This is a genomic window from Chromobacterium fluminis, assembly GCF_011602385.1.
Taxonomy (GTDB): domain Bacteria; phylum Pseudomonadota; class Gammaproteobacteria; order Burkholderiales; family Chromobacteriaceae; genus Chromobacterium; species Chromobacterium fluminis.
The window spans coordinates 113,525-166,824 of record NZ_JAAOMA010000006.1; the positions used below are offsets into that span (position 1 = coordinate 113,525).

Consider the following 53,300-nt stretch of genomic DNA (forward strand, 5'->3'; position numbering starts at 1 on the left):
CGTAGTAATCTTTCTTGGACATGTTCCTGTCTCTCTCAAAATTCAGCCTGCACGGGAAGCAAGCCCACTGCGCGGCCGGCCACCATACGCCAATGACCGGTCCGAGCCGCGGAACACTCCGGCGGGCCCGGCCCGGTCATCAGGCGTCAAGACATCGGCTGGCGATTAAGCCTTGTCTTTCTTCACTTCTTCAAACTCGGCGTCAACGACGTTGCCGTCTTCCGGCTTGCCCGCCTGCGCGTCCGCGCCGCCCTGCTGGGCGCCGGCTTCAGCCTGCTGAGCCTGGGCGTACATGATTTCGCCCAGCTTCTGGCTGGCCTTGGCCAGTTCTTCGGTCTTGGCTTCGATCTCGGCCTTGTCTTCGCTCTTGGCCACTTCCTCGGCAGCCTTCACCGCGTCTTCGATCTTGGCCTTCTCGGCGGCGTCGATCTTGTCGCCGTGCTCGGCCAGCGATTTCTTCACGCTGTGGATCAGGCCTTCCGCCTGGTTGCGCGCGGTGACCAACTCATGCAGCTTCTTGTCTTCCTCGGCATTGGCCTCGGCGTCCTTCACCATTTGCTGGATCTCGGCCTCGGACAAACCGGAGGAAGCCTGGATGGTGATGTTGGCCTGCTTGCCGGAAGCCTTGTCCTTGGCCGACACGTGCAGAATGCCGTTGGCGTCGATGTTGAATTCCACTTCGATCTGCGGAATACCGCGCGGCGCCGGCGGGATGTCACCCAGATTGAACTGGCCCAGGCTCTTGTTGGCGGAAGCCTTCTCGCGCTCGCCCTGCAGCACGTGGATGGTTACCGCGGTCTGGTTGTCGTCGGCGGTGGAGAATACCTGCGACGCCTTGGTCGGAATGGTGGTGTTCTTCTGGATCAGCTTGGTCAGCACGCCGCCCAGGGTTTCAATGCCCAAGGACAACGGGGTCACGTCCAAGAGCAGCACGTCCTTGCGGTCGCCGGACAACACCGAACCCTGGATCGCGGCGCCCACGGCCACGGCTTCGTCCGGGTTCACGTCCTTGCGCGGCTCCTTGCCGAAGAACTCCTTAACTTTTTCCTGTACCTTGGGCATGCGGGTCTGGCCGCCGACCAGGATCACGTCGGAGATCTCGTTGACCGACAGGCCGGCATCCTTCAGCGCCACGCGGCACGGCTCGATGGAGCGCTCGACCAGGTCTTCCACCAGGCTTTCGAACTTGGCGCGGGTGATCTTCATCGCCAAGTGTTTCGGGCCGGTGGCGTCCATGGTGATGTAAGGCAGGTTGACTTCGGTCTGGGTCGCGCTGGACAGCTCGATCTTGGCTTTTTCCGCCGCTTCCTTCAGACGCTGCAGCGCCATCACGTCGTTCTTCAGGTCCACGCCCTGTTCGCGCTTGAACTCGGTCACGATGTAGTCGATCACGCGCTGGTCGAAGTCTTCGCCGCCCAGGAAGGTGTCGCCGTTGGTCGACAACACTTCAAACTGGTGCTCGCCGTCCACGTCGGCGATTTCAATGATAGACACGTCGAAAGTGCCGCCGCCCAGGTCGTACACCGCGATCTTGCGGTCGCCTTCCTGCTTGGACAGACCGAAAGCCAGCGCCGCGGCGGTCGGTTCGTTGATGATGCGCTTCACTTCCAGACCGGCGATGCGGCCGGCGTCCTTGGTGGCCTGACGCTGGCTGTCGTTGAAGTAGGCCGGCACGGTGATCACCGCCTCGGTCACTTCCTCGCCCAGATAGTCTTCTGCGGCCTTCTTCATCTTGCGCAGCACTTCGGCGGAGAGTTGCGGCGGGGCCAGTTCTTGGTCGCGCACCTTCACCCAGGCGTCGCCGTTCTTGGCTTTCAGGATTTCGAAAGGCATCAGGTCGATGTCTTTCTGCACTTCCTTATCTTCGAAGCGGCGGCCGATCAGGCGCTTGGCGGCGTAGATGGTATTGCGCGGATTGGTCACCGCCTGGCGTTTGGCCGGCGCGCCGACCAGGATTTCGCCATCGTCCATGTAGGCGATGATGGACGGCGTGGTGCGAGCGCCTTCGGCGTTCTCGATGACTTTCGGGTTGCCGCCTTCCACTACCGATACGCAGGAGTTGGTGGTGCCCAAGTCGATGCCAATGATTTTACCCATGTCGAAGTTCCTTTATCTCAATTCGTTTCAGCGGCCATTTGCTTGATAGCGACCGCCTGTTGTCTCAATAGGTATTGGCTATGCTCATTATTTCAAGAGGAGCACGCCGCCCTTTTTTATGCTTTTGCCTTGGCCACCACCACCATCGCCGGACGCAGCACGCGGTCCGAGATCTGGTAGCCTTTTTGCATCACGCGCACGATGGTGTTGGGTTCGGCGTCAGCCTCTTCCGCGCTCATCGCCTGATGCTGATGCGGGTCCAGCTTGTCGCCTGTCTGAGGGGCGATGTCCTTGATCTGCGCCTTGTCGAAGGCGGAGACCAACTGCTTCAGCGTCATGTCCACGCCCATCTTCAGGGTGTCGATCTGGCCGCTCTGATCCAGCAAGGCCATCTCCAGATAGTCCTTCACCGACACCAGCTCGCCGGCGAACTTGGTAATCGCGTACTTGTGCGCGGCCGCCACGTCTTCCTGCGCGCGGCGGCGCTGGTTTTCCTGATCGGCGCGGGCGCGCAGCAACGCATCCTTCAGTTCGGCCACTTCCGCGTCCAAAGCGGCGATCTGCTGCTCTGCGCTCAGTTCTTGCTCTACGGCCTGCTCCGCCACCGTCGCGTCGATATTGTCATTGTCCACGGCTTCTGCCGCGATGTTTTGCTTGTCCTGCATGGCAATTCCTCGGATTTGGATTCAGCGGTACGAATAGTCCCGATTCAAGGTAGGGGCTTCATCGCGGAATTCAAGTCCTGAAAACGACTGAACCGTTTCAGACCGCCGCGCCCGGACTCCAAAACGCCGATGTGCGTTTGCGGACTTTTATTTTCTAAAAGCAAACGCTTGAGCGAGTCGCAATATTCGTTTTAGGAAAGTTGCTGTTAGCTTTTGAAAATCAACAATTTTCTTTGTGCTGCACTGCACACAAGCGTTTTTTTTTGTGCTAATAATTGAGCCACACCCGCAAGTGCTCCGCCCGAACAGCCGCTATCCGCAAGGCTGACACGGCGGACATGCCGAGCCGGCCCCATGAGGGCCGACCGCAAGAAAATCCGGAAAACCGGATAGCCAGATCGCTTAATGAGGATGCCGGCGTCTGCCGGCGCGCACAGAAACGTATCGAGAAGGGTTTTAGCATGACGACTCGCGAACAACGCATTGCAGCCATCCAGAAAGACTGGAACGAGAATCCCCGCTGGAAAGGCATCAAGCGCGGCTACAGCGCCGCCGATGTGGAACGCCTGCGCGGCTCGCTGCAGATTGAGTACTCGTTGGCGCGCAACGGCGCGGACAAGCTGTGGGGCCTTCTCCACAGCGAGCCGTACATCAACTGTCTGGGCGCGCTGACCGGCGGTCAGGCCATGCAGCAGGTCAAGGCCGGCGTCAAGGCCATCTATCTGTCCGGCTGGCAAGTGGCCGCCGACAACAATGAATACTCGGCGATGTACCCGGACCAATCGCTGTATCCGGTGGACTCGGTGCCCAAGGTGGTGGAGCGCATCAACAACGCCTTCACCCGCGCCGACGAAATCCAGCATTCCAAGGGCGTGGCTCAGGGCGATGCCGGCTTCATCGACTACTTCGCCCCCATCGTGGCGGATGCCGAAGCCGGCTTCGGCGGCGTGCTGAACGCCTATGAATTGATGAAGGCGATGATACGCGCCGGTGCCGGCGGCGTGCACTTCGAGGACCAATTGGCCTCGGTGAAGAAATGCGGCCATATGGGCGGCAAGGTGTTGGTGCCGACCCAGGAAGCTGTGCAGAAGCTGATCGCCGCGCGCTTGGCCGCCGACGTCTACGGCGTGCCCACTCTGGTGATCGCCCGCACGGACGCCGAAGCCGCCGATCTGTTGACCAGCGACTGCGACGAGCGCGACCGTCCCTTCCTGACCGGCGAGCGTACCGCCGAAGGCTTCTACAAAACCAAGAAAGGCCTGGAGCAGGCGATCAGCCGCGCCATCGCCTACGCCGACTACGCCGATCTGGTCTGGTGCGAAACCGGCACTCCGGATCTGGAGTTCGCGCGCAAGTTCGCCGAAGCGGTTCACGCCAAGCATCCGGGCAAGCTGCTGGCCTACAACTGCTCGCCGTCCTTCAACTGGAAGAAGAATCTGGACGACGCCACCATCGCCAAATTCCAGCGCGAACTGGGCGCGATGGGCTATAAGTACCAATTCATCACTTTGGCCGGCATTCACAACATGTGGTACAACATGTACGACCTGGCGCAGGATTATGTTGCCCGCGGCATGTCCGCCTATGTTGAGAAAGTGCAGGAGCCGGAGTTTGCCGCCCGCGAACGCGGCTACACCTTCGTCTCCCACCAACAGGAAGTGGGCACCGGCTACTTCGACGACGTCACCACCGTGATTCAGGGCGGCCAGTCCAGCGTTACCGCGCTGACCGGCTCCACCGAGGAGGAGCAGTTCCACTAAGCCGCGGTTCCGGCCGAGAAAACGCCCACCTTGCCGTGGGCGTTTTTATTTGTCCGCCCATGCGCCGCAAAAGCGCCGCTATTCAAGCGTACGGCTCGCGATACCGAAAACGCGTCAAGCCGCCTGGATTGTTTAATTTTACTAAACAATTAATTTATCCGGCGACGCTTTTTCAATTCATCATCATCGCCAATACTTGTTCAAGGCCCGCCTCGCTGCGGGCCTTTGTTAATTCACGGCAATATGAAAGGCTCCCATGGCGAAAGTCGTCGTTGTATATCACTCCGGTTACGGTCACACCCAGCAAGTGGCCCAGCATGTTGCCGAAGGCGCCGGCGCGCAACTGCTGGCCATCGACGCCGAGGGCAATCTGCCCGCCGGCGCCTGGGATCTGCTGAACAGCGCCGACGCCATCATTTTCGGTTCGCCCACCTATATGGGAAGCCCAAGCTGGCAGTTCAAGAAGTTCGCCGACGCCAGCTCCAAAGTCTGGTTCACTCGAGGCTGGCAGGACAAGGTGTTCGGCGGCTTCACCAATAGCGCCAGCCTGAACGGCGACAAGCAGGTGTCGCTGATTTATCTGCAAACCCTGGCGTCCCAACACGGCGGCCTGTGGGTCAGCCTGGGCCTGCTGCCCAGCAACGCCAAGAACGCCAGCCGCGAGGACATCAACAATCTGGGCGGCTCGGTGGGCCTGCTGGTGCAATCGCCGTCCGACGCCAGCGTCGACGAAATCCCGCAAGGCGATCTGGACACCGCCAAGGCCTATGGCCAGCGCGTGGCCGGCATTGCCGCCAAATTGCGCGGCTAAAAGTTCGTTCAGACAAGACAAAGGGGGCCAAGCGGCCCCCTTTTTTTCTTGCTCGCGCCCCGCGCTCAGCCGCGCGCGGCCAGTTGCTCCAGCAGCTTCTGGTGAATGCCGCCGAAGCCGCCGTTGCTCATCACCAGCACATGGTCGCCCGGCCTAGCCACGGCGACCACCGCCTGCAGCAGCGCGTCGAAATCGTTGAAGGTTTGCGCGCGCTCGCCCAGCTCGGCCAGCGCCTCCCCGGGGTTCCACCCCAAATTGGCGGCGGAACAGAACACCAGGTCGGCGTCGGCCAGAGAGGCCGGTAACGCCGCCTTCATCGTGCCCAGCTTCATGGTGTTGGAGCGCGGCTCCAACACCGCCAGGATGCGCGCGCCGCCCGCCTTTTGGCGCAGGCCGGCCACCGTGGTGGCGATGGCGGTGGGATGATGGGCAAAATCATCGTACACCGTGACTCCGGCCGCCACGCCGCGCACTTCCATCCGCCGCTTGACGTTTTGAAAGCGCGACAAGGCGTCGATGGCCTGGCTCACCGTCACACCGACATGACGAGCGGCGGCGATCGCCGCCAAGGCGTTCAGACGGTTGTGCTCGCCCATCAAGTCCCAGCGCACCCGGCCCTGAATCTGGCCATTGAACAACACATCGAAATGGCCGTTGTCCTCCAGCGCGCCCAATTGCCAGCCGGCGGCCGCGCCAAAGCGCTCCACCGGCGTCCAGCAGCCGCGCTCCAACACCCGATCCAGGCTGGCCTCCCGGCCATTGCTGACGATCAGGCCCTGGCCCGGCACCGTGCGCACCAGATGGTGGAACTGGGTTTCTATCGCCGCCAGGTCGGCGAAGATGTCGGCGTGGTCGAACTCCAGATTATTCAGCACCGCGGTGCGCGGGCGGTAATGGACGAACTTGGAGCGCTTGTCGAAAAAGGCGGTGTCGTATTCGTCGGCCTCAATCACAAAGAAGGGGCTGACGCTGGCTGCGTCCAGGCGCGGCGGGCCCGGTAACCGCGCCGACACGCCGAAGTTCTGCGGAATGCCGCCAATCAGGAAGCCCGGCGCCAGGCCGGCGTCTTCCAAGATCCAGGCCAGCATTGAACTGGTGGTGGTTTTGCCGTGAGTGCCGGCTACCGCCAATACCCATAAGTCCTTAAGCACGTTTTCCGCCAGCCACTGCGGGCCGGAAATATAAGGCAGCCCGCGGTTGAGGATTTCCTCCATCAGCGGCTTGCCGCGCGTCACCACATTGCCCACCACGAAGATGTCCGCGCCGATGTCGGCCTGCTCCGCTCCAAAGCCCTGAATCAGCTCGATGCCCATGGCTTCCAGCTGGGTGCTCATCGGAGGGTAAACATTGGCGTCGCAGCCGGTGACCTTGTGGCCGGCCTGTTTGGCGATAGCGGCGATGCCCCCCATGAAGGTGCCGCAAATGCCCAGGATATGGATGTGCATAGTTCGGTTCAGCGTATTGAAACGGCAAAACGGCAAGCATACCGGAAAGCGGCCGCCGCCGACATCCGAGCTCGCAAGCCGCAGCACGCCCGGCCGCGACTGTCCTTCGGATCAGGCCGCGCCGACAAAACATGACATTAGGCTTAAACGACATTCACCTGGAACTAGGCTGAATTGGCCGCCCCGCAGCTGTTCATGGGCAAACACGCCAACTCGGAGACCAAGATGAATATGCTCAAAGCTCGCTTCGCTCCCCTTCCGCTGGGCCTCGCCGCGCTGCTGCTCGCGGCGCCCGGCTACGGCGAAGACCTTCCGCAGATAGACAACCCGCCGCGGCTGCTGGCTATCCCCACAACTCAGTCCGCCGGCGCGCTCAATACCGCCGCCCTGCTCCGCGCGCCGCTGGAGCGGGACCAGCCGCAGGCCGCCCCGCGCGAAGTCGTCTACGATCTGGACATCCGCTATCGCTACGGTTGGATCCGCAACCCCTCGCTGGAACGACCCGGACAAATCCATTACGACAAAGTCGCTCTGCGCAGCTACCTGCCCGGCGCGCTCAGCCCAGTCGCAACGCCGGCCTCCTCTAAGCCCAACGCCACGCCCTTCGTCGCCCCGCTGATCGAGGTCTATCCAGGACAGACGGTGCGCATCAGCCTGAACAACAAGCTGGACCGCGACGCCGACGGCAAGCCCGTCCGCGACCCCAGTTGCACCGACCAGGGCGGCAGCGGCAACCAGCCCCATTGTTTCAACGGCACCAATCTGCATACCCACGGGCTATGGGTCAACCCCGCCGGCAATAGCGACAATGTGCTGATCTCCATCAACCCCGGCGTCAGCTTTCAATACGAGTACAACATCCCGCCCGACCACCCGGCCGGCACCTTCTGGTATCACACCCATCGCCACGGCTCCACCGCGTTGCAGGTGTCCAGCGGCATGGCCGGCGCGCTGATCGTGCGCGGCACGCGGCAACCCACCCAACGACAGAACGGCGACATCGACACCCTGCTGCAGCCCTACGCCGGAGCCGGCTTCCAAGAGCGGGTGCTGGTGTTTCAGCAGATCCAGTACGCCTGCCGCTTCAAGGCCGGACAATACAAGGGCGAGATCAAGACCTACGGCAACACCGCCATCCCGCCAAACGAAGAGGACCAGCGCTACCGCTGCGACGACGGCGATGTGGCCGGCATCGAAGGCTACGACCAGTTCGGTCCCAAGACCTGGCAAGAGTCCGGCCGCTACACCAGCATCAACGGCGTGGTATTGGGCAAGATGGCCCAAGCGCGGGCCGGCGATGTGGAACGCTGGAGAATGGTTCACGCCGGCGTGCGCGACACCATCAATCTGAAGCTGCGCCGGCTCAGCGACGGCGCGCCGCCGCTGGCCGGTCTGTTCGCCAAGCAGATGGACGATTACGTTAGCCGCTATTGCCTCGGCCCGGATCTGGATCTTCCCCTGATCGCCGCAGACGGCCTGACCATGGGCAAGGTGCAAACCCGCAAGAGCGTGGTGTTCCAGCCCGGCTATCGCTGGGACGCTCTGGTTTCCTTCCCCAGCGCCGGCAAATACTGCCTGCTCAACGACGTCAAGGTCAGCAGCACCATTGACCGCTCGGCGCCGTCGGCCCGCTTGCTGGGCGTGGTGGACGTTGCGCCCGGCCAGGTCTCCCGACCGCTACAGGACGTGTTGATCGGCGCAGCCCGCGCGCACTTCCCGCCCGCCGTCGCCAACAAGGTCAGCGCGGAACTGCGCAACGGAATGAAGCTGAGCAGCTTTGTGCCGCATCCGGACATAAGCCCCAAGGAAGTCACCGGAACCCAGACGCTGACTTTCAACATCGACGTGTCCCAGCCCGGCGCCGCCTTCTTCCAGGTGGACGGCAAACCCTATGCCGGCGAGCGCATAGATCGCACTCTGAAGCTGGGCGGCGTGGACGAGTGGAGGCTGCGCTCCGACTTCGTCAGCCACCCCTACCATATCCACGTCAACCCGTTCCAGATCGTCAAGATAGAAGACCCCAAGGGCAACGACATCAGCGCGGAAGGCGCGCCGGATTCGATGGACCCGGGCGATACGCAATACAGCGGCCTGAAAAACGTCTGGAAAGACACTTTGTGGGTGAAAAACATCGAAGCCAGCAATGACCCGAAAATTGCCGCGGCCGGCCGCTACACGATCACCATCCGCACCCGCTATCAGCGTTATATCGGCGACTTCGTGCTGCATTGTCACATCCTGGATCACGAGGACCAGGGCATGATGCAGAACATCCGCATTGCGCTGCCGGACGGCAAGGGGGGCACCACCTTCGGCCACCATTGAGCCGCCCTTCAATAAAAAAGCCCGCGGCAGCGGGCTTTTTCTACAAGGGGACGGCTGCTTCAGAAGAAAATCAGCGTCATCAGCACAAACAAGGGCAGCAGGATGGCGCAGGACCAACCCAGATAGCCGAAGAAGCTCGGCATCTTCACATGACGATGCTCGGCGATGGCCTTGACCATGAAGTTGGGCGCGTTGCCGATATACGTATTGGCGCCCATGAACACCGCGCCCATGGAGATCGCCAGCAGGGTGTCCGCCATCGGGCCCATCAGCACCTGGGCGTCGCCATGAGCCAGGTTGAAGAACACCAGATAGGTGGGCGCATTGTCCAGGAAGCTGGACAGAATGCCGGTCATCCAGAAATACATCACGTTCACCGGCTGGCCGTTGGCATCGGACACCATGCGCACCAGGCCGGCCAAGTGGCCGTCGGCGCCGGCGCGCAGAATCGCGATCACCGGGCCTATGGTGATGAAGATCCCGGCGAACAGCTTGCCCACTTCCAGAATGGGGTCCCAGTTGAACTCGTTGCCGGCGCGCACCTGTTTGGGGGTGATCCACAGCGAAGCGAAGGCCAGGCCGATCAAGGCCAGGTCGCGCACGATGTTCTGCAGCTCCACATGCGTGCCCATGATGTCGAACTGCACGCCCGGCTTCCAGACGCCGGACATCAGCACCGCGGAGATGATGCCGGCCAACAGGAACAGATTGCGCTTGCCGTGCAGCTTAATCGGCTTGTCCTTGGAGCGGTCGATTTCCGGCAGCGTGCCCGCCTGCGCTTCCTTCTTGAAGAAATGGCTGTCCAACACATAGAAAATGGCCAGCAGTGCCAGCGACAACACCAGCACCGGCAGCGCCATGTGCTGCACGGTCCAGCCGAAGCTCACGCCCTTGAGGAAGCCGAGGAACAGCGGCGGATCGCCCAGCGGGGTCAGGCCGCCGCCGACGTTGGCCACCAGGAAGATGAAGAACACCACCACGTGCACATTGTGCTTGCGCTTCTCATTGGCGCGCAGCAAGGGACGGATCAGCAGCATCGCCGCGCCGGTGGTGCCCATCAGCGAGGCCAGTACCGTGCCTATCGCCAGGATGGCGGTGTTGAGCTTGGGCGAGCCGTGCAGCGAGCCCCACACCAGAATGCCGCCGGACACGGTGTACAGCGAAAACAGCAGCACAATGAAGGGAATGTATTCGGCGAACAAAGCATGAACGATTAGCGCCATCGAAGTGCCCAGGCCGTAAGCCACCGCGAAGGGCGCCAGGAACAACACGGTCCAAACCGCGGTGATCTTGCCGAAGTGGTGGTGCCAGATGCCCGGCGCGAATATGGGGAATAGCGCGATGGACAGCAAAATGCCGGCAAACGGCAGTCCCCAGGCCAGGCTCAGCGTGGCGCCGTCCAGTTCGGCGGCTTGCGCCAGCGCCGGCAGCAGAGCCAGCGCGGCGGCGCTAAAGAGTTTTTTGGTCATCTATCTTCCCGAGGGCATGACGCCCATTGATAAAAGCGCCATCGCCTGCGCCGCGTGAGGGCAGGCTATGCAAAGAGTGGACTCCGGCGGTGTTATCGACGCGGAACGGCAGCCGGGTGCCGTTGCGCTGACACGTCAGGCCGGCGCGGATCTCGTCTCCCTGGGAGCGGCGCGTCCGGTTTCGACCCAAACGGTTACAAAGCGTTACATCGTCCCATAACTCGGGCAGTCCGGACAAGGAAAACCGGAATCGGAACCAAGAGTTTTGGCGTGATTGCCACGCTAATTAAGCATTTGATGAAACAAGGCCGGCGGCTCGCTGCCGCCGGCCTTGCCTGCATGAGCGAACCGGCCTCAGCGCTGGATGAATTCGATCTTGTAGCCGTCTGGATCCTCGACGAAGGCGATCACCGTTGTACCGTGCTTCATCGGGCCGGCTTCGCGGGTCACCTTGCCGCCTTTGGCGCGCACCATGTCACAGGCGGCGTAAGCGTCCGGAACTTCCACGGCGATGTGGCCGTAAGCGCTGCCCAGTTCGTAGGATTCGGTGTCCCAGTTGTGAGTCAGCTCCAGCACCGTCTGCTCTTCTTCCGCGCCGTAACCCACGAAGGCCAGGGTGAAGCGGCCGTCCGGATAATCCTGGCGGCGCAACAGTTTCATATCGAGCACTTCCTGGTAAAACGCCAGCGAGCGCTCCAGGTTGCCCACTCGCAGCATGGTGTGCAATAGACGCATCATTCTTCTCCTTGTGATTCATCAAAATGGAACAGCCCGGCGCCGTGCAGCTTCAGCCAACGCCGTGCCGCCTGCCAGTCCGGGAACAAACGCGCAGTCTCCGCCCAGAAGGCGGGCGAATGATTCATGTGTTCCAGATGGGCCAATTCATGGGCGATCACATAGTCCAGCACCGCCGGCGGAGCCTGCAGCAAGCGCCAGTTCAACCGAATCATTCCGGCGGCGGTGCAACTGCCCCAGCGCGTGCGCGCCGACGACAGCTGCAGGCCGCAGGGCTGGCGACGACAGCCTCGCGCCAGTTCCGACATCCGCGCCGGAAAGCGCAAAGCCGCCTCTCTCTTGAAGAAACGGCGCACCGCCTGCTTCAAGGCGGCCACGTCGCCGTTGATGATACCGGTAACAATCAAACCGTCCGCCGTCAGCCTGGCCGTACGCCTCGCGCCGGCCGCCAACACGATGGGCAGGGCCTCGCCCCGCCAGCGCAGCTGACTGAGATCATCGGCTTGCCGCCGCGCCTGCCTCTGTCGCGCCACATGACCGGCGATCCAGTCTCGACGCTCCAACAACACTTCGCGCAAACGAGCGGCGCTGACCGCCGGATGGGCTACCAGTTCCACCCTGCCCGCGCTAACCCGAATGCCCACGCTCTTGCGCGGACGCCGGGTCAGCACCACATCCACCTCGCCGTCAGGCAGCGGCAGACGCAGCCAGACGCTTGCGCTTTTCATCCTCGTCCGCAAACGGGCCGACACCGCCGATCTCGCGCTGACGCGCCTCGATCCACTGCTCGGCCTCCTTCATCATCGCCTCCGGTCCCAGCTCTTCGCTCGGCACAATGGGCTTGCCCACCACCACAGTGATTTCACCGGGGTATTTCAGAAAGGCGTTGCGCGGCCAGAACTCGCCGGCGTTGTGCGCCACCGGCACCAGCGGCATGTCGAACTGCTTGGCCATGCGCGCGGCGCCCAGCTTGTATTTGCCCACCACGCCCGGCTTGGTGCGGGTGCCTTCCGGGAATACCGTGATCCAGAAACGGTGGCGTTTGCGCTCCAAGCCCTGCTCCAGCAGGCGCTGGTTGGCGTTGGCGCGGTCGGAGCGGTTGATGATGATGGGGTTCATCAGCACCAGGCCCCAGCCGAACACCGGAATCCAGGTCAGCTCGCGCTTGGCCACGTACACCTGCCACGGAAAGATCTTCTGCAAGGCCAAGGTTTCCCAGCCGGACTGGTGCTTGGAACAGATCACCGACGGCTGCTCAGGCAGGTTTTCCGCGCCCAGCACCTTGTATTTCAAGCCGATCACATGCTCCAGCATCCACAGCAGGCTCAAGGCCCAGCTGACGCCGAACACATGGCGCGCGCGACGCGGCAGCGGCGCGGACAGCAGCAGCAGGAAGAAGAAGAGCGGCGTGACGATCATCAGCACCAGCCAGTACAGCAGGTTACGAAGCCATAAACTCAGCATGCTTGGAACACTATCCTTTTCTGAAATCAACGTTCGCGGGAATCGATCAGATATTCCGCGGCGTCGTACAAATCGTCGAACACCAGGGTGCCGGCCGGCAGTTCGCCGTCGGCCAGCGTCTTGGCGCCCTTGCCGGTCTTGACCAAGATGGGCAAGCCGCCCACCGCCGCCACCGACTCCAAATCACGGCGGCTGTCGCCGATCAGCGGCAAACCGTCCAGCTTCACATTGAAGCGCTCCGCGATCTCCAGCACCATGCCCGGCAATGGCTTGCGGCAGTCGCAGCCGGCGCTGGGGCCGTGCGGACAGAACAGCACCGCGTCGATGCGGCCGCCGGCCTGGCCCACCAGCCTGTGCATCTTCTCATGCATGGCGTTAAGCGCTTGCATGTCGAACAGGCCGCGGCCGATGCCGGATTGATTGGTGGCCACCACCACGCGCCAGCCGGACTGGGTCAGGTTGGCGATCGCCTCCAGGCTGTGTTCGATCGGCACCCACTCCGCCGGCGATTTGACGAAATCGTCGCGGTCCTCGTTGATCACGCCGTCGCGGTCGAGTATCACTAGTTTCACGGTTTTCCCCGTCCAGAGCGCCGGGGCGGCCGCGGGCCGCCCCATCGGATTACTCCGCCAGCAGCGAGATATCCGCCACGCGGTTGAACAAGCCGGCCAGACGCGCCAACAAGGCGATGCGGTTGTTGCGCACCGCGACGTCGTCCGCCATCACCATCACTCCGTCAAAGAAAGCGTCCACCGGCGCGCGCAGCGAAGCCAACTGAGTCAGCGCGGCGGCGAAGTCGCGGGCGGCGAACTTGCCGTCCACCTGCGGCGCCAGTTGCTCGACGGCGGCGAACAGCGCCTGCTCGGCCGCTTCGCTCAGCAGCGCCGGGTTCACCGCGCCCACTTCGCCTTCGGCCTTCTTCAGGATGTTCTTCACCCGTTTGTTGGCGGCGGCCAGCGCGGCCGCTTCCGGCAAGGCCTTGAAGGCGGCCACCGCGGACAAGACCGCGCGCACTTCCGCCAGCCGGCTGGGCGCCTGGGCCAACACCGCGTCGATCTCGTCGCCCTTGTAATCGGCGGCGAGGAAATTCTTCAGACGGTCCATCATGAAGCCGAACACCTCGTCGGCCACGGCGGCGGACAGCTTGCCGGCCGGGAAGGCGGCGACGACGATGTTCAGCAGCGCTTTCAGATCCAAATCCGCTTCCAGCGCCATGCGCACCACGCCCAGGGCGGCGCGGCGCAATGCGAACGGGTCCTTGTCGCCGGTGGGAATCAGGCCGATGCCCCAGATGCCGACGATGGTTTCCAGTTTGTCCGCCAGCGCCACCGCGGTGGCGATCTTGCCTTCCGGCAACGTGTCCCCGGCGAAGCGCGGGTGGTAATGGCCTTCGACGGCGGCGGCCACTTCGGCGTGCTCGCCGTCGTGCTGGGCGTAGTACATGCCCATCACGCCTTGCAGTTCGGGGAATTCGCCCACCATGTCGGACACCAGATCGGCCTTGGCCAGATAGGCGGCGCGGGCGGCCAGCGCGGCGTCGGCGCCCAGCTCATGGGCGATGGCGCCGGCGATGCTCTGCAGGCGCTCGACGCGCTCCAGCAAGGAACCGATCTTATTGTGGTAGACCACATTGGCCAGACGCGGCAGCCGGCTGTCCAGCCGCGCCTTCTGATCCTGCTCGAAGAAGAACTTGGCGTCGGACAGACGCGCGCGCAATACGCGCTCGTTGCCGCCGACGATAAAGGACGGATCGGCGGTTTCCAGATTGGACACCAGCAGGAAGCGGTTCATCAGCTTGCCGGAGGCGTCCAGCAGCGGAAAATACTTCTGGTTCTGCTGCATGGTCAGAATCAGGCACTCCTGCGGCACGCGCAGGAATTCAGCCTCGAAACCGGCTTCCAGCACCACCGGCCACTCCACCAGGCCGGTCACCTCGTCGAACAAGGCTTCCGGCGCGGCGATGGTGGCGTTCAGGCGGGCGGCGGCCTCGGTCAGTTTGTGGCGGATCAGTTCGCGGCGAGCGTCGAAGCTGGCCACCACCTTGCCGGATTCATGCAGGGTGCGCGCGTAGGCGTCGGCGTTGGCCACCGTCACCTCGCCTTCGGACAAGAAACGATGGCCGCGGGTGCGCTGCCCGCTTTGCAGGCCCAGCACTTCTCCCGGCACCACCGCGTCACCGTGCAGCATGATCAAGCCGTGCACCGGACGCACGAATTGCACATCCAGGCTGCCCCAGCGCATCAGCTTGGGCGCCGGCAGCTTTTTCAGCGCCAGCGCCACCACGTCGGCCAGCACCGCGGCCAGCGGCTGGCCCTGCTTGACGCTTTCATAGGCGTACACGTCCTGCTTGCCGTCGCTCATCGTGGACAGCGCGGACACCTCCACGCCGCAGGAGCGGGCGAAACCGGCCAGCGCCGGCGTGGGTTGACCATCCTTGAGTCCGGCGGCCACGGCCGGGCCTTTGCGGGTGATTTTCTGGTCAGGCTGCAAGGCGGCCACATTGGCCAGTTGCACCGCCAGGCGGCGCGGCGAGGCGTAAACCGTCGCCTCGGCGTCGGCCGGCGCGAACTGCATTCTCTTCAATTCGTCGCCAATGGTCTGGGCAAAGCTGGCGGCCAGCTTTTCCAGCGCTTTGGGCGGCAGCTCCTCGGTGAGCAGCTCAATCAGCAATGTCTGGTTCATATTCACTCGAAAACTTAACGCTTGGCGGCCCCGGCGGCTTCGCAGATCACCTTCATCATGGCGTCGGCGACCGATCCCCCATACACGGGCTGCCATTTCCAGGCGTGACGCGGCACTGGAAACAGGGTTGAGAACAGGTGCTTGTTGTTGCGATCGAAATAATCGGAACTAACAAACACGTACTGGTACTTGCCGCAGTCGGCGTAGCCTACGCTGCGGCGGATATTGAATTTCAGCTTGTAGCTTTTCTCGTACTGGACCTTGTCGAACCGTTCCTGGTTGACGAAGTGCACCAGTCCGTCCTGCCCCAGCCATAGCGAATTGCCGTCTATCGCCAACTGCAGCGCCTTGCCATCCTGATACGCCACCCAGTCGGCGGCGGGTTCGGCCTGCGCCGGCAAGGCCAACGCGGCGCATAGGCATGCGAAAAAAGCTTTCATGCGCATTCCCTCTGTCAAGAAACGGCCGGGGCGGCAAGCCAAGCTCAGGCCTGCCGGCACATCGGGAAGCCCAGCGCTTCGCGGGCGTCGTAATAGGCCTGCGCCACGCCGCGGGACAGGGTGCGGATGCGGCCGATGTAGGTGGCGCGCTCGGTCACCGAGATCGCGCCGCGCGCGTCCAGCAGGTTGAACGCGTGGCCGGCTTTGAGGATCATTTCGTAAGCCGGCAACGGCAGGCTGGCCTCCAGCAGCGACTTGGCCTCGGCCTCGTAATCGTTGAACTGGCGGAACAACAGCTCGACATTGCTGTGTTCGAACGCGTACTTGGATTGCTCCACTTCGTTCTGGAAGAACACATTGCCGTAAGTCACCGGCTGGCCGTCCGGCAAATGGGTCCAGATCAGATCGTAGACGTTCTCAACGCCCTGCAAATACATGGCCAGGCGTTCCAGGCCGTAGGTGATCTCGCCCAGAACCGGCTTGCAGTCCAGGCCGCCCACTTGCTGGAAGTAGGTGAATTGGGTCACTTCCATGCCGTTCAGCCAGACTTCCCAGCCCAGCCCCCAGGCGCCCAGAGTCGGGTTTTCCCAGTCGTCCTCAACAAAGCGGATATCCTGCACCGTCGGATCCAGGCCCAGCTCCTTCAAGGAGCCCAGATACAGTTCCTGGATATTGGACGGAGACGGCTTCAACACTACCTGGAATTGATGATGCTGAAACAGGCGGTTGGGGTTTTCGCCGTAACGGCCGTCCTTGGGACGGCGGGACGGCTGCACATAGGCCGCGTTCCACGGCTCCGGCCCCAGCGCCCGCAGAAAGGTGGCGGTGTGGGAAGTCCCCGCGCCCACTTCGGTGTCGTAAGGCTGCAACAAGGCGCAGCCCTGGCGGTTCCAATAGTGCTGGAGCGTGAGGATGATTTCCTGGAAGGTAAGCATAGACGTGGCAAGCAAAGTGAAAAGTCAAAGGCCGATTCTACCGCCTAGCGTCCCCCGCGCAAAGCCAAGCCGTTGGCGGCAAATCAAAAAGGCCGGCGAAATATCCTCCCGCCGGCCCGCCTCGCGTCGCGTCGCCCTCATTTGCCCGTCGCCGGCACCATGTCCCGGAACTTGCGCTTGGTGTATTTGGCGTAGATGCGCTCCACGCTGCCGTCGCGAATCAAATCGCCTATCGTCGCGTCCAGCCGCGCCGCCAGCGCCGCCTGTCGATCGCTGAAAGTGGGCGATAAATCTGTTCGGTCTATCACCGGCTGCAGGATCTCCACATTCGACCGCAGGGACGCGCCCCAGACATCGCACAATACGAACTGGCGGTGGCCGCCGGTCAGCATCGCGTAAAGCTGATCCTCGTCGTTGCTCGGCTCCAGTTTCCAGTTGGGGTAGTTCAGAATCTTCGGCGTATAGGTGTAGCCGCGCACCATGCCCACAGTCTGGCCCTGCACCAGCTTCCAATCGAAGGACTTGACCGGCGAGCCTCGCTTGACGCACAAGGCCACCGGATAGCTGGAGTAAACGTTTTTGAAACGCGGCGTCTGCGCCGCGACCTCATTGTCGATCACCGCGTCGTAATCGCCGGTTTTGATACCTCGCAGGCAACGCTCCCACGGCGCGCCCTCCATCGTGACCGGCACGTTCATCCGGCGGAAGGCCTCCTGCAATACGTCGTGACTGATGCCGGAATCCACCTTGCCGTTTTTCACATAGGTGAACGGCTGCCACTCCACTCCGCATAGTTTGACCGGGGCCTGCGCCGCCGCCCCCGCCGACAGCAAGCCGGCTCCGACAGCCGCCATCCATAGACTCGCCCTCATCGCCCGCTCCTTTCGCCCGGCTGTCCGCGACGATTTGTTATATGCCGTATCCGCGACAATGCAAAGCCTGCTCCGCCAGCCGGTCCGCCAGCGCCCGGCCCTTGGCCAGGCAATCCGGCAGCGACACCCCGTCCAGCCAGTTGGCGCACGCATGCAGACCTCGCTCGCTCGCGGCCGCCGCCAGCGGCCGCAAGGCCGCCATCGCCGGGGTGCCCTGCGGCAACGCCTGCGGCCAGCGTACAATGCGCTGGCTCAAGGGCTCGCCTTCCAGACCGAACAGGCGCGCCAGTTCCAGGTTCAAACGCCGCAACAAGGTCTGGTCCGGCAATCCGGCCAACGCCGCCTGGCGACGGCCGCCGATAAAACTGGTCACCAGCCTCAAACCGGGCGCAGCCGTGTGTGGATAAATCCGGCTGGACATCAAATGTCCCAAGGCCAGAGCCTGCTCGCTGGCGGGGTGCAAACCGCCAAAGCCATTCAACGGCCGACGCAGCGCTTCCGCCTCCGCTACCGTGGCCACTACGGTCAGCGGCGCGTAGGGCAGCGCCGCGCAGGCGTTCGCCCATTCCGGCTCGCAATCCCTCAACAACAAGGCCGTCTGCGGCGCAGGCAAGGCCAGCACCACGGCGCTGGCCGGCTGCGGCCCTCGCGGCGTCAGCACTCGCCAGCCCTCGCCTGCGCGCTCCAGGCCCAGTACCGGACAGCCCAGCCTCACGTCCAGATCGCGCGCCAGCCGCTCGGCCAGGCTGGACAGCCCGCCCGCCAGCGTGAACATTCGCTTGCGTCTCGTCTCCCCGCGCCGCCAACGCCGCCACATGCCCAAGGCCAGCGAACCAGCCTCCCGCTCCGCGGCCGCCAATGCGGGCAAGCATTCCGCCATCAGCAATTCTTCCGGATCTCCGGCGAATACGCCGCCGATGAACGGGTCCACCAGAGTGGCCAGCGCTTCCTCGCCCAGCCGGCGCCGGAAGAAGGCCGCCACCGTTTCCGCCTCCGCCGGCGCGGAACGACGCCAGGGCTCGCTCAATAAACGCCATTTGGCGCCCCAACTGAAGTAGGAGCCGGTCAGCAGCGCGGCCGGGCCGTCGGGCAAGGCGCAGTAATGACCGTGCCGCAACACGAAACGCCGCTGCGGCCCCGGCGCCGGCGGCAAGGGCGTCAGCCCAAGCTCCAACAGCCATTGCCACAAGGCTTCGTCCGCCAACACGGTGTTGGGCCCCGCCTCCATCAAGCCCGGCGCCAAGTCCAGGCTCAGCACCTTGCCGCCCACCCTGTCGGACGCTTCGAACACCACCGCATCCACGCCGCGCCGGCGCAACTGCCAGGCGCAGGCCAGGCCGGACATTCCCGCGCCTATCACCGCAATCATTTCCCGTCCCCTCTAAATTGGGCCTGTTCAAAGTCTCGCGAGTGAAAAGAGAGGCAAGGCGAAAACGGCTGAGAAAGCGGAATGTACTTACGGTACATGAGCATTTCGAAGCCGTTTTCAACGCCGTATCGCCGAAGCACAGCAAACTTTGAACAGGTTCTAAGTTCCAGTATGCCTAGAGCGGCCCGCACGCCGGTTGATCCGCGGCAAGCCGGCTCGCGCCCAAGTTAACACATTCAGTTTTTAATTGACCTTGCTCTGTATATACACTTACAGTCAATCGTCATTATTAGAATAAAAACTCACCCCGCCGCGCCGGAGCGCTCCCGTCCCGGCCCCCGTCTTTCTTGAGGAGAAGCGTCATGCAGGCAAAACCGTCAAGCAGCCTGATAGAGAAAAGGGCAATCGATTTCATCCCGGAGAACGAGCGCCACGGCCGCTTGCTCAGCCAGTTCACTTTATGGTTCAGCGCCAATTTGCAAATCACCGCCGTCATCACCGGCGCGCTGGCGGTGGTGCTGGGCGGAGAGGTGTTCTGGTCCTTGATCGGCTTGTTGATCGGCCAACTGCTGGGCGGCGCGGTGATGGCTTTGCACGGCGCGCAAGGCCCGCGGCTGGGCTTGCCGCAAATGATCTCCAGCCGCGTGCAGTTCGGCGTGCAGGGCGCCACCATTCCTTTGGCGCTGGTCTGCGTGCTCTACGTCGGTTTCAATTCCACCGGCACCATTCTGTCCGGGCAGGCCATCGCTCAGTTGGCCGGGGTCAGCCGCCAGACCGGCATCCTGATCTTCTCCGCCGTCATCGCCGTTTTCGCCGTGTGCGGTTACCGGATGATCCACCTGCTGGGACGCGTGGCCAGCGTATTCGGCCTCGTCGCCTTCGCCTACCTGTTCGCGCGTCTGCTGAGCGTCAACGATATCGCGCCGCTGCTGCGAAATCATCGCTTTGCCTGGGATACCTTTCTGCTGGCGGTTTCGCTGTCCGCGTCCTGGCAAATCGCTTTCGGCCCCTATGTCGCCGATTATTCCCGCTATCTCCCCGGTGCCACCTCCCCGCTGCGCACCTTTCTATGCGTCGGCGGCGGCTCGGTGCTCGGCGCGCAGATCGCCATGACCTTGGGAGTATTTGCCGCCGCGCTGGTAGGCAAATCGTTCGCCGGCCGGGAGGTGGCTTACATCGTCGGCCTGGGCGGCGACGGCGCGATGGCCGGCTTGCTGTTTTTCAGCATCGCCTTCGGCAAGATTACCGTATCGACGCTGAACGCCTACGGCAGCTTCATGTGCCTGGCCACCATCATCAGCGGCTTCAAGCGCCAGGCTCGGATAGGCCAGGTTCAACGCCTGATCTTAGTGCTGGCCATCGTAGGCCTGTCCACCTGGATTGCGCTGGCGGCGCAGGCCGACTTCCTGCGGTATTTCAAATCCTTCATCCTGTTTCTGCTGACCTTTTTCACCCCGTGGAGCGCCATCAATCTGGTGGATTACTACTGGATCAACAAAGAACGATACGATTTGCCCGCGCTCAGCGACCCCGACGGGGCATACGGTCGCTGGAATAAGGTTGGCATCGGCTGCTACGCGTTCGGACTGCTGGCTCAGTTACCCTTCATCGACACCGGCTTTTACAGCGGGCCTCTGCTGCCCTATCTGAGCCAGGTGGACGTTTCCTGGCTGGTCGGCCTGGCCGCGCCCGGCGCACTGTATTTCCTCCTGGCCCGCAAGCGGGCTCCGCGGGCCGCGCCAGCCTGCGCCGCCAAGTAAAACAAGCATCCAATACAAACGGCGCCTCCTGCAGGACGCGCCGTTTGTCTTCCATTCTCTTCTCTCAATCCTCCTGACAGCTGGTATCCGTTCAACTGGGCAGTTCCGGGGGCGGTAGGCAAATTTCCGCCTCATGCCGAAGCCCGCTCAAAGGCCTAGGGACTGAAGGGAACCGGCGGGCCAGGCTTGCAAAGTGGCTTTTAGAACCTGTTCGTAGTCTGCGGCGCCTCAGTGGGATATTTTGGACAAGGGCGTTGAAAACCATCTCAAAATGCTCATGTACCCCTTGCACATTCCGCTTTCTCAGCGGTTTTCGCCTTCTCTCTCCCTCGCTCGCGAGACTTTGAACAGGCTCTTAGCCGCCGCTTGCGCTTGTCCGCAGCGCGGCCCTCCCCGCCACCGGATTACCGTCATCGCCCACCAGCAGAAAACGGACTTCCACCGCCTCAGCGGCGCAGGGCAACGGAGCAGCCAAAACCAGCGTTTCCCCTGTCCGGGGCGCTAACATGTCCGCTGCCGGCGCTTGCGCCTCCCCTCCTGCGCAAGCGACTTCCAAAGAGCGGAAAGTGGCGTAATAGGGGCTGGGATTGTCTATGCGCAATCGCAGCCCGCCCACCCCCTGTTCCAGCGCGAAGCTCAGCAACCCCGGCAAATCCTCCACTGAGGAGGTCAGCTTGGCCGGCCGCATGAATAGTTTCATCTGAGTACGCAGCGTGACCGTCAGCGTCTGGCTGTCCGCCGGCAAGTCCGTCCGCGCCGGCGGAATCTCGTACAGGTTCAGCCAGAACAGCGACTCGCGGTCCGCGGGCAGAGGTACGCCGGTGGCGATCAGACGCAGGCTGATCTGCGCTTTCGGGTTGAGGCGGAAAATCGGCGGTATCGGCATTACCGCCGCCTCCGCCGCGCCGACAGCGTCCGGTCCAGACTCCAGCCGGCCGTCGTCCACCCAGGCCTGCACCACCACCGGATAGGGATTGAGATTGACCAGTTGCAGCGATTGCTCGGCGCTGCCGGCGGCGAATACCACCCTCGTGGACTCCGCCAACAAGCCGGCCTGGCTGCTGCCGCACCACAGACACAGCAGCGCGCGCGCGCCCCATTGCGCCCAACCGCTACTGGACACGGACCACCACCTGCGCGGTCGCGTTCAAGAAACCTGCCTTGACCCGCTTTCCCGGCAGCCGAATCAGCGTCGCGCGCATCCTGGCATGATAGCGGGTCAAGCCGTTCTGATTCTCCATCGCGTCCGCGTCCTGCAACACCGGATACCAGCCAGCTCCCGCGCCGCCGCCGGTGATCAGCTCACTGCCCAGCAAGTTCAGCGCCTGGCCGTCTGGCCGGCTCAAAGCCACTCCCACACCGGTTGCCACCGCGGGGTTGTCGGCATAGCCGTCGGACAGCAGATGCGTGACTCCGCTGCCGCCTGGGACGCCCAGATCCTCATTCAACGCCGCCTGGTAATTGGCCGACTGCACCAACACCCCCATCGCCGTCTGCCCTGTTCCAGTACCGCTTTGGAAGCCAGACAGCCCGATATTGGCCGGAGCGCCGGTCTGGCATTGCAGGCGGACATCGACCGGCAGCGTGCGCTGCCCGCCCTTCTCCAGTTCCACCGCGCTGATAGGCGGGAAGGTCACCACCGGCGTCACCATTTCCACGCGGCAGCTGGCGTTTCGGCGTACCTTGACGGTTTGATATGGATTGATGGCGCCGGGCCAGGCGTCGTAGAAACCGGACCACTGCGACGCGTGATCCACGCCCTCTCCCAATAACGGCGACAAACCGCCGCCTTGAAACGCGCTATAGGCAATGGGCTGCGAATAATCCCAGTTCTGGCCGGCCACACCGTCCTGCCAAGCAATATCCCCCGAACCCTGGGATTGACTGTATTTGAAAAATTCCACCTTGTAATTGCTAAAGTGCTTGGCCTTGATCAGATACCACTTTTTCGAATCTATGTCGCGATCCTTATCCAGCACCAGTTGCCGCCGCTTCCAATAGCGCGACGCATATTCGCCGGTATTCAGATTGGTCACCCGCGCCATCAGACCACGCTGTACCGTGCGGTAAGACTCCGGCAAACCAATCGCGCTGCCCTCTTCGTCCTTACCAGCCCAAGGATTGTCGCCATTAGTCGAGTAGTATTCGTAAAAAGACTCCGGCGATTCCTGCGGCGAGCAACGAAACAACACTTGCTCCGGCGAATAGCCTCCGATATGGCCGGAGCCCAGGTCGTAAATGCTCAGCACCTTGCTGCCAAGCAAAGTGCCGTCGGGCTGGAACGCTTCATTATTCATATTGATGGTCATCGCCATCGCGCCCTTTCCTGCGGAATCGTGCGCCCCATCCCAAACCCGCACCACCCCCTTACCCGGCTCGACATAGTCCACAGCATTGCTATCGTTCGTCGGCGTGGCCCGCGACACGCGATAACAAGCGGCTTCCGCCTGCACGCTGTACGCCCCCACCCCCAGCAAGCCCAGCGCCAGGGCCACGCGCGCCATCGCGTCGGATTGAAATTTCATCTTGCTCCTCATGATTGGACCAGCAGCGCGCACTCCGCCTCCAGCCTGATAATGGGCCGGCTGCGCGCTTCGTCGGCCAGCGCATATGGCAATACGCACTGGCTATCCGCCGTTTCGCCCCACTTCACCCTCAGCCGCGCCTTGCGCGCTGCCACCCGCGCATAGGCCTGCCCGCCCTGGCCCACCATGCCGACATTGACGCCGTCTTCCGAATACACCATCGCGCCCATCGGCAAGAACCCGCCATCGGCCAACCGCCCCTTGATTAGCAGGGCCTGGCCGCGGCGGGTGGCGAATTTCAAACGAACTGCCGCGCCGGCATAGGGCGCGGTGCGCAACTGGTCCCCTTGCAGCTCCACGCCATCGGCCAGGCCCTTGCTGTCCAGCGCCACATCGTTGTAGCGATACGGCGTCAGCGACGGAATCAAGGCGTAGCCGGCACGGTCGACCTTGGCGCCCATGCCGTTGCGCACCGCCGCGCCGCTGGCGCCGGGCGCTTCCACCAGGCCGAAGGTTTCACTCAGATAAGGGCCGAAAGTCACTCCGCCGCCGTGCACCGCCATCGCGCCGCGCGCGCTGACCCCGGTCTGAGTAAAATTGCGCCCGCGCGAATAACTGCCGCCTACCGTAGTCAGCGGGAACCGCTTTTGCGCGTTGGCGCCGAATGTGGTCTCGCTGTTTTGCGAACCATGCAAGACGTTGACGCCGTAGCTGACCGTCTGCGCTTCGTCCGCGGTGCCGCTGAGCGACAGTTGCAGATTGCGCTCGCCCTCGCTGCGGCTTGTCGACGCCGCCAGCATCGGCGCGCGTCGAGCCTTGCCCAACGGCATCGACAGATTGAACATCACCGTATTGCGGTCCCGCCCGCTGTCCAGTGGCGACACAACCGAGCCGCCGCTTTGCAACTGGCCGACGCGCTGGCGCGACACCGACACTCCGTAACTGAGGGAACGGAACTGGTTCTGGTAGCTGAGTTGCAGCTGGACGTCCCTCTCCTTGCCGTTGTAGTAATCGCTGATCGCGGCGGACAGGCCCAGGCTGCCGTAGCCGCCCAGCCGCTGATTCACGCTGACGGTGAACTGATTGCGCTGCTGGAAAGTGCTGGAACTCCAAGTTTCGCCACGCTGGAAGGCCTGACGCGCCCCTAAGGCGTCGACCAGATCGCGGTAGCCGCGGGTGGAGTAGCGATAGCCGGCCAAGGTGATAGAAGTGGCAGTGGGTTGAATGGTGTGGCTGTACGACAAGGCCGCGCGCCAGCCGTGGTTCAAGCTGCCGTCGCCCTCGCGGGAACGCGAATAGGTGGCGTCCGCTCCCAGCGCGCCATAGCGGGACCCCCACACCATGCCGCCCAGCAGGGCGATGTAATTGGAAGCCGCCCGAGCGCCCATATTGGCGGTCAACGCGTTGTTGACGCCGCGCTGATAGGTGAAATCGGCGAAAACAGGCTTGTCGTCCAAGGCATTGCGCAACTGGCCCAGCGTCAGGCTGTAGCGGGTATGGCCCGGCCGCATCGACCCCGGCACCGCGGCAAACGGCACGGTAAAACGCTTAACCTGGCCGTCCGCCTCGGTGATCTCCACGTTCAGGTCGCCCTGGTAACTGGTGGGAAACAGATCGTCGATCACGAAGGGGCCGGGCGCCACCACGGTCTGATAAATTACCTGCTTGCCCTGGCGCACCACCACTCGGGCATTGGTGTCCGCCACGCCGCGCACCACCGGCGCGTAGCCCCGCAAGGCTTCCGGCAACATCCTGTCGTCGCTGCGCAACTGCACGCCGCGAAAACTGAGCCCGCTCAACAGGCTGCCCCCGGTGGAGCTTTCCCCCAACGTCAACTCGCTCTGCAAAGCGGGCAAGGCGCGCTGCGCATAGCTGCGAATAAGGTTCCAGCGCCCGCCGCCGGCCATCCCGCCGCTGTAGTTGGATTGCTGGCGCAAGCGCCACAAACCCAGGTTCACCCCCGCGTCGGTGGAAACATAATGATAGCTGTTGCTGATGTCCCCACTGCTGGAACGGTAGCTGTTGGCGTCGTAGTTGACGAAGCCGATGGCCGCGCCGGCATCCAGATCTTCTTCCGCCACATAGCCGCGCGGCCGCCGTTTCATCGCCGCCTGCGGCACCGACAAGTCCAGCCGCAAGCGCGAAAGATCGAACACGCTGTCGGCGCCGGGAATACGCAAAGCCAGCGGCCAACATGCCGCCAATTCGCCTTCGTCCGACGACAAGCTTTCCGGCAACACCCCGGCCTTGATCAGAAAAGCCTGCTCCAAACAGGCGGAGATGGGATGTTCGCCCTCGCGCCGGAAGTTCACTGTCTGGCGGGAAAGAAAAGCGCCGTTGACGAAGATATCCACCAGATAAGCGCCGGGCTCCACTTGATTGGGCATGTTGAAACGCTCGATATTCCCGGCCAAGGCGTTGCCCAGCAATAAACGACTATCGAAACGATAGGCCAACAATGAAGGCGCCGTCTCCGCTGCGGCCGAGCTCGATTCGGCCCAAGCCAGGCCGGGCGTCAGGCAGGCCGCGCTAGCGGCCAACATTCGGGGAAGCCCAGGAAACCACTGCCTGCGATAGATATTAGAAGTCATAACCGGGACATCATTCCGCTGTCACAGCGGCGGACTCGACCTCGTTCACGCCGCCGTAATCGTTGACATGCTTGAAACGCACGGAGAGCCCCGCGCCAGGCTGCGTCAGCCCCGACACCGGCCACGCGGCTCTGGAAAACGGCGCCAGCATGTCCGCCCTGAAGGCATGCGCCTTGCCGCCGCTCCACACCTCGCCGCCGATCACCGACAGGTAGTAGCCGCTGCGGTTGTCGGCGACCAGGCGCCAGCCGTGGCCCTGGCGCTGCAGGGAAAAGTTCAGTTGCCCCGGCGCCTGCTCAACCCGGCCCTGAATGCCCGCCGGGCGGTAAAACAACTTGAGCCGGCTGCGTAGCATCACCATCATCTGGTTTTGCTCGGAGAATTGGCTGCTGACCGATGGGATCTGCAGCATATTGAAGTAATAGACCGACTCCCGGTCCTGCGGCAGCTCGCGGCCGTCGAACACCAGCCGCACGGTCTGACCTGCCCTGGGCTCCATGCGGAACACCGACGGCATGGCGGCGAACGGCGCCGTGGCACGCTCCGGCGTGGAATCCACATCGCCGGAGTCCAGCCACACCTGAACCACATTGGGCGTGGCATCCTCGTTGCGCAGTTGGATGCTGCTCTCACGGGCCTGGCCGGGGTAGACGATGCGGGTATTGTTCAGTACCACGCTGGCCCAGGTCGCCGGCCACGCCGTCAGCAAAATCAGCGCTGGCAGCAAGGCGCGCCGGAGCGCGGCGGCGTTAGGAGCGACGCGCTCCGGCAGGCTACTGCGTTTACAAGTAGGAAACCGCATACTGCACGCTGCCCAACACCGAACCCGCGGTGGCGGCGTCTTCGGCATAGTAACGGACGGCAAAAGTATGCTCGGCCGTAGTATCGCCTTCCTGCAACTCCAGACCAGGCGCTTTGTAGCCACCGGTCAGGTTGAACGGGGCGTTCGGCGTGCTCGGATCAAGCAACTGCAAAGCCACCTTGCCGGCAGTGCCAACGTTGCCGATATTTCCGCCCGCGGTCAGGCTGTTGGCCACAAACACGGTGCCTATCTTGGTCCCGCCGGCGGGCGCCGCTTCGCAACCGGTCAAACGAATGGTGAAATCGGTCTGCCCAGCCACGTCCCCGGTCTTGCCAAGGCTGGCGGCCGGCACCGTGGGCAATAGCACCAGCGGGCTGGCGGCATTGCCGTTGACATCCACCGAGCAGGTCTGCGAGGACACTTCTCCCTGGAAGTTGATGGTGTTGTCCGCCATGACCATAGTCGGCAGGAAAAAGCCTGCCAACATCATAATTTTTTTCATGAAATCGTTCTCCATTGATATTACAAAGAGTCTTCCAGGCGCTTTATGCCAATTTGATTGAGCCTGTGAATAAAGACACGCGGAGTGTACGTTTCATCCCTAAAGGATTTGAATAGGATTATTCCTAAAAAAACAACCAACCATACAACAGCCCAACGCAATCAATTTAATTTCATTATTAATTAAATAAAAATTAATACACTCACAAGCAGCAATTTAAATATCAATAACTCACAAAAAAGAGACCATAAAAAATTGCTACGCCATTACTTTTCCCTAGCCAGGACACCGGTGACAAAACCAGTTGTGTAGATGAAAAAAAACACGTTTCAAAGTCCTACACCCGTACCCCTTCACAACGCTCAGCAGGCATTGAGTAGACGCAAAGGAGGCTAGTCGGTGAATGTTATAACGGCATATCTATTCCCCATCTTCCAGCCATATCCTCCTCACAATACAAGCTGGTTTACTCGATAGAAAATAAGGAGCCAAGCCTCCTCGAAGGAAGAGCTTCTGAAAATAAAAAGCCCCTTGTCCCATTAAGGGACCAGGGGCTATGCCGTACTACTAGTCTAAAAGGAGTACCGGCTACGACCAATCACTATTCAGTCGACAGCTAGCCGGTATTTCTCTTAAAATGACGACAGCGCCATCGCTCTGGCCACCGCCTCATTCAACTTGGTGCCATCAGGCAACACCGCACTATTCAACAAGCGCTCATGAATGAGCCTGGCTTGTTCGGCCTGGCCCGCGGACTGCAATAACAAGCTCTGCGCATATTGGCCGGGAAAGCTGTCGGGATTGAGTCCCAAAGCCCGTCTGGCGGACTGCTGGGCTTCTTGCAAATGCCCCTCCATGATCGCGACGATGGCGAGGCCGCCATGGGTATCAGCAAAGTTCCGATCCAGCCGCAAGGCTTCCAGCAAAGCCTCCTTGGCCTCCGCAGGTCGATTGCTCAAGATTCGACACCAGGCCAGCACATGCCAACTACCCACATGCCCCGGCATCGAATGCAGCGCTTGAGCCACGCTGGACTCCGCCTCATCCAGTTTGCCTTCCAGCATGGAAACCAGACCCAGCCCCATCTGCGCCCGGCCTGAATTCGGCTTGCTGGCGCAGGCCAGCCGCAACAAGGGGCTTGCGACGGTCAGGTCCTGCTTGCTTAAGGCCAACATTCCCAACACTGTTGCCGCATCCGGATCAGAAGGCGAAAGCTCCAAGACTTGACGAGCGACGCGTTCCGCAGCGGCCAGATTCTCTTGATCCAGATATAAGGTCGCCAACAAACCATACAGACTCAGGTGCTCCGGAAACTGCCGCAAAGCCGTTTCCGCCACTAAAATCGCATCCTCCAGCCGGCCTAAAAAGTGCAAGGCGCGGACATGCAAGGGGCCAGCTTGAGGCAAGAGCGCCGAACTTTTGGACGCTCTGGCGGCTTGGGGCTCCGCCTCCTCATAACGCCCTTGCAACATCAGCGCGTAGGCCAAATTGTAGAATAAGGCGGGCTCCTCCCAAGCCTCGTCCCGCAAGGCCTGGAACACCGCCACCGCCTCGTCAAGACGTCCCTGCCGCATCAAGGCGACGCCCTGCAAGGAGCGGCCGCCAAAGTGTCCCGGCGCCGCTGCGAACAATCGCTGCAAAGCCGCTTCATGCTCATTCTGGTTGCCGGCCTGTAAATGGAGGTCGGCCAGTTCGAGCAGCAAATGAGGATTGGCCGGATCGGCCGCTAGATAGGCTTGTAGTTGGCTTAATCGCTGATTGAATTCGGTCATCATGCTTGCTTATGGGATTGTTGCAATTGCTGCCGTAAGTATGCGGCCAGCTTTTCATATTGAGGGTGCTGACGAAGGGCCGCAGCCACATCCGCCACCAAGCCGCCGAAAGCCGGATCCGTTGCCGCGCCGGCGCCAAACTCTTCCGCAAGCAAAGCGCGTACATGCACTTCCAGCACGCGCGACTCCGCATCGGGCCAGCTTGGATCGATCGCCCGCAACTGCTTGGCAATCTGTCGACGCACGTCGGCGCTACCGGCGGCCTTGGCCGTGCCGGCTGCCGGCGCGGACTTTGATCCGGCCGGCCTTTGGCCCTCTACCGATCGGTTTCTGGCCAACAAGCGCTGTAAAATACTGGCTTTGTCTATCGGCTCCATCGGTTCAATTCCAGCCAAACACCTGCATCAATGTAGCTTATCGTCTCCGCTGGAGGCGTACCCTCGCAGCAGCAAGTTGCCTGCCGAGGAGCCCGCGGCCGGCTCGGCCTCCACCATCGGCGCCTCAGAACCGGCGCCCTGCTGGGCATCGATCTGCGCCAGAATCCGCCGCATGTCCTCGTTCAGCATGGGCGCGGCCTGGTTGGCCGCGATGCCTCGCGTCAAGTACTCCCGGCAATCGGCAAACTCATCCCGGATCAGATGCATCAGGCCTTGGCGAAACAGTTGCAGCGGATGATCCTCCGCCAACTCGCCCAGCCCTTGCCACGCTTGCTCGGCCCGGTCCGGCTGCCCCTGGGTCAGATGCAACAGGCCCAACTGGAAAACCGCCATCACCAACCCCGGCCGCAAAGCCACCGCCTGCTCCATTTCGACCACAGCGCGGTCAAACAAGCCGATCTGCGCATACTCCGCTCCCAGCAAGTAACGCAGGCGGGCATCTTCGCCATCGTTTCTCACCCCCTGCTTCAACAGCGCCACCGCTTCCGCATGTTGCTGGCTTTCCATCGCTTGCAAAGCCAACTGAAAAAGCTCTTCCTGATCCAATACCGCGTAATCCATTAGTACTCCATTTCAACACATCGCCGCATCAGAACGGCAGCACGCTCATGAAAAAACGAGTCAGCCAGCCGGGCTTGGCGAACAAGCTCTGATTACCGGCGGTCTGCTGCTCCAATCGAACATCCGTGACCTTGGTGGAGGACACTAGGTTGCCAGGCAGGATGTCGCGAGGATTGACTGTCCCGGACAGCCGGATCTGCTCGCTATCCTCGTTTATCTGGACCTGCTTCTCCCCGCTCACCCGCAAATATCCGTTCGCCAGAATCCCCACCACGGTCACTGAGATGGAACTGGTAAAACTGCTGCTGTTGTTGCGGCTGCCTCGGCCATCCACCTTCTCGCCGCCGGAGGCGCTCAGTTCACCGGACAAGGACTTCTTTCCCGGGGACCAGCCAAATATCCGGTTGATTGCGGGAGCGTCCATTTCCACTCCGATCTCGTTGCCTAGCCGGGTATCCCGGCTGCCTCTGGCCTCTTCGGACAAGCTGGAACTGGCGCGCTCCTGAATCACCACCGTCAGGCTGTCGCCAACGCGGGACGGCACATCGTCGCGGAAATAGGAACGATAACGGCCAGGCTGATACAAGCTGCCGGGGGAGGTCTGCGCCATGGGAATAGGCGCGGGATCCGCACTGGTCGGCCCGGAAACCAATGGCTTGGGCGTTGCTACACATCCGCTCAGCGCGGACAAGACGGTAAACAACAACATTATTCTGGCACAACAAGACATAATCGGTCTTTCAATTGGACGGCAGTCCATCCGCAGCAAGCGAAACCAAGGGCTCGTCTCTACCGCTCGACAGCACACGCCTGTAACAGTCTTATCTCGTCCGCGGCGGAAAAGTTTAGGCGCCTAACGCATCTTTACTCAGGCCTCCCTCTCTTTCGCCGAAGACAGGCTGGCGCGCAAGGCGGCCAAGCCTTCCTTGTGCAACTGCGAAACCCGCCCCTTGCTCAGCCCTATCAACTGAGCGATCTCGGAAAACGGCACCCCGTTCAGATAGTGCAGTCGCAGCACTTTTTGCGCTTTGTCCGGCACCCCGCTCAAGCCGGCCAACAAGTCCCGCTTCGTTTCCTTCAACTCCAGCGAACGGTAGGCCAGATCCTCGGACGCCGGTTCCGGCTCGGCCAAATACATCCCGCTGTCCTCCAGCATGAAACCGATGGCCAGCCCCACCGACAGCTCCCGCAAAATATCGAAGGGTTCCGCCACATCCGGCTCCATTGCCTCAACCCGCTCCTGCAAGGCTTTCCGGCGCGCGGACGCTTGGCTCGCCACTTCTGACGTTCGCGCCAGCTGATCCAAGATCGCCCCCCTAATCCGATATTCGGCATAGGTCTTGAACGCCACGCCGCATTCGGGACGATAACGGTCAATCGCCTCCAGCAGCCCTATCACCCCCCAATGGAACACATCGTGAAACTCGTAACTGTCCCCCACCCGCCGCGCATAAATCCGCGCGGCCAGAATGCGCACCAAGGGCTGATGAGCCTCCACCAAAGCGGCTCGGGCTTCGGCTGAGGCGGCGGCGGCTTGGAGCACATCGCGCGCCTCAGCATCCAAGGACGAACTCAGGGCGGGCATCGCGGATCATGAGCCGCCGGACAACACCGCCCTGGCCACCAGCGTCCAACCGTCGATCAATACAAACATCAGCACCTTGATCGGCAAAGCAATGGAAACCGGAGGCACCATCATCATTCCCATCGCCATCAAAACGCTGGAAACGATGATATCCACCAGAAGGAAAGGCAGGAAAATCACGAAACCGATTTGGAAGGCCAGCCTAAGTTCACTCAACAGAAAGGCAGGCACCACATGCACCAGACTGATGGATTCGGCATTGTCGGGCATGTCCTTGCCCGCGCTGCTCAACACAAAGCCCATATCCTGCTCGCGAGTCCGGCCTATCATGTATTCCTTCATGATGACCCCTCCTTGCCGCAGAGCGGACGAAGCCGGCAAACGTTGCTGGTACAAGGGCGTCACCACCTGCTGATCCAGCTTCTCGAAGGTCGGCCCCATGGACAGCAAGGTCAGGAACGCGGCCAGCATGATCAACACCACATTGGGCGGGGTTTCCTGCATGCCCATCGCGTGCCGCAACATGGACAGCACGATCACGATGCGGGTAAACGAAGTCATCGCCACCATCATGCCTGGCAGCAAGGCCACCAAGGTCAACGCCAGCACGATGTTGACCGCCTGACTGACGCCTGCGCCGTTCAGCGCCACGTCCACCATTTGCGTTTGGGCGCTGGCCGCCAGGGGCAGCCAGCAAAGCGCCCAAATCCATTGCTGCATTTTTCTCATGCTCTGGACTCATCCCTGAGCACCGTGACGCCATGCTCGCTTTCCGCCAACATGATTTCACGGTCGCGGTGCTGGACCACATACACCGTTGATTTGGCGGACAAACGGCATTTATCCACCACCCGCAGACTATCCGCGCCGGTCCCGGCTTGGCCAAGGCGCGGACGACGCCATCGCCACCAACACGCCGCAGCACCGATCAGCGCCAAGCCGCCCAATATTTCATAAGGGCCAAGCAGACCGCCGCTGCTTGCCGGCGGATCACGACGAAACTGCAGCGGAGCCCGCGCCGGCTCGGATGCCGAAACCGCGCAAGCAGGCGTGGAAGTCCCGCTTGCGCACACACCGGCAAGCGCGCTCGCACCTTGGACGCACACTATCAGGGCAAACGCGTATTTCATCTTCATCATGCCGTTCACGCGGAAAAACGCGCCACCTGCTCGATGCGGACGCCAAGATGGTCGCCCGCCACCACCAGGGCGCCGCGCGCGACCACCTGACCGCCCAGCAGGATCTCCACCGGGTCCCCCGGGGCCTTGTCCAAGGCCAGCACCTCCCCCTCTTTCAAGGCGTCCAATGCGGCGATGCTCAACCGACAGCGCCCAATCCGGGTATCCAACCGAACTTCCACGTCTTTCAGCAATTCAAGACGCCCCCCCAGCAAGCCCTGCGCCGCCGCATCCACCTTGGCGTCCAAAGGGGCTGGATTGAAAATTTCAACTTCCTTGCTCATGTTTCACTCTTTTTGATGGGCCGCGCCGGTCGGACGACTTTCACCGCCAGACGTCCCTGATCCACACCGTACTTCGCCCGTCCTAAAGCCATGCCGTCAGGCAGGCAAAGCTCAAATAATCCATCCGCCTTCTGATCCAGCCGAAGCACATCCCCTGCTTGCAAGGACTCCAGGTCCGCCAAGGACAGGCGTGCCGGCGCGGCGCGCACTTCCAGCTCCACTTGCTGTTCCAGCGGCAAATCCCTCAACTTCAGCGGCTCCAACTCCGCTGGCTGCGCCCTGGCCGGCAACAAGCCCGCGGCCTGCTCCGGCGACAAGAGCACAGCCAATGTCTGGCCCGCCGCGCTCAGTTGCAGATACAGCGCGCCAAGCACGGAATACAAGGGCGACAACTCCGCCGCGCTCGCCGCTTTGTCCCGGTAAAGGCTAGCGCCGTCTCCCGCGGTCAGCTGACGGCCCAAAGCCAGACGGGCGGCGTCCAGCACCGGGCCGGCCAAGCTCGACGCGTCCAGCGCAGCGCGGCTTTTTTTCACGCCAAGGCATAAGGCCGAGAAAAAATCGTCCGCTTCCGCATCGTTCGCCATCGCCGGCAGCGCTTCGCCGCCATCCAGCCACGCCAAGCCGGCCAGATCCGACAAGGCGACCGGGCGCAGCCTTAGGTCGACTTCGCCCTCCGCAATTGACCAATCCCGCAGCCAATGCGAGCACCGCTCGCGCAAGCGCGACTCGATTTGCGCCAGCTCCGCGCCGGCGTACAGGCGATACGGCAGGGCAACGCTCATCGCCCCCCCTTCATCTGCAGAGCCTGCTGCATCATTTCATTGGCGGCGGAAATCAGTTGGGACGCCGCCTGATAGCCGCGCTGCGTGATCATCATGTCGCTGAATTCGGCGGACAGCTCCACATTGGACAGCTCCACCTTGCCTGCCGCGACCTTGCCGAAAACGCCGCTGCCCGCCGCCCCGTACTCGGCCGTCTGTCCCGGACGCGCGCGGTAGTAGCCGGAACCAATGCGCTCCAACTGCTGATCCGGCTGGGCGAACCAGGCCAGCGCCAGCTTGCCTGCGACCGCGGTTTGCCCATTGGAGTAACTGATCTGCGCCTTGCCGTCCTGATCGAAACTCAGCTTGGTCAACGCGCCCGACGCATAGCCGTCCTGGCTGGCCACGCGGATGGTGGACGAGGTGCCGCCGGACAGGCTGGTGGTGTCCGAGATGGAGCCCGGTTCGCCGAAGAACAGTTTCAGAATGCCGCCTCCGCTGCTGGGCGTGTTCAAACGGACCGAGACCTGGTTGTAGCCAAAGGACGGCGAGCCGTCCGGGTCAAAACGAATCTCGCCGCTCCCCAGCGTGCTCAAGGCCACTTTGTCCTGAACCTCCACCTTCCAATTGCGGGGCGTGCCGGTGCCGGTGAAGCTGATCTTCAACTGCCGCGCAACCCCGTCCTTGTCGAACACCGTGGTTTCGACGCTGCTGTTGGTCGCGCCGGTGGACAGGTTGTCCGCAAACTTGATGGCGGATGTCGGCTTGGCGGCCTGGTTGCGCAAGGCGCCGATGGAGAAGTCCTGCAACTCCTTGTTGGGCCCCAACATCTGGATTCGCGATTTGTCTTGCCGAGAACTCAGCACGCCGTCCAGATCCAGTTCAAACTGTCCCACCCGGCTGTAATTGAGCTGGTTTCCGTTCTTGGAAACCAGGAAACCGGCGCCGTCCACCGAGACATCCAAAGGGTTGGCCGACGCTTGCAGCTCACCGGAGGAGAAATCCGTCACCGTGGAACCTATCTTCACGCCCACGCCGTGCTGGCCGCCATTGCCGCCCTGGGTGTCGTACTGGTACATCATGTCGGTGAATTGCAGCGAAGTGCGCTTGAAGCCCGGCGTGTTCAGATTGGCAACGTTATTGCCGATATTGGACAAGCCTTTCTGGAAGGTGCGCAGCCCGCTCAAGCCGACGAACATGGTATCGATCATGTCGCGCTCCCGCGCACCAGCGCCACCTGGGTCAGCGACACGCCGGTCATCAGTTCGCCGCTGGCGGACTTCACCGTCAACATGGGCTGGCCGCCGGCAAAGGAAATAGTGGTGACCTGGCCCGGCACGTTGCCGCTCGCCGTCGCCACCTCCACCGTCTTGCCGATCAGCCCCAAGGACTGATTGGCCGCTTGCTGCGCCAGCAGGGTATCCAGCTTTTCATTGGACATCCTCGTCTGCTCCAAGGAGGAGAACTGCGCCATCTGCGCCATGAATTGCTGATTGTCGATAGGCTTCAGCGGATCCTGAAAAGTCAGTTGCGTGGAGAGAATCCGCAGAAAATCCTGCTGGGTGATTCCCCTCGTCTGCGCAACGCTGCCGCCGCTCGAAATGCCCAAACCTGTAGTTGCCATGTTCACCCCTGTTTCAAAATAGGCAAGCCGCCTGCGGCGTTTTCCTGGAAGACCACCGCGCCGTTGACAGCCAGCATCGCCAGCCGCCCTCCCTTGTCCCGGAGCAGACGAGCCAGCCGTTGCCCCAGAGCCTCGGCTTCTCCGGCGTCAAGCCTGGCATCCCTCACCCAGACCCGCACTGCGCCCTGATCAGCGAAGACCGTAATCTTGCAGGGCTTCAACCAAGTTCTCAGCGTCGCCGCCGTCTCGGCGTCCAAGGCCGCCTCCGTGGCGAGCGGCGCTTCCGCGCCGTCCCCGCCGTCCGCAGCCGGCCTTACCGGCGCCGCCTGTCCACCCTCTGCCCTCGCCTTCGCCACCGCCTTCAAGCCTAAGCTCTCCATCACGACCGGCGTTCCCGCATCCACGACGCGTAGGCCCTTCGGGGCCGGTTCGGCACCGCGCGGGGCGATCCATGGCAAGGCTTCGGCCTCATTTGGCAAGGAGCCCGGCCGGCCCTCGACAGCCAATTCGGCGCTCGCGTCCATCCCATCACCCAGCCGTATCGCCCTGCACACGCTGTGCTTGGCCAGTTCGGCCTCCAGCTGTCTTTGCCATTGCCGGCCCGCCTGCGGCTCCGGCGCCTCGCGCCGCGAACGCGCCGGCGCGCCGCCCGGCTCTCCATCCAACACGATGACGCTCATGCGCCTCCTTGCCTGCGGCGTTGCAGCCAAGCCTCGTCCTGCTCGCGGAACACTTTGCGTTGCTCCCGCGCGCGCGCGGCCAGCCGATGACGCTCTTTATGTTTTTCCACCTGCCTCAGTTCCGTGCGCGCATGCTGCAAAACGGTCCGCGCCTGCGCCCAATCCCGCTCTGCCTCGCTCACGTCCAGCGACAGCGCTTGGCAGCGCAGCCGCTGCTCCCGCAAGAAATTCAAGGCGGACAAATACAGGGGCGGGTTGCCCGCCAACACGCCCAAGGCCTGTTCGCAAACGCGCATGTCCTCCTGCGACCGACTCAGAATCTGACGAGCGGCCTCCAGACGGCTCTCGACCGCCGACAAGGCCTGACGCGCCAGTTGCAATGATGACTGGCGAAAGCCCAGCAAGGGTTCCAGGCGGTAAGGAAAACCCGCCATTTAGTTCCCCCGCAGCAAAGCGGCCAAACTCGTCAGCGCCGCCGCTCTTTCGTCGCGTTGCCGAGTATCTTGTTGCAAAAAGGCCTCCAGGCCGCTTTTGCGCTCCAAAGCCAGGTCAAGCTCCGGATTGCCGCCGGGGCGATAAGCGCCCAACTCCAGCAAGTCCTTGCTCGCCGCCAGCACACTCAGCGTTTTGCGGCAAGCCTTCATAACGTCTTGCTCACCCTCCGAGGCCAGCGCCGACGACAGACGGCTGACGCTGCCCAACACGTCGATCGCCGGAAAATGTCCGGCATTGGCCAGTTCGCGCGACAGCACGATGTGACCGTCCACAATGCCGCGGACGCTGTCGGCCACCGGGTCGTGAATATCGTCGCCTTCCACCAAGACAGTGAACAAACCAGTGATCGAGCCCCCCTCCTTACGCGTGCCGCAACGCTCCAACATACCGGCCAGCTCGGAGAACACCGACGGGGTGTAACCGCGCGAGGTGGCTGGTTCGCCAATGGCCAGGCCCACTTCCCGGCGGGCCATCGCATAACGGGTCAGCGAATCCACGATCAACAACACCGAGCGGCCCTGATCGCGAAAATGCTCGGCCACCGTCACCGCGCTTAAGGCCGCCGCCTCGCGCACTAGCGCGGGCTCGTCGGCGGTGGCGACCACCAGCACCGAACGCGCCAGCCCGGACTCGCCCAGGCTTTCTTCGATAAACTCCAGCACTTCGCGGCCGCGCTCGCCAATCAGGCCCACCACCACCACGTCGGCCGCGCAATTGCGCACCAGCATGCCCAGCAGCGTGCTTTTGCCCACGCCGCTGCCCGCCATGATGGAAAGCCGCTGCCCGTAGCCTATGGTCAGCATGCTGTCTATCGCCCGGACGCCGGTTTCCATCACCCGGTTGATCCGGCTGCGGCCCAACGCCGGAATCGGCGCACTGCGCACCGGCCTTCGCCCGGCAAACTCAATCTCTCCCTTGCCGTCCAGCGGCCGGCAAAACGCATCCACCACCCGCCCCAGCAGCGCATCCCCCACCGGCACCGAAAACGCGTGCCCGGCGGACACCACTCGGGCGCCCAGCAGCAGGCCGTCCACCGGGCCGTAGGGCAGCAATTGCAAGCGGTCCCGATCCAGGCCGGCCACTTCGGCCAACACCGCCGGTCTGTCGCCGGCCAGCTCGATATGGCACAGATCGCCCAAACCAATGCCGGCGGGTCCGCAAGACTCCACTAACAGACCGACTTTGCGGCTGACGTAGCCCACGCGTTCTACCAGATCGGAGGCGTGGATCGCCGCTCGCAATTGCTCAAGTCCGGGCGTCATCGCGTTCGGGCCTCTTGCAGGCTCCGGCGCAAACGCTCCATCTGCGTGGTCATGCGTGCGTCGATATCGCCATGCAGGGTTTCAACGATGCAGCCGCCCCCGTCCAGACTGGCGTCCGCCACCACGCTCACCTCTCGGCCCGCCTCGCTCAACGCCGCATCGTCGCTGGCCAGCAAGGCCGCATCGGCCGGATGGAGGCGCACTCGAACCGGTTCGCGTCCCGCCGCCTCGCTCAAGGCGTTACGCACGCAGGAACGCGCCAGCTCGGCGGACAGCGGCATCTCGCCTATCATGCGCGCCAGCGCCTCCAGCAGCAGCGGCGACAGCATGCGCTCCACCTCCTCCTGCACCGCTTCGCGGACGCCGCCCAAGGCGGCCAGCAAGGCCTTGCCCTGAGCGCCCAGCGCCTCGCGCACGCGGAGCGATTCGGCCTCGGCCTGCACCATGCCCTCTCGATACCCTTTCTGGCGCGCCGCGGCGCGCAGCTCTTCGCACTCGGCCTGGCATTTGGCGCGCGCGGCGTCGATTTCCGCCGTCGCGCGCTCGCGCATGGCCTGGATCTCTTCTAGCGCCGGCTGCCGAGCCGCCTGGGAAGGCGCCGAATCCGCACGCGGCCGCTCCGGAGCGGCGGCCGAATCCGCGCTTTCTCGAATGCCGGGATTACGGATAATCTCACTCATGGCGCAGCCTCCCCAACCAGGCCCGCAGCCTCAAACCCAAGCCGGTCGGAGCCTGCTCCATGCCGGCCGGACGCACCGAAGGCCGCTCCGGCACCGCCGCCGTCAACGCTTGCAAGCGCTCCCGCATGGCTTCACGCAAAGCCGGCGCCGCTTGCGTCTCTCCGCCGGACCACTCACGGCGCAGGCTGTCAATACGCCCGCGCCAGGCTTCCGCATCCTGAGCCGCGTTCAGAAGCTTGCCGCGCTGCTCCGCGCCCAGTGCATGCCCAAGCGCCGCCAGCATCCACACCGGCTCGGCCAACAAAACCTCCAGCAAGGGCTCCGCGCCGCGGTTCAACAGATCCGCGCCGGCAGAAGACGCCGGCGGCTCCAGTTCATCCGCCTGTTCGGTCAACGGCCTATCGTCCAATTGCTCCAGCGCCTGGCCGAGCAAGACCCGCTCCTCCTCCGTCAACCGGGATTCGAGCCAAGTCCGCTCTTCGGGCCGCAGCGCGGACACCGCCAAGGCGGCCCGCAAACTCTCCTGCCCCATCACTTGCCGCCTCCGGCCTGCTCCGCCGCCAGCCAGCGCTGCACCTGCCGCAGCAAACGTTCGCGTTCGGACTCCGTCAGCGTGCGCGCTGTCGTTCTGCGCCGAAGCAAACCGCCGCCGATCAAGCCCAGCGCCAACAGTATGGCCGCGCCGCCCCACAAGACCCATTCGCCGACCCCTTGCTCTTTTTGGCGGGCGGGCGAGGCCGGCACGGCCTCCGCCGCCTGCGTCGCCGCCACCGGGGTCACATTGTCCATCACGGAAAAAGCAATGCCGTCGCCGCGGCCGCTATCCAGTCCCACCGCCATGGAGATCACTTCGCGCAGCCGCTCCACCGTGGCGTCGGACAAGCTGGTATTAGTCACGATGCCGACGCTGATATGCTTGACCGCCCCGCCGCCGCTGCTGGTCTGCCGCAACTCGCGGCCAACCTGGTATTCCGCATCCAGGGATTTATTGCCCCCGGCCGACGACGGCACCAGCCGCGAAGCATCACCGTCCTGCCATTGCTCTTTCCGGCGAACCAGAATGCCCTTGTCCGAACCATCGCCGATCACCGACTCGCGCGTCAGCTTGTGCGAGGAGAGATCCAAGGCCACATCCACGCTGACCGCCGCCTGGTTCTGCCCAAGCGCCGTATCCAGAATGCGGCTCACTTTGTCGGCCAAATAAGCTTCGGTTTCCTTTTTCAACTGCAAGCCGGCGTCTATGCCCGCCACGCCCTCTTCGTCCTGCACGCGCGCCGACAAGGCCACGCCGCGCTGGTCCAGCACCGTCACCGCGGCGATATCCATCTCCGGCACGGATGCTGCCACCAGCCGCTGGATGCCGCTGACCTGCGCCTGCTGCAGGCTCTTGCCGCCTTTCAGCGTCACCCAGACCGAAGACTTGGCCTTGGCGCCGCGCTTGCGCAACATTCCGCCCTCCGGCAACACCAAGTGAACGCGCGCGCTCTGAACTTCATCGAAGCCCATGATGGTGCGCGCCAATTCGCCCTGCAGCGCGCGCAGATAATTGATCTTTTGCGCAAACTCGGTCACGCCGAACTCCGCATTGTTAAACAGCTCGAAGCCCACCGAGCTCTTCAGATCCAGGCCGCCGCCCAGCAGCTTCATCCGGGTCTTGTACAACAAATCCTTTTCCACCTGGACGGTCTTGCCTTCATCCGTCAGCTGATAGGGCGTTTTCTGCTTTTCCAGCGCAGCTACCACGCTGGCCGCGTCGCGCGCGTCCAGATCGGCAAACAACACCTGATAATCGACGCGCCCGGACCACCAGAACGCGCCGGCCGGCAACGCCACCGCCGCCAGCGCGCCCGCCACCAGGAGGGCGCGCCCCGCGCCCGAAGAGCGCTGCCACAGCGCCTTGAAAAAATCGACCATCTCTCGCCTATCCAATCAAATATCCACATCGCTGTTTACGATCTCGCGAACTTGAGCGAGACCAGGCGAAAACAGCAGAGGAAGCGGAGTTGACATCAAATCAATGAACACTCCGAAGGTATACTCACCGCGCAACGTTACGACGGCGCGCAGTAGATCGTATCGGTTCTAAACCGCTCGTCACACCTGCATCCGCATCACTTCCTGATAAGCTTCCAACACCTTGTTGCGCGCCTGCATGAACAACTCGAACTGCATGCGGGTTTCCTCCATCCGCAACATCACCTGGTGCAAGCTTCCCACCTGTCCGGTCGCCACGTCGTTGAGCAAGCCGCCCAGGCTGTTTTCGGACTTCTCCAGTTGGGTCAGCACTTTTTCAAACCCGGTCGGCGCCAAGGGCTTGGCCGTCGCGACGGACAGAGAATCCGCCAGCGCGCTGCCGGCAATCGCCTCAATCATTGTTTGCCTCCAATTTCCAGCGCCTTCTGCATCATCGAGCGCCCCGCGTTGAACGCGGTCACGTTCGCTTCATAAGACCGAACCGCCATGGTCAGCGCAAACATCTCTTCCAAAGTGTTCACGCCGGCGTATTGCACATAGCCTTGCGCGTCAGCCAGGGGGCTAGACGGCTCCAACACCTTGCGGGCCGGCGCGTCGGACTCCACCACCACGGCGCGGATGCCCCCAGGCGGAGGCAAGCCGGCCTCCGCCCGCGCCAGCGCCTGGCCAAACTGCGCGCCCACCGGCTGGGTCATCACCCGCAAGGGCTTGGCAAGCGGCGCGCCCGGCGCCGCCGCCACATTGGCGTTGGCGATATTGCGCGCGGCCACTTCCGCCCGCAGCTGCTCCACGTCCATGCCGCTCTGGCTGATCGCCAGCGACTCCCAAAGCCCTGCCACTTAGCGCCTCCCGTCCGAAATCGCCAACTGCATGATGGCCAGTTGCTTATTGATGCCCTTGATCAGGGTCTGGTAACGCAGCGTGGTATCCGCCAGCTGCGACACCTGGTGGCTCAACTCCGCGGCGGAACCCGCCGCTCCGGGAGCAATCGCGGGACGCCGATCCGGCAGAATGCGCGGCCCGGCGCCCTCCGCGCCTTGCAAGGCGGATTCGAAGTCCACGCGCAGCGGCGTATAACCGGGGGTATTGAGATTCGCGATGTTCTGCGCGATGACCTGCTGCCGCAGCACCAGGCCGTCCAGTGAGCGCGAGACGGTTTCGCCAAGCGAAGCGATTTGCATTGTCTCTTCCTCCCTTATTGAATAACCAGTTCCGCGCGCAGCGCGCCGGCGGTTCTGACCGCCTGCAACACCGCGATCACGTCGCGCGGACTGGCTTGAATGCGATTGAGCGCCGCAACCAGATCGGCGATGGTGGAATTGCCTTTCAGGCTGATCCCCGGCAAGGGCTTTTCCTGGACCGCGACGCGGGTCTGCGGCACCACCGTTGTCCGCACGTCGCGCGCGGAGCCAAACAGCGAAGGCGGTTGCGACACCAGATAATCGGTTTCCACCGATATTTTCAAGTCGCCATGTACCACGGTGACGGCGGAGAGCATCACATTGCCGCCCGCCACCACAGTGCCAGTGCGTTCATTCACCACCACCCGCGCGCGGTCGTCCGGCGTCACCTCAATCGCTTCGATCCGGCTCAAAAGGCTGGTCGTGCCCGCCGCCGAAGCCGCGTCCACCCGAATCCCCACCTTGCCGGCCCCCAGCGGGCTGGCGAGATTGCCGCCCAGCTTCTGATTGATCGCCCGCGCAATGCGCTCGGCCGTGGTGAAGTCCGGCGCGGACAACAGAAACTCGGCCATGCCATTGCGGATGAAACTGGTGGCCACAGCCTGTTCCACGATGCCGCCGGCGGGTATCAACCCGACTGTGGGATGGTTTTTCTGCACCCGGTTGCCATTGCTGTCGTAACGGTAGCCGCCAACAGACAGCGCACCTTGCGCCAGTACATAGACCTGGCCATCGCCGCCCTTCAGCGGCGTCTGCAACAAGCTGCCGCCCAGCAAGCTGCGGGCATCGCCGATCGACGTCACGGTGACATCCACCCGTGCGCCGGGCTCCAGCAAAGGCGGCATATTGGCGGTGATCATCACCGCCGCCGCGTTGCGGCTATTGACTTGGTCCGGCCCTAGATTGACCTCGAACTGCTTGAGCAAGTTGGCCATTGATTGCTGGGTCATCTGACTGCGCGCGCTGTCTCCGCTTCCCGCCAGGCCTGTTACCAGGCCATAGCCGATCAGTTGGTTGTCACGCCAGCCATTGAAGCGGCCCAGGTCCTTGATACGCTCGCCCGCCTGGGCCAGCGCAACGGTCAGCGCCAGCAACGCGCCGCCTTGCAACACCCGCAAGCACCATATTCTCTTATTCATTTCCGCTCAGCCCTGCCAGGCCGCCTGTTGTCACAACACATCCACCACGCCGTCAGCCACGACGATGGCCTTGAACACGGATTGATCCCGCTCCCGTCTGACGTAAACCAACTGCCCGATGGCGCCGTCGCCCAAGGCTTCCGCGCCCACTTCCAAACGGATCGCCCCGCTGCTCAAACGGGCCAGCACCCGCTCTCCCTTGCGCACCCGCGCCGCCGGCCTGGCGTCCGCCAGCCGCAGCACCGTTCCCGCTGCCAAGTCCCTGGCGGCGGCCATGCCCTCCAAAGAGGACAGCGGCCTTGCTTCCGTCCAGTCCGCCAGCGTTTGCTCGGCATTGGCCGCGGACAAGGCTTCGCCTTTAGCCACCGCCCGGCTGGCGCGATACACCGGCCGCAAACAACTCACCTGAAACCAAATCGGCCAACTGCCGTACAACTCGGGTCCTTCAAACACATCCAGCCACACTGCCATCCGTCTCGCCAGAGCGGGCGCGGCTGGCAAACGCGCCGCTAGGCGGACGCCTTGAGGCGGCAGCTGCGCTTTGATCTCATTCCGCTCAGGCTGAAGCGCCAAACGCTCGCACTCGCCGGCCAGCTCGGCGCGCAAAGCCAGCTCCGCCTCCTTGGCCAGCGTAGGCGCCGCCGGTTCTCCCCCCGCCCGCGTAACCGTCAGCCGCTCGGGCAACCGTACCGGCCAGCGCTCCGCCTCCACTCCCAGCGCCATCCGCCACGCGCTCAACAACTGCGCGCGCCCCAGTGTCCGGGTTTCTCCGGCCTTCAGGCCGGTGGCCAGCGGCCGCGCCTCCAGCGCGCGCCGCAACGCGGCGGGAACCTCCCCCTCCAGCGCCTGGGCCAGGTTGACGCTGCGGCCCTCCACTTCAAGCGCGCTCCGCGCCGTCAGGGGCTGAGCCGGAATCGACGCAGCCCACACCGCCAGCAGCGCGGCTCGCTTCATCAGCCGCGCCGCAAATTGTTGACGATGGACTGCATCTCGTCCGCGGCCTGGATAATGCGGGAATTGGCCTCAAACGCGCGCTGGGCCAGCATCATGCTGACCAGTTCGTCCGCCATCTTCACATTGGAGCCTTCCAGGTATTTCTGCGCCAACTTGCCGCGCCCCTCTTCCCCGGCCAGCCCCATCTGCGCGGCGCCGGACTGCTCGGTCGCCTGATACAGGCCCTCTCCCACCGGCTTGAGCCCGGCCGGATTATTGAACATGGCCAGCTCGATCCGGCCGACGTCCAGCGTCTTGCCGTCCTCGGTCAACGCGGAAACCCGGCCGTCCTCGGCCACCCGCAAGCCGCGGGCGTCTCGCGGCAGCGTAATGGCGGGCTCCAGCGGCTGACCGCTGCGCAGCTGCAACAAACCGTCCTCGCCCACCCGCAACGAACCCAAGCGGCTGAACAGCTGGCTGCCGTCCGGGTTGCCGACGGCGACAAAACCCTCGCCATTGAGCGCAACGTCGAACTCCGACTCCGACGGCCGCAAATCCCCCTGGCTGAACACTTTTTCCACCGCGCTCAGCCGCGTGCCCAGGCCCAAATAGGCCGCGCCGGCGGTTTCGCCCTGAGCCGGCGTCTGCCGCGCGGATTCGCGGTAGACCAGATCCTCGAACACCGCTTGCGAACGCTTGTAAGCCGGCGTGTTCATATTGGCCAGATTGTTGGCCACCGCCTCCAAGCCGCCTTGCTGCGCCGCCATGCCGGTGGCGCCCACATACAATGCATCAATCACGATTCCGTCCTCGTCTTAAAACTCGCCCAAGCTGCGCAGCGCCTTGTCCCACACCGCGTCCATGCCTTGCACCGCCTTCTGCACCGATTCGAAATGGCGGGTCGCCTCCATCAGCTCCACCATTTCCCGCGTGGAGTTCACATTGGACATTTCCAGAAAACCCTGCCGCAAGCGGCCCGGGCCGCCCAAGTCCTTGGGATCGACCATGGCTCCGCTGACCCTGTACAAGCCGTTGCCGGCGGCCTCCAGCCGCGCGTCCTTGGCCGGGTAAACCAGCTTGATGCGAGCCACCGCCAGCTCCTTCTGGAAAACCTGACCATCGTCAGCCACGCGAAAAGCGCCCGGCTGCAGAAAGATCTCCCCCTGCTCCCCCTCAAGCGGCATGCCGGATTGGGCCAGCACCAGCCTGCCTCGGCTGTCCAGCCGCAACGCGCCGCCGCGGCTGAGGTAAGCGCCGCCGTTATCCTGCGCGGAGAAATAGCCGGGGCCCTCTATCGCCAGATCCAAATCGGAACCCGTACGGCTCATCGCGCCTTGCCGCCCATCCGCCAGCGCGCCGGCCTGGACGTCCCCGCCCAGGGTGAACAAGCGCTTGTAACCCGTCGTATTGCTGTTGGCGATGTTGTGGGCCACAGTATTGACCCGGTTCATATCGGCTTGCATCGAAGCCGCCATCGCGTTCAATAACTCGCTCATCCGAGCCCTCCGTCAAAACGTCACTGCGGCGAAGGCCTTCAAGCCCACGCCCGGCGGCACTTCGTTCAAGGCCAGCACATGCAAGTGCGGCATCATCCGCGCGGTCAGCTTGCGCAAATTGGCGCGCACCTCCGGCGCGCACAACAGCACCGGCATATGATTGGCGCCGGCCATCCTTTCGGACTCTGCCAACATCTTTTTCAACAATTGCTCGGCAAAGCGCGGGTCCAGCGCCAACGAAGCGGCGCCGCCCTCGCTGCGGCGCAAGCCGTCGTACAAGGTTTGCTCAATGCCGCCGTCCAAGGTGATCACGTGCAAAGCGCCGTCGCCATCCAGCAGCGGCGCGCAAATCACGCTACCCAGACGCTGGCGCACGCGCGTGGTCAACTCGTCCACGTCCTTGCTGGCGCGCGCCGCGTCCACCAGCACCTCCAGAATCGTGTCCATGCGCCGGATAGACACCTTCTCCTGCAGCAAGGCCTGCAGCACCTTCTGGATTTCGCTGAGCGTCATCACATTGGGCAGCAACTCGTCCAACAAGCTGGCCTGGGTCTGCCGCAAATGCTGCGCCAGGCGCTCCACTTCCTCTCGGGTCAGCAAGTCCGCGGAGTGTCGCTTCACGATTTCGGAAAAATGCGTCATGAACACTGTGGCGGCGTCCACCACGGTGTAGCCCAGCTCGCGCGCGCGCGGCCGCTGGGCGTCCTGAATCCAGATAGCGGGAAGGTTGTAGGCGGGATCAGTAGTGGGCGTGCCCTCCAGCTTGCCGCGCTCGCCGCCGGGATGAATCGCCAACCAGGCGCCCGGCTCCAAACGCCCCTCGCCCGCCTTGTCGCCTTGCAAGCGGATCTGGTAGGCGCCGTCGCGCAAGCTCTTGCTTTCCCTCACCTTCACCTTGGGCAGCACCAGACCAGAATCCAGCATGTATTGCTTGCGAAACAGACCAATGCGCTCCAACAGCAGGCTGCCGTCCTGCCCCATCAGCGGCATCAGATCCGGCGCCAGCTCGATGGACAACAGATCCACCCTCAGTTCGTCGTACAGCGAGGCATCGGCCGCCTCCGTCTCCGCGGCGGCCTCATCCACCAGGCCGCCGTCTTCGGCGCCGCCCCGCAAACGGCGCAGCGCCAGGCCGCCGCCAGCGAACAAGCCGGCCAGCATCAAGGCAGGCAAGGCCGGCAAGCCGGGCAGCAACGCGGCCAGCGCCAAAGCGCCGGCCACCATCAGCAAGATATTGGGATAGGCGGTGAACTGGCCCAATATCTCGCTGCTCAACCTGTCGTCCGACGCCGAACGCGTAATGATGATGCCGGTGCCCACCGAAATCACCAGCGCCGGCACCTGGGTCACGATGCCGTCGCCAATGGTCAGCAAGGTGTAAGTCTGCAAGGCCTCCTGCCACGGCATACCGTGCTGGGCCACCCCCACCGCGAAGCCGCCCACAATATTGATCAGCATGATGATGATGCCGGCGATGGCGTCGCCCTTGACGAACTTGCTGGCGCCGTCCATCGCGCCATAGAAGCCCGCTTCCTTCTCCAGCTCCTTGCGTCGACGCTGCGCCTCCGCCTGATCAATGAAGCCCATGTTCAAATCGGCGTCGATACTCATCTGCTGACCGGGCATGCTGTCCAGCGTAAACCGCGCCGCCACCTCCGCCACCCGCTGCGCGCCGCTGGTCACCACCACGTACTGCACCACCACCAGAATCAGGAATACGATAACCCCGATCACATAGTTGCCTCCCACCACATAGGAACCAATGGCGCCGATCACCCGGCCGGCGTCGCCGTCGGACAGGATCAGCCGGGTGGCGGACACATTCAGCGCCAGACGCAGCAGAGTGGCGATCAGCAACACCGACGGAAAGGTGGAAAAATCCACCGGCTTGCGCACATAGAAGGTCAGCAACAGCACAAACAGCGCCAAACTGAAATTGCCCAGCAACAGCGCATCCAGCACGCGGGCCGAAACCGGAGTGAACAAGACGAACAAAATGCCGACCATCAGCAGGATGATCGACACATTCGCCCCTTCTTTGAACAACTTGAGCAAGCTACTCATCTAACACGCCATCGCAACACCGCCGGACTCCAGCGGCTCAGCCCTTCTTGACCCGAAATGCCCAAACCAGCGCCTTGGCCACATCGCCGAAATAAGCATCGGGAATCCATTCATCCACATCCACATCGCGAAACAAACCGCGCGCCAGCGGCCGGTTCTCAAGGATCGGCACGCCATGCCGCCTGGCGGTCTCTTTCATCTTCAAAGCCATCTCGCCGGCCCCCTTGGCCAGCAGCATCGGCGCCGCCATCTTCCCGCGCTGGTACTGGATCGCCAGCGCCAGATGACGAGGGTTCACCACCAGCACATCCGCCTCCGGCACCCGCGCCGCGGCGCGCGTCTTTTGCAGAAACTGCAGGCGGATTTCCTTCAACTTGGACTTGATCCGCGGGTCGCCTTCGCGCCGCTTGTACTCTTCCTTCACCTCGCGCTTGGACATCCTCAGCTTCTTGCTGAGCGTGCGCTTCACAAACAACCAATCCACCACCGCCGCCAACAACATGACCAAGGCCATATAACGCAGCACTTGCAACAGGGCGTTGCCGGTGGCCGCAGCCACCCGGCCCGGCCCGTCGCCGGTCAGCAACAGCCAATCAGGCAACATTCCCCGGATGATCCAGTACAAAACCAGAGAAAAAGCCAGAAACTTGATACTGGACTTCGCCGCCTCAAACACCGACCTCAAGGTGAACAAGCGCTTGAGACCCTCCATCGGATTGAGCTTCTGCCAATCCGGCTTCAAGGGTTCCGTGGAGAACAGCAGGCCCACCTGGGCAGCTCCGGCCACACCCGCCGTCAGAGCCAACAACAGCCACAAGGGAAGCAGAGTCTGAAACAACTCCAGCGCCAACTGCCGCATCCAAACCGACAAAGCCTGCTGCGCAAACGACCACTCCCCCGCATGCGACAACAGCATGGAAAACAGGCCAAGACAGTGCCGCGCCATGCCAGGCCCCAGCGCCATCAGCGCCAACAGCAGGGTCAAGGCCGACACCACGCCCAACACATCCTGGCTGCGCGCCACCGAACCCTTCTTGCGGGCCTCCTCGCGCTTGTGCGGCGTCGCCTCTTCCGACCGATCCTGCTCTTGCTCCGCCACCTAGCCCCCCTGAAAGCTCGCCAGATAATTCAGAATCGAAGCAAACCAGCGTTCAAAAAAGCCGCCTAAACGCGGCAAGATCACCGCCAGCACCGCCAGGCCCACCCCCACCTTCACCGGCATGGCCATCACAAAAGCGTTGAACTGCGGCATGGAGCGGGAAATCAACGCCACGCCCACATCAATCGCGAACAAGGCGATCAACAGCGGCGCCGCCAGCGAGAGCGCCAGCGCAAACAGCACGCCAAACTGCCCCACCGCCCGTTCCGCCAACAGCAGGCTGACCGGCTCGCCCACCGGCAGAGCCTCCAGCAAGAAAACCATCGCCTGCAACAGCATGTGGTGACCATTCACCGCATAAACGTAAGCCACCGCCAGCAACTCAAACGCCAGGCCCATGGCCGCGCCGGATTGCTTCGTCAACGGATTGATCACGCCCGACAAGCCAAAGCCGATCTGGGTATCCAACAAACGCCCCGCAAACGCCAGCGCGCCAAACGCGCACTGCACGCCAAAACCAAGCACGGCGCCGATGAACAGCTCGGTCAAAGCCTGCCCGGCCAGCACCCAGCCATTGGCGGGCAAAGCCAGCCTCAACCCCAGGCCGTACGTCATCAGCGCCGCCAGGCTCAAACCCAGCAAGCCGCGCACCACCCCGGGCACATTGGCCGCGCCTATCACCGGCGTCAGCAACAAGACCGGCGCCAAACGCAGCGACAGCAAAAAAGAGGCGTATAGCCAGGCCAAATCCAGGGGAAAAGACATTGAGAAGCGTTTCAGAACAAGGACGGGATACTGCCAATTACGCCCGCGGCGTAGTTCACCAGCGACTTCAGCATCCACGGGCCAAACAACAACAGGGCCGCGAATACCGCCAGCAACTTGGGCACGAAAGCCAAAGAGGCATCCTGGATCTGGGTCACCACCTGGATCACGCTGACCAAGATGCCCACCACCAGGCTGAACAACAGCACGGGGCCGGCAATGGCCAAGGCCATCCACATCATTTGCGACATCAACTGCAGTGATTGATCGCCCGTCATTCCATCCGCCCTCATGCAGCGGCCTAGTTTTCGACGCGCAAGCGCCATGAAAACAAGCAAGCCGCACAAATGATACGGATATTAACGATATTCATACTCTTTTACAACATACCGTTGCAATATGGAAATTATTGCAAAATCACATTTAAATATTTGATTTTAAATAAATAACTCAAAACAAAAGCGCCATCAATAGGCTGCGAACAAGCTACTTCAGACTCTTTATCAGTGAGTAATACCAAGAAATAACGCATTGCCCGCCCGTTGCCGACATCAAACAGCGGAACTTTTGCCGCTGCTCAATCACGTGCCGCCGCTTACAAATGCCGCTCAAGGCATGAAGTCAACGACCCGCTCTCGACACCGGCGGCACACTTGACAATCAATGACGCGCCTCAGTGGCCAGCACCGTTACAAGGAATGAGGAAAAGGCAGGCTCGCCGCAAGGCTTTGGCCACCACACCAGAAAGAGGTCGGACCATGCGGCATGGTTTGAGCCCAGGAAGGGAAAGAATGGAAAGGTGAATAGACCATCGGCCAGTAGCCGGCAGATCCAGGCAGCATGCTCAAAACCTGTTTACGCTCTCGCAAGCGAGGACGAGACAAACCGCAAGCCGCTTGCCTCCCCGCCGCAAGCACGTGATAATCCGGCCGTGCTATTTATCGCACCGGGCTTGGCAGCCTGAACACTATGGCGGACAGCCGCCGCATGCGGCATTTTTTACGTCCGTTACACACCACAGGTAGGTCTTAGATTAAGGCTGGCCGTGGTGGGGGCGTGCTTGCACGCGCCGGTTCCATAGTGCCGGTCTGCCAACCCTGCCACGTGCCTGTCTCCCCGTTTGGCAGCGAGGAGTTGGGTGTCATAGCTCACTATTGGAGGCTTGCCATGCCTAGCACCGTCTCTTCCCGGTCCCACTACACCCCATCGCTCTCAACCTTACTGCTCCAGCTGAAAAACTTACGCCAGCAAAATACCTCGCTCCACCCGATCGACCCGCTGCTGCACCAACTCGACGAGTACTGCGAACACTTCGATCACAGCCTTCATCTGCTCAACCTGGAATTCAATCAAGTCAGCACCGCCTTGACGACACTAGTAACCATGTTGGAGCAACCCAATCTAGGCACACTGGAGTGCGAGCAGGTGTATTGCTTGCTGGAACCTTTCGCCCATCGTTTGCAACAGACTACGATGCAAATACAGGAACTGGCCTGAGCCTTATAAACGACCAAAGCCCCGGATGGGGCTTTGGGGAGGCTTGGGCTTACTAAGTTACGGCGCGCCCAAAGGCAGTGTTGACAAGGTACCGCGTGGGTAAGCCTTTTGGCTTGCACACGCTACTTACTCGGCCTTTCCCATTTCTGAATGGTTACCCCTTGCTGCACCACCGCAGCAAGGAATGAGACAACCACATTCATATCTACCTTAACAGCAAGTCGGTACCTGATATATGAAATTGCCAAAACACCACTTCGGCTATCCAGCAGCCGAAAATCACTTAAATCTTTCTCTGAAAACCCCTCAAAGCTGCCAACATCCCCTCCCTTAAGCAAAGAGACATTTCTCCCAAGGACCAATCCAATTTTATGAACAATATCCGAATCAGGAATTATACTATTCATTTTTTGCCTTTTGCCATCCGACCCAAATATCAAATCAAAACACCCACATCAAAACCAATACGTCATCACACAACAACCTCCCTAATCATTTCCAGCTTTCCATCCACAAAAACATATCTACGCATCCAACTCCCTTCCTCTACCTCTGAGCGATACAAAAATTTAATTTCTTCCAGCCCTGACAGCAAAACCATTAAAACATCAGGCTCTACAACCTCATTAGCCTCCAGCAACCAAACACATTCTTTAAAATCCTCCTCCTGCCACTCATTATCGCTAAAATTCCTAATCAGACGATAGCTGGCACCACCCTCACCCATTGCAAGGTAATACTCTCCCAAAAAACCACTTTCATGAGGCAAAAAACAAACCTTTAGCATTTCCCCAAGCAGGCGCACCACATCACCTACATCTTGCTTCTCAACCCCATAATGATCATAAACATTCATTTTCACATTCCCAGTTTAAAAATATGCGAGGGGCCTTTTAGCGTATCGGAAATATTATCATAAAACATAAACTCCACTGGACGACCTGATTGCTGAGACAATATTTTTTGCATTTCACGCAAACCAAGCAAACTGGCCTGTTCTGTACTTAATGGACCAATACGATCTGGCATAGTTTTCACTTTAAATCCAGCAGATCTACCAAAGCCCAAAGATTTTAGATAAAGATCATCATTCACCAATGCAATATCATAGTCACTTAAGCGACCACAATCAAATGGCGCACCCAGTATTTTACTATATGGTGAGCTACGACCAGAAACAGAACTACCTTTAAAAACAATAGAAGTATTCTCTGGCAGACCGGCTTTGAGCACATCAACAAACGCGCCATATTCTCTAAAATCCTTAAACCCATATGGCAATGGTGCACCTGAGGGGTCAAATGCTCTAGCAGGCCCCCCCCTCCGGCACCGCATACATCCTCAGCCCCGGCGTGCTCTGCTCTGCCAAACGGTCCAGTCTCGGCCCAAACGCTTCCACTGTATCCCTTGCCAGCAAACGCGTGCCCATGCCTGCCTCTATGCTCAGCAGGCTGGACCCGCGTAGCAAACGCGACCCTGGCGCCCAGGACAACAAGGCATTGCCGGCCAATGCGCCAGCCTGCTCCTTGCTCAGTTCTCCAAGGTTCTTCGCAAAATACATCAGCTCACCCGCCGTCTTGCCTAGCGCATCCGGCAAACCGCGGACCAACGCCGCATTACGCACGGTAGCGCCTCAGTCGTCAATCAGCCCTCCGCTGAGTAAGATCGCCGCCAGTTCGTAGGGTGAGCAAATCCCGATTTGCCCACACGGCAAACGCGGCCTCGCACGAGCAAACCCTTGGGCTTTACCACCCTACTTGCCACACCCATCGACCCGCTATTGCGCCAGCTCGACGAGTACTGCGCACCGCGCCCGCCCGATCATCCCCCAGCTTGGCCAGGTCAGCAGCGCGCTGGCGGCAATGCTGGAACTATCCAATCTCGACACGCTGGAATGCGAATAGGTGTATTGCCTGTTGGAACCCTTCCCCCGCCGCTTGCAACAGACTGCGATGCAAATGCAGGAACTGGCCTAACCCCTCCAAACGACCAAAGCCCCAAGAGGGGCTTTGGTCGCTGGGTTACTATGTTTTTCACTCAGATAAAGTCAAAATTATTCGCATTATAATCTTTATCGAAAACTACATGAACATACTATTCCCACGCAAGGAATATAACTATTATGCGGCATAAACGGTAGCAGCCCGCAGTATTTCTGCAGTCATCTTCCAAGTAATTTCTTCAAAACCCACAACTTCATCCATATTCTTATAGAGTCCACTCATACCCCTTGCAAACTCAGAAAACCCAGCAAGAAACTGGCCAAGAGCAACATTACCCCATCATCGCTATTATTTTTATGATCTTGATTCAGACATTAAACAAACCGAACAAAATTCTCCCTTAATTTCACAAATTTCGCAAAGGCACAAAGCTCATCACTGGTCATTTTCACTTACCCCACGAACCCAAAAATCCTCCCTCATCAAGTTCAAGATTTTCACACCGACCAAATAAATATGAATTTTTATTCAAAACAGCACCAATTAATCAACATAAAAAATAATATCATTACATTTATGCAACCCTCCCTATCGATACCCCTTTAAATAATGATACACATCAAGAAATGACATTCCCACCC

The 53,300-nt window shown here is 61.9% G+C and carries 55 protein-coding genes and 1 pseudogene (1 of these 56 cut by a window edge); 5 read left to right on the forward strand and 51 right to left on the reverse strand.

Going from position 1 to position 53,300, the window contains the following annotated elements; all coding sequences use genetic code 11:
• From dnaJ to grpE, 3 genes are all read right to left on the reverse strand, one after another.
• On the reverse strand, positions 1 to 22 hold the beginning of the coding sequence (dnaJ, locus tag HA052_RS06495) for a molecular chaperone DnaJ (RefSeq protein ID WP_081551089.1). The gene continues 1,106 nt to the left of window position 1, outside the view; 22 of the gene's 1,128 nt are visible here — the first part of the coding sequence; it begins with the start codon at positions 20 to 22; its stop codon lies off the left edge, out of view.
• A 143-nt stretch (positions 23 to 165) separates the two neighbouring features.
• Positions 166 to 2,097, reverse strand: coding sequence for a molecular chaperone DnaK (gene dnaK / locus HA052_RS06500; protein ID WP_166451272.1), 1,932 nt, complete (start codon positions 2,095 to 2,097; stop codon positions 166 to 168).
• 116 nt (positions 2,098 to 2,213) lie between these two features.
• The gene (gene grpE, locus HA052_RS06505; RefSeq protein WP_166451273.1) at positions 2,214 to 2,762 is read right to left on the reverse strand and encodes a nucleotide exchange factor GrpE; all 549 of its coding nucleotides are present in this window, start codon (positions 2,760 to 2,762) and stop codon (positions 2,214 to 2,216) included.
• A gap of 461 nt (positions 2,763 to 3,223) precedes the next feature.
• On the opposite strand from grpE, the gene aceA reads away from it, so the two are divergent.
• On the forward strand, positions 3,224 to 4,522 hold the full coding sequence (gene aceA, locus HA052_RS06510) for an isocitrate lyase (protein ID WP_019101049.1): 1,299 nt from the start codon (positions 3,224 to 3,226) through the stop codon (positions 4,520 to 4,522).
• Between the two features lie 256 nt (positions 4,523 to 4,778).
• Positions 4,779 to 5,333, forward strand: a complete 555-nt coding sequence (locus HA052_RS06515; RefSeq protein ID WP_019101048.1) for a flavodoxin family protein — start codon at positions 4,779 to 4,781, stop codon at positions 5,331 to 5,333.
• A gap of 65 nt (positions 5,334 to 5,398) precedes the next feature.
• Here HA052_RS06515 and mpl read toward each other — a convergent pair whose 3' ends face one another.
• Positions 5,399 to 6,778, reverse strand: coding sequence for a UDP-N-acetylmuramate:L-alanyl-gamma-D-glutamyl-meso-diaminopimelate ligase (gene mpl, locus HA052_RS06520; protein ID WP_166451274.1), 1,380 nt, complete (start codon positions 6,776 to 6,778; stop codon positions 5,399 to 5,401).
• 225 nt (positions 6,779 to 7,003) lie between these two features.
• On the opposite strand from mpl, the gene HA052_RS06525 reads away from it, so the two are divergent.
• The gene (locus tag HA052_RS06525) at positions 7,004 to 9,103 is read left to right on the forward strand and encodes a multicopper oxidase family protein (RefSeq protein ID WP_206118789.1); all 2,100 of its coding nucleotides are present in this window, start codon (positions 7,004 to 7,006) and stop codon (positions 9,101 to 9,103) included.
• A gap of 59 nt (positions 9,104 to 9,162) precedes the next feature.
• Here HA052_RS06525 and HA052_RS06530 read toward each other — a convergent pair whose 3' ends face one another.
• From HA052_RS06530 to hemG, 10 genes are all read right to left on the reverse strand, one after another.
• A complete protein-coding gene (locus HA052_RS06530; RefSeq protein WP_166451275.1) occupies positions 9,163 to 10,572 on the reverse strand; it encodes a sodium:proton antiporter in 1,410 nt (469 codons plus the stop codon).
• A gap of 354 nt (positions 10,573 to 10,926) precedes the next feature.
• Entirely contained in the window at positions 10,927 to 11,307 is a 381-nt protein-coding gene (gene gloA / locus HA052_RS06535) for a lactoylglutathione lyase (protein ID WP_166451324.1), read from the reverse strand.
• A complete protein-coding gene (locus tag HA052_RS06540) occupies positions 11,307 to 12,035 on the reverse strand; it encodes a M48 family metallopeptidase (protein WP_240937287.1) in 729 nt (242 codons plus the stop codon). Before HA052_RS06540 ends, gloA begins: the two co-directional genes overlap by 1 nt.
• Positions 11,995 to 12,771 carry a lysophospholipid acyltransferase family protein gene (locus tag HA052_RS06545; protein ID WP_166451276.1) on the reverse strand — a complete coding sequence of 259 codons (777 nt, stop codon included), beginning with the start codon at positions 12,769 to 12,771 and terminating at the stop codon, positions 11,995 to 11,997. The genes HA052_RS06540 and HA052_RS06545 overlap by 41 nt, the downstream gene beginning before the upstream one ends.
• Positions 12,772 to 12,797: 26 nt before the next feature.
• Complete coding sequence (gene gmhB, locus HA052_RS06550; protein ID WP_019103520.1) at positions 12,798 to 13,343, reverse strand: D-glycero-beta-D-manno-heptose 1,7-bisphosphate 7-phosphatase; 546 nt, start codon at positions 13,341 to 13,343, stop codon at positions 12,798 to 12,800.
• A gap of 49 nt (positions 13,344 to 13,392) precedes the next feature.
• A complete protein-coding gene (glyS, locus tag HA052_RS06555) occupies positions 13,393 to 15,453 on the reverse strand; it encodes a glycine--tRNA ligase subunit beta (protein ID WP_166451277.1) in 2,061 nt (686 codons plus the stop codon).
• Positions 15,454 to 15,467: 14 nt separating this feature from the next.
• Positions 15,468 to 15,893 (reverse strand): surface-adhesin E family protein, encoded by a 426-nt coding sequence (locus HA052_RS06560; protein ID WP_166451278.1) that lies wholly within the window; start codon positions 15,891 to 15,893, stop codon positions 15,468 to 15,470.
• 44 nt (positions 15,894 to 15,937) lie between these two features.
• On the reverse strand, positions 15,938 to 16,828 hold the full coding sequence (gene glyQ, locus HA052_RS06565; RefSeq protein ID WP_166451279.1) for a glycine--tRNA ligase subunit alpha: 891 nt from the start codon (positions 16,826 to 16,828) through the stop codon (positions 15,938 to 15,940).
• A 137-nt stretch (positions 16,829 to 16,965) separates the two neighbouring features.
• A complete protein-coding gene (locus HA052_RS06570; protein ID WP_166451280.1) occupies positions 16,966 to 17,700 on the reverse strand; it encodes a substrate-binding periplasmic protein in 735 nt (244 codons plus the stop codon).
• Positions 17,701 to 17,737: 37 nt separating this feature from the next.
• Positions 17,738 to 19,069 (reverse strand): protoporphyrinogen oxidase, encoded by a 1,332-nt coding sequence (hemG, locus tag HA052_RS06575; protein ID WP_166451281.1) that lies wholly within the window; start codon positions 19,067 to 19,069, stop codon positions 17,738 to 17,740.
• Between the two features lie 362 nt (positions 19,070 to 19,431).
• Here hemG and HA052_RS06580 point away from each other — a divergent pair, with 362 nt between their 5' ends.
• Positions 19,432 to 20,829, forward strand: a complete 1,398-nt coding sequence (locus HA052_RS06580) for a purine-cytosine permease family protein (protein WP_166451282.1) — start codon at positions 19,432 to 19,434, stop codon at positions 20,827 to 20,829.
• 355 nt (positions 20,830 to 21,184) lie between these two features.
• Here the strand turns inward: HA052_RS06580 and HA052_RS06585 are convergent, their stop codons facing one another.
• The 33 genes from HA052_RS06585 to fliQ all read right to left on the reverse strand — a co-directional run bounded on the left by HA052_RS06585 (position 21,185) and on the right by fliQ (position 49,497).
• Positions 21,185 to 21,952, reverse strand: a complete 768-nt coding sequence (locus tag HA052_RS06585) for a fimbria/pilus periplasmic chaperone (RefSeq protein ID WP_206118792.1) — start codon at positions 21,950 to 21,952, stop codon at positions 21,185 to 21,187.
• Positions 21,942 to 23,354, reverse strand: a complete 1,413-nt coding sequence (locus tag HA052_RS06590) for a fimbrial protein (RefSeq protein WP_206118793.1) — start codon at positions 23,352 to 23,354, stop codon at positions 21,942 to 21,944. Before HA052_RS06590 ends, HA052_RS06585 begins: the two co-directional genes overlap by 11 nt.
• Before the next feature lie 8 nt (positions 23,355 to 23,362).
• Positions 23,363 to 25,897: a fimbria/pilus outer membrane usher protein gene (locus HA052_RS06595; protein ID WP_166451283.1), complete on the reverse strand. Its 2,535-nt coding sequence runs from the start codon at positions 25,895 to 25,897 to the stop codon at positions 23,363 to 23,365.
• 58 nt (positions 25,898 to 25,955) lie between these two features.
• A complete protein-coding gene (locus HA052_RS06600; protein ID WP_166451284.1) occupies positions 25,956 to 26,747 on the reverse strand; it encodes a fimbrial biogenesis chaperone in 792 nt (263 codons plus the stop codon).
• Positions 26,728 to 27,249, reverse strand: coding sequence for a fimbrial protein (locus HA052_RS06605; RefSeq protein WP_166451285.1), 522 nt, complete (start codon positions 27,247 to 27,249; stop codon positions 26,728 to 26,730). The genes HA052_RS06600 and HA052_RS06605 overlap by 20 nt, the downstream gene beginning before the upstream one ends.
• 632 nt (positions 27,250 to 27,881) lie before the next feature.
• Positions 27,882 to 29,021 carry a tetratricopeptide repeat protein gene (locus HA052_RS06610; RefSeq protein ID WP_166451286.1) on the reverse strand — a complete coding sequence of 380 codons (1,140 nt, stop codon included), beginning with the start codon at positions 29,019 to 29,021 and terminating at the stop codon, positions 27,882 to 27,884.
• A complete protein-coding gene (locus tag HA052_RS06615) occupies positions 29,021 to 29,398 on the reverse strand; it encodes a hypothetical protein (RefSeq protein WP_166451287.1) in 378 nt (125 codons plus the stop codon). Before HA052_RS06615 ends, HA052_RS06610 begins: the two co-directional genes overlap by 1 nt.
• Positions 29,399 to 29,425: 27 nt before the next feature.
• Complete coding sequence (locus HA052_RS06620; protein ID WP_166451288.1) at positions 29,426 to 30,019, reverse strand: tetratricopeptide repeat protein; 594 nt, start codon at positions 30,017 to 30,019, stop codon at positions 29,426 to 29,428.
• Between the two features lie 28 nt (positions 30,020 to 30,047).
• Positions 30,048 to 30,629 (reverse strand): flagellar basal body L-ring protein FlgH, encoded by a 582-nt coding sequence (locus tag HA052_RS06625; protein WP_166451289.1) that lies wholly within the window; start codon positions 30,627 to 30,629, stop codon positions 30,048 to 30,050.
• Between the two features lie 258 nt (positions 30,630 to 30,887).
• Positions 30,888 to 31,604: a sigma-70 family RNA polymerase sigma factor gene (locus HA052_RS06630; RefSeq protein WP_166451290.1), complete on the reverse strand. Its 717-nt coding sequence runs from the start codon at positions 31,602 to 31,604 to the stop codon at positions 30,888 to 30,890.
• A 6-nt stretch (positions 31,605 to 31,610) separates the two neighbouring features.
• Complete coding sequence (gene fliP, locus HA052_RS06635) at positions 31,611 to 32,324, reverse strand: flagellar type III secretion system pore protein FliP (protein ID WP_206118794.1); 714 nt, start codon at positions 32,322 to 32,324, stop codon at positions 31,611 to 31,613.
• Between the two features lie 5 nt (positions 32,325 to 32,329).
• Positions 32,330 to 32,743 carry a flagellar biosynthetic protein FliO gene (locus tag HA052_RS06640; RefSeq protein WP_166451291.1) on the reverse strand — a complete coding sequence of 138 codons (414 nt, stop codon included), beginning with the start codon at positions 32,741 to 32,743 and terminating at the stop codon, positions 32,330 to 32,332.
• Between the two features lie 5 nt (positions 32,744 to 32,748).
• On the reverse strand, positions 32,749 to 33,066 hold the full coding sequence (locus HA052_RS06645; RefSeq protein ID WP_166451292.1) for a FliM/FliN family flagellar motor switch protein: 318 nt from the start codon (positions 33,064 to 33,066) through the stop codon (positions 32,749 to 32,751).
• A complete protein-coding gene (locus tag HA052_RS06650; protein ID WP_166451293.1) occupies positions 33,063 to 33,848 on the reverse strand; it encodes a FliM/FliN family flagellar motor C-terminal domain-containing protein in 786 nt (261 codons plus the stop codon). The genes HA052_RS06645 and HA052_RS06650 overlap by 4 nt, the downstream gene beginning before the upstream one ends.
• Complete coding sequence (locus HA052_RS06655; RefSeq protein WP_166451294.1) at positions 33,845 to 35,038, reverse strand: flagellar hook-basal body complex protein; 1,194 nt, start codon at positions 35,036 to 35,038, stop codon at positions 33,845 to 33,847. The genes HA052_RS06650 and HA052_RS06655 overlap by 4 nt, the downstream gene beginning before the upstream one ends.
• Positions 35,035 to 35,451, reverse strand: coding sequence for a flagellar hook assembly protein FlgD (locus HA052_RS06660; RefSeq protein ID WP_166451295.1), 417 nt, complete (start codon positions 35,449 to 35,451; stop codon positions 35,035 to 35,037). Before HA052_RS06660 ends, HA052_RS06655 begins: the two co-directional genes overlap by 4 nt.
• Before the next feature lie 2 nt (positions 35,452 to 35,453).
• Complete coding sequence (locus HA052_RS06665; protein ID WP_166451296.1) at positions 35,454 to 36,131, reverse strand: hypothetical protein; 678 nt, start codon at positions 36,129 to 36,131, stop codon at positions 35,454 to 35,456.
• Positions 36,128 to 36,565: a flagellar FliJ family protein gene (locus tag HA052_RS06670; protein WP_166451297.1), complete on the reverse strand. Its 438-nt coding sequence runs from the start codon at positions 36,563 to 36,565 to the stop codon at positions 36,128 to 36,130. Before HA052_RS06670 ends, HA052_RS06665 begins: the two co-directional genes overlap by 4 nt.
• Entirely contained in the window at positions 36,566 to 37,888 is a 1,323-nt protein-coding gene (locus tag HA052_RS06675; protein ID WP_166451298.1) for a FliI/YscN family ATPase, read from the reverse strand.
• Positions 37,885 to 38,568 carry a FliH/SctL family protein gene (locus HA052_RS06680; protein WP_166451299.1) on the reverse strand — a complete coding sequence of 228 codons (684 nt, stop codon included), beginning with the start codon at positions 38,566 to 38,568 and terminating at the stop codon, positions 37,885 to 37,887. Before HA052_RS06680 ends, HA052_RS06675 begins: the two co-directional genes overlap by 4 nt.
• Positions 38,561 to 39,100 carry a hypothetical protein gene (locus tag HA052_RS06685; RefSeq protein WP_166451300.1) on the reverse strand — a complete coding sequence of 180 codons (540 nt, stop codon included), beginning with the start codon at positions 39,098 to 39,100 and terminating at the stop codon, positions 38,561 to 38,563. The genes HA052_RS06680 and HA052_RS06685 overlap by 8 nt, the downstream gene beginning before the upstream one ends.
• Positions 39,100 to 40,482, reverse strand: a complete 1,383-nt coding sequence (gene fliF, locus HA052_RS06690; protein ID WP_166451301.1) for a flagellar basal-body MS-ring/collar protein FliF — start codon at positions 40,480 to 40,482, stop codon at positions 39,100 to 39,102. Before fliF ends, HA052_RS06685 begins: the two co-directional genes overlap by 1 nt.
• A 180-nt stretch (positions 40,483 to 40,662) precedes the next feature.
• A complete protein-coding gene (fliE, locus tag HA052_RS06695; RefSeq protein WP_166451302.1) occupies positions 40,663 to 40,941 on the reverse strand; it encodes a flagellar hook-basal body complex protein FliE in 279 nt (92 codons plus the stop codon).
• Positions 40,938 to 41,381 (reverse strand): flagellar basal body rod protein FlgC, encoded by a 444-nt coding sequence (locus HA052_RS27905; RefSeq protein WP_166451303.1) that lies wholly within the window; start codon positions 41,379 to 41,381, stop codon positions 40,938 to 40,940. Before HA052_RS27905 ends, fliE begins: the two co-directional genes overlap by 4 nt.
• Positions 41,382 to 41,723: a flagellar basal body rod protein FlgB gene (locus tag HA052_RS06705; protein ID WP_166451304.1), complete on the reverse strand. Its 342-nt coding sequence runs from the start codon at positions 41,721 to 41,723 to the stop codon at positions 41,382 to 41,384.
• Positions 41,724 to 41,737: 14 nt separating this feature from the next.
• Positions 41,738 to 42,862, reverse strand: a complete 1,125-nt coding sequence (locus HA052_RS06710; protein WP_166451305.1) for a flagellar basal body P-ring protein FlgI — start codon at positions 42,860 to 42,862, stop codon at positions 41,738 to 41,740.
• Between the two features lie 30 nt (positions 42,863 to 42,892).
• Complete coding sequence (flgA, locus tag HA052_RS06715; RefSeq protein ID WP_166451306.1) at positions 42,893 to 43,816, reverse strand: flagellar basal body P-ring formation chaperone FlgA; 924 nt, start codon at positions 43,814 to 43,816, stop codon at positions 42,893 to 42,895.
• On the reverse strand, positions 43,816 to 44,595 hold the full coding sequence (flgG, locus tag HA052_RS06720) for a flagellar basal-body rod protein FlgG (RefSeq protein ID WP_166451307.1): 780 nt from the start codon (positions 44,593 to 44,595) through the stop codon (positions 43,816 to 43,818). Before flgG ends, flgA begins: the two co-directional genes overlap by 1 nt.
• Before the next feature lie 15 nt (positions 44,596 to 44,610).
• The gene (locus tag HA052_RS06725) at positions 44,611 to 45,291 is read right to left on the reverse strand and encodes a flagellar hook-basal body protein (protein ID WP_166451308.1); all 681 of its coding nucleotides are present in this window, start codon (positions 45,289 to 45,291) and stop codon (positions 44,611 to 44,613) included.
• Between the two features lie 12 nt (positions 45,292 to 45,303).
• On the reverse strand, positions 45,304 to 47,355 hold the full coding sequence (gene flhA, locus HA052_RS06730; RefSeq protein WP_166451309.1) for a flagellar biosynthesis protein FlhA: 2,052 nt from the start codon (positions 47,353 to 47,355) through the stop codon (positions 45,304 to 45,306).
• Positions 47,356 to 47,392: 37 nt separating this feature from the next.
• The gene (locus HA052_RS06735) at positions 47,393 to 48,454 is read right to left on the reverse strand and encodes an EscU/YscU/HrcU family type III secretion system export apparatus switch protein (protein WP_166451310.1); all 1,062 of its coding nucleotides are present in this window, start codon (positions 48,452 to 48,454) and stop codon (positions 47,393 to 47,395) included.
• The gene (locus HA052_RS06740; RefSeq protein WP_166451311.1) at positions 48,455 to 49,219 is read right to left on the reverse strand and encodes a flagellar biosynthetic protein FliR; all 765 of its coding nucleotides are present in this window, start codon (positions 49,217 to 49,219) and stop codon (positions 48,455 to 48,457) included.
• Positions 49,220 to 49,230: 11 nt separating this feature from the next.
• Positions 49,231 to 49,497: a flagellar biosynthesis protein FliQ gene (fliQ, locus tag HA052_RS06745; RefSeq protein ID WP_107731646.1), complete on the reverse strand. Its 267-nt coding sequence runs from the start codon at positions 49,495 to 49,497 to the stop codon at positions 49,231 to 49,233.
• Positions 49,498 to 50,386: 889 nt separating this feature from the next.
• Between fliQ and HA052_RS06750 the strand changes: the two genes are divergently transcribed.
• Entirely contained in the window at positions 50,387 to 50,716 is a 330-nt protein-coding gene (locus HA052_RS06750) for a hypothetical protein (protein WP_166451312.1), read from the forward strand.
• A 122-nt stretch (positions 50,717 to 50,838) separates the two neighbouring features.
• Here the strand turns inward: HA052_RS06750 and HA052_RS06755 are convergent, their stop codons facing one another.
• From HA052_RS06755 to HA052_RS28340, 4 genes and pseudogenes are all read right to left on the reverse strand, one after another.
• Positions 50,839 to 51,123: a hypothetical protein gene (locus tag HA052_RS06755; protein ID WP_166451313.1), complete on the reverse strand. Its 285-nt coding sequence runs from the start codon at positions 51,121 to 51,123 to the stop codon at positions 50,839 to 50,841.
• 65 nt (positions 51,124 to 51,188) lie between these two features.
• Complete coding sequence (locus tag HA052_RS06760) at positions 51,189 to 51,572, reverse strand: hypothetical protein (RefSeq protein WP_166451314.1); 384 nt, start codon at positions 51,570 to 51,572, stop codon at positions 51,189 to 51,191.
• Positions 51,573 to 51,574: 2 nt separating this feature from the next.
• On the reverse strand, positions 51,575 to 51,997 hold the full coding sequence (locus HA052_RS06765; RefSeq protein WP_166451315.1) for a hypothetical protein: 423 nt from the start codon (positions 51,995 to 51,997) through the stop codon (positions 51,575 to 51,577).
• An 839-nt stretch (positions 51,998 to 52,836) separates the two neighbouring features.
• Positions 52,837 to 52,986 (reverse strand): annotated as a pseudogene (locus HA052_RS28340) (DUF7660 family protein); the annotation flags it as partial.
• Between the last annotated feature and the right edge of the window lie 314 nt (positions 52,987 to 53,300).

What these genes read in the sequence shown, in the direction of transcription:
- dnaK (WP_166451272.1), bottom strand. Translation starts at nt 2,097, where the DNA reads ATGGGTAAAATCATTGGCATCGACTTGGGCACCACCAACTCCTGCGTA.
- grpE (WP_166451273.1), bottom strand. Translation starts at nt 2,762, where the DNA reads ATGCAGGACAAGCAAAACATCGCGGCAGAAGCCGTGGACAATGACAAT.
- aceA (WP_019101049.1), top strand. Translation starts at nt 3,224, where the DNA reads ATGACGACTCGCGAACAACGCATTGCAGCCATCCAGAAAGACTGGAAC.
- HA052_RS06515 (WP_019101048.1), top strand. Translation starts at nt 4,779, where the DNA reads ATGGCGAAAGTCGTCGTTGTATATCACTCCGGTTACGGTCACACCCAG.
- mpl (WP_166451274.1), bottom strand. Translation starts at nt 6,778, where the DNA reads ATGCACATCCATATCCTGGGCATTTGCGGCACCTTCATGGGGGGCATC.
- HA052_RS06525 (WP_206118789.1), top strand. Translation starts at nt 7,004, where the DNA reads ATGAATATGCTCAAAGCTCGCTTCGCTCCCCTTCCGCTGGGCCTCGCC.
- HA052_RS06530 (WP_166451275.1), bottom strand. Translation starts at nt 10,572, where the DNA reads ATGACCAAAAAACTCTTTAGCGCCGCCGCGCTGGCTCTGCTGCCGGCG.
- gloA (WP_166451324.1), bottom strand. Translation starts at nt 11,307, where the DNA reads ATGCGTCTATTGCACACCATGCTGCGAGTGGGCAACCTGGAGCGCTCG.
- HA052_RS06540 (WP_240937287.1), bottom strand. Translation starts at nt 12,035, where the DNA reads ATGAAAAGCGCAAGCGTCTGGCTGCGTCTGCCGCTGCCTGACGGCGAG.
- HA052_RS06545 (WP_166451276.1), bottom strand. Translation starts at nt 12,771, where the DNA reads ATGCTGAGTTTATGGCTTCGTAACCTGCTGTACTGGCTGGTGCTGATG.
- glyS (WP_166451277.1), bottom strand. Translation starts at nt 15,453, where the DNA reads ATGAACCAGACATTGCTGATTGAGCTGCTCACCGAGGAGCTGCCGCCC.
- HA052_RS06560 (WP_166451278.1), bottom strand. Translation starts at nt 15,893, where the DNA reads ATGAAAGCTTTTTTCGCATGCCTATGCGCCGCGTTGGCCTTGCCGGCG.
- glyQ (WP_166451279.1), bottom strand. Translation starts at nt 16,828, where the DNA reads ATGCTTACCTTCCAGGAAATCATCCTCACGCTCCAGCACTATTGGAAC.
- HA052_RS06570 (WP_166451280.1), bottom strand. Translation starts at nt 17,700, where the DNA reads ATGAGGGCGAGTCTATGGATGGCGGCTGTCGGAGCCGGCTTGCTGTCG.
- hemG (WP_166451281.1), bottom strand. Translation starts at nt 19,069, where the DNA reads ATGATTGCGGTGATAGGCGCGGGAATGTCCGGCCTGGCCTGCGCCTGG.
- HA052_RS06580 (WP_166451282.1), top strand. Translation starts at nt 19,432, where the DNA reads ATGCAGGCAAAACCGTCAAGCAGCCTGATAGAGAAAAGGGCAATCGAT.
- HA052_RS06590 (WP_206118793.1), bottom strand. Translation starts at nt 23,354, where the DNA reads ATGAAATTTCAATCCGACGCGATGGCGCGCGTGGCCCTGGCGCTGGGC.
- HA052_RS06595 (WP_166451283.1), bottom strand. Translation starts at nt 25,897, where the DNA reads ATGTTGGCCGCTAGCGCGGCCTGCCTGACGCCCGGCCTGGCTTGGGCC.
- HA052_RS06600 (WP_166451284.1), bottom strand. Translation starts at nt 26,747, where the DNA reads ATGCGGTTTCCTACTTGTAAACGCAGTAGCCTGCCGGAGCGCGTCGCT.
- HA052_RS06605 (WP_166451285.1), bottom strand. Translation starts at nt 27,249, where the DNA reads ATGAAAAAAATTATGATGTTGGCAGGCTTTTTCCTGCCGACTATGGTC.
- HA052_RS06610 (WP_166451286.1), bottom strand. Translation starts at nt 29,021, where the DNA reads ATGACCGAATTCAATCAGCGATTAAGCCAACTACAAGCCTATCTAGCG.
- HA052_RS06615 (WP_166451287.1), bottom strand. Translation starts at nt 29,398, where the DNA reads ATGGAGCCGATAGACAAAGCCAGTATTTTACAGCGCTTGTTGGCCAGA.
- HA052_RS06620 (WP_166451288.1), bottom strand. Translation starts at nt 30,019, where the DNA reads ATGGATTACGCGGTATTGGATCAGGAAGAGCTTTTTCAGTTGGCTTTG.
- HA052_RS06625 (WP_166451289.1), bottom strand. Translation starts at nt 30,629, where the DNA reads ATGGCGCAGACCTCCCCCGGCAGCTTGTATCAGCCTGGCCGTTATCGT.
- HA052_RS06630 (WP_166451290.1), bottom strand. Translation starts at nt 31,604, where the DNA reads ATGCCCGCCCTGAGTTCGTCCTTGGATGCTGAGGCGCGCGATGTGCTC.
- fliP (WP_206118794.1), bottom strand. Translation starts at nt 32,324, where the DNA reads ATGCAGCAATGGATTTGGGCGCTTTGCTGGCTGCCCCTGGCGGCCAGC.
- HA052_RS06640 (WP_166451291.1), bottom strand. Translation starts at nt 32,743, where the DNA reads ATGATGAAGATGAAATACGCGTTTGCCCTGATAGTGTGCGTCCAAGGT.
- HA052_RS06645 (WP_166451292.1), bottom strand. Translation starts at nt 33,066, where the DNA reads ATGAGCAAGGAAGTTGAAATTTTCAATCCAGCCCCTTTGGACGCCAAG.
- HA052_RS06650 (WP_166451293.1), bottom strand. Translation starts at nt 33,848, where the DNA reads ATGAGCGTTGCCCTGCCGTATCGCCTGTACGCCGGCGCGGAGCTGGCG.
- HA052_RS06655 (WP_166451294.1), bottom strand. Translation starts at nt 35,038, where the DNA reads ATGATCGATACCATGTTCGTCGGCTTGAGCGGGCTGCGCACCTTCCAG.
- HA052_RS06660 (WP_166451295.1), bottom strand. Translation starts at nt 35,451, where the DNA reads ATGGCAACTACAGGTTTGGGCATTTCGAGCGGCGGCAGCGTTGCGCAG.
- HA052_RS06665 (WP_166451296.1), bottom strand. Translation starts at nt 36,131, where the DNA reads ATGAGCGTCATCGTGTTGGATGGAGAGCCGGGCGGCGCGCCGGCGCGT.
- HA052_RS06670 (WP_166451297.1), bottom strand. Translation starts at nt 36,565, where the DNA reads ATGGCGGGTTTTCCTTACCGCCTGGAACCCTTGCTGGGCTTTCGCCAG.
- HA052_RS06675 (WP_166451298.1), bottom strand. Translation starts at nt 37,888, where the DNA reads ATGACGCCCGGACTTGAGCAATTGCGAGCGGCGATCCACGCCTCCGAT.
- HA052_RS06680 (WP_166451299.1), bottom strand. Translation starts at nt 38,568, where the DNA reads ATGAGTGAGATTATCCGTAATCCCGGCATTCGAGAAAGCGCGGATTCG.
- HA052_RS06685 (WP_166451300.1), bottom strand. Translation starts at nt 39,100, where the DNA reads ATGGGGCAGGAGAGTTTGCGGGCCGCCTTGGCGGTGTCCGCGCTGCGG.
- fliF (WP_166451301.1), bottom strand. Translation starts at nt 40,482, where the DNA reads ATGGTCGATTTTTTCAAGGCGCTGTGGCAGCGCTCTTCGGGCGCGGGG.
- fliE (WP_166451302.1), bottom strand. Translation starts at nt 40,941, where the DNA reads ATGATTGAGGCGATTGCCGGCAGCGCGCTGGCGGATTCTCTGTCCGTC.
- HA052_RS06705 (WP_166451304.1), bottom strand. Translation starts at nt 41,723, where the DNA reads ATGCAAATCGCTTCGCTTGGCGAAACCGTCTCGCGCTCACTGGACGGC.
- HA052_RS06710 (WP_166451305.1), bottom strand. Translation starts at nt 42,862, where the DNA reads ATGAATAAGAGAATATGGTGCTTGCGGGTGTTGCAAGGCGGCGCGTTG.
- flgA (WP_166451306.1), bottom strand. Translation starts at nt 43,816, where the DNA reads ATGAAGCGAGCCGCGCTGCTGGCGGTGTGGGCTGCGTCGATTCCGGCT.
- HA052_RS06725 (WP_166451308.1), bottom strand. Translation starts at nt 45,291, where the DNA reads ATGAGCGAGTTATTGAACGCGATGGCGGCTTCGATGCAAGCCGATATG.
- flhA (WP_166451309.1), bottom strand. Translation starts at nt 47,355, where the DNA reads ATGAGTAGCTTGCTCAAGTTGTTCAAAGAAGGGGCGAATGTGTCGATC.
- HA052_RS06740 (WP_166451311.1), bottom strand. Translation starts at nt 49,219, where the DNA reads ATGTCTTTTCCCCTGGATTTGGCCTGGCTATACGCCTCTTTTTTGCTG.
- fliQ (WP_107731646.1), bottom strand. Translation starts at nt 49,497, where the DNA reads ATGACGGGCGATCAATCACTGCAGTTGATGTCGCAAATGATGTGGATG.
- HA052_RS06750 (WP_166451312.1), top strand. Translation starts at nt 50,387, where the DNA reads ATGCCTAGCACCGTCTCTTCCCGGTCCCACTACACCCCATCGCTCTCA.
- HA052_RS06755 (WP_166451313.1), bottom strand. Translation starts at nt 51,123, where the DNA reads ATGAATAGTATAATTCCTGATTCGGATATTGTTCATAAAATTGGATTG.
- HA052_RS06760 (WP_166451314.1), bottom strand. Translation starts at nt 51,572, where the DNA reads ATGAATGTTTATGATCATTATGGGGTTGAGAAGCAAGATGTAGGTGAT.